This is a genomic window from Gemmatimonadetes bacterium SCN 70-22 (assembly GCA_001724275.1).
Taxonomy (GTDB): domain Bacteria; phylum Gemmatimonadota; class Gemmatimonadetes; order Gemmatimonadales; family Gemmatimonadaceae; genus SCN-70-22.
Window position 1 is genome coordinate 115,344 of sequence record MEDZ01000009.1, and the last position, 57,671, is coordinate 173,014.

The 57,671-nt window shown below is 70.9% G+C and carries 49 protein-coding genes and 1 pseudogene (2 of these 50 cut by a window edge); 33 read left to right on the forward strand and 17 right to left on the reverse strand.

The window, feature by feature from the left end:
• On the forward strand, positions 1-888 hold the 3' portion of the coding sequence (locus tag ABS52_06605; protein ID ODT04047.1) for a hypothetical protein. 411 nt of this gene lie to the left of the window's left edge; 888 of the gene's 1,299 nt are visible here — the last part of the coding sequence; the start codon falls outside the window, past its left edge; the stop codon is at positions 886-888.
• 29 nt (positions 889-917) lie between these two features.
• On the opposite strand, the gene ABS52_06610 is transcribed toward ABS52_06605, so the two are convergent.
• Positions 918-1,610 carry a hypothetical protein gene (locus tag ABS52_06610; GenBank protein ID ODT04048.1) on the reverse strand — a complete coding sequence of 231 codons (693 nt, stop codon included), beginning with the start codon at positions 1,608-1,610 and terminating at the stop codon, positions 918-920.
• Between the two features lie 486 nt (positions 1,611-2,096).
• Between ABS52_06610 and ABS52_06615 the strand changes: the two genes are divergently transcribed.
• Positions 2,097-3,617: an amidohydrolase gene (locus tag ABS52_06615; GenBank protein ID ODT04138.1), complete on the forward strand. Its 1,521-nt coding sequence runs from the start codon at positions 2,097-2,099 to the stop codon at positions 3,615-3,617.
• A 48-nt stretch (positions 3,618-3,665) separates the two neighbouring features.
• On the opposite strand, the gene ABS52_06620 is transcribed toward ABS52_06615, so the two are convergent.
• The 5 genes from ABS52_06620 to ABS52_06640 all read right to left on the reverse strand — a co-directional run bounded on the left by ABS52_06620 (position 3,666) and on the right by ABS52_06640 (position 9,104).
• Positions 3,666-4,868 (reverse strand): hypothetical protein, encoded by a 1,203-nt coding sequence (locus ABS52_06620; protein ODT04049.1) that lies wholly within the window; start codon positions 4,866-4,868, stop codon positions 3,666-3,668.
• A gap of 95 nt (positions 4,869-4,963) precedes the next feature.
• Entirely contained in the window at positions 4,964-5,212 is a 249-nt protein-coding gene (locus tag ABS52_06625; protein ID ODT04050.1) for a hypothetical protein, read from the reverse strand.
• A 49-nt stretch (positions 5,213-5,261) separates the two neighbouring features.
• On the reverse strand, positions 5,262-5,849 hold the full coding sequence (locus tag ABS52_06630; GenBank protein ODT04051.1) for a hypothetical protein: 588 nt from the start codon (positions 5,847-5,849) through the stop codon (positions 5,262-5,264).
• A gap of 64 nt (positions 5,850-5,913) precedes the next feature.
• Entirely contained in the window at positions 5,914-7,899 is a 1,986-nt protein-coding gene (locus ABS52_06635) for a hypothetical protein (GenBank protein ODT04052.1), read from the reverse strand.
• On the reverse strand, positions 7,896-9,104 hold the full coding sequence (locus tag ABS52_06640; GenBank protein ODT04053.1) for a hypothetical protein: 1,209 nt from the start codon (positions 9,102-9,104) through the stop codon (positions 7,896-7,898). Before ABS52_06640 ends, ABS52_06635 begins: the two co-directional genes overlap by 4 nt.
• 251 nt (positions 9,105-9,355) lie before the next feature.
• Here ABS52_06640 and ABS52_06645 point away from each other — a divergent pair, with 251 nt between their 5' ends.
• Positions 9,356-9,871 carry a hypothetical protein gene (locus ABS52_06645; GenBank protein ODT04054.1) on the forward strand — a complete coding sequence of 172 codons (516 nt, stop codon included), beginning with the start codon at positions 9,356-9,358 and terminating at the stop codon, positions 9,869-9,871.
• 144 nt (positions 9,872-10,015) lie between these two features.
• Here the strand turns inward: ABS52_06645 and ABS52_06650 are convergent, their stop codons facing one another.
• A complete protein-coding gene (locus ABS52_06650) occupies positions 10,016-11,122 on the reverse strand; it encodes a hypothetical protein (protein ODT04055.1) in 1,107 nt (368 codons plus the stop codon).
• Positions 11,123-11,370: 248 nt separating this feature from the next.
• Here ABS52_06650 and ABS52_06655 point away from each other — a divergent pair, with 248 nt between their 5' ends.
• Positions 11,371-11,715, forward strand: coding sequence for a hypothetical protein (locus ABS52_06655; GenBank protein ID ODT04056.1), 345 nt, complete (start codon positions 11,371-11,373; stop codon positions 11,713-11,715).
• Between the two features lie 34 nt (positions 11,716-11,749).
• On the opposite strand, the gene ABS52_06660 is transcribed toward ABS52_06655, so the two are convergent.
• Positions 11,750-12,130, reverse strand: a complete 381-nt coding sequence (locus tag ABS52_06660; GenBank protein ODT04139.1) for a hypothetical protein — start codon at positions 12,128-12,130, stop codon at positions 11,750-11,752.
• Positions 12,131-12,334: 204 nt separating this feature from the next.
• Here ABS52_06660 and ABS52_06665 point away from each other — a divergent pair, with 204 nt between their 5' ends.
• The 3 genes from ABS52_06665 to ABS52_06675 all read left to right on the forward strand — a co-directional run bounded on the left by ABS52_06665 (position 12,335) and on the right by ABS52_06675 (position 14,764).
• Positions 12,335-12,826, forward strand: coding sequence for a hypothetical protein (locus tag ABS52_06665; protein ID ODT04057.1), 492 nt, complete (start codon positions 12,335-12,337; stop codon positions 12,824-12,826).
• Between the two features lie 154 nt (positions 12,827-12,980).
• Positions 12,981-14,057, forward strand: coding sequence for a glyoxalase (locus tag ABS52_06670; protein ID ODT04058.1), 1,077 nt, complete (start codon positions 12,981-12,983; stop codon positions 14,055-14,057).
• A 62-nt stretch (positions 14,058-14,119) separates the two neighbouring features.
• Positions 14,120-14,764: a phospholipase gene (locus tag ABS52_06675; protein ID ODT04059.1), complete on the forward strand. Its 645-nt coding sequence runs from the start codon at positions 14,120-14,122 to the stop codon at positions 14,762-14,764.
• A gap of 66 nt (positions 14,765-14,830) precedes the next feature.
• On the opposite strand, the gene ABS52_06680 is transcribed toward ABS52_06675, so the two are convergent.
• Positions 14,831-16,357: a hypothetical protein gene (locus tag ABS52_06680; protein ID ODT04060.1), complete on the reverse strand. Its 1,527-nt coding sequence runs from the start codon at positions 16,355-16,357 to the stop codon at positions 14,831-14,833.
• Positions 16,358-16,514: 157 nt separating this feature from the next.
• Here ABS52_06680 and ABS52_06685 point away from each other — a divergent pair, with 157 nt between their 5' ends.
• The 5 genes from ABS52_06685 (at position 16,515) to ABS52_06705 (ending at position 20,005) form a co-directional block, all read left to right on the forward strand.
• The gene (locus ABS52_06685) at positions 16,515-17,126 is read left to right on the forward strand and encodes a hypothetical protein (GenBank protein ID ODT04061.1); all 612 of its coding nucleotides are present in this window, start codon (positions 16,515-16,517) and stop codon (positions 17,124-17,126) included.
• 107 nt (positions 17,127-17,233) lie between these two features.
• Positions 17,234-18,127: a TIGR01777 family protein gene (locus tag ABS52_06690; GenBank protein ID ODT04062.1), complete on the forward strand. Its 894-nt coding sequence runs from the start codon at positions 17,234-17,236 to the stop codon at positions 18,125-18,127.
• Between the two features lie 46 nt (positions 18,128-18,173).
• A complete protein-coding gene (locus tag ABS52_06695; protein ODT04063.1) occupies positions 18,174-18,419 on the forward strand; it encodes a hypothetical protein in 246 nt (81 codons plus the stop codon).
• 25 nt (positions 18,420-18,444) lie between these two features.
• Positions 18,445-19,464, forward strand: coding sequence for a hypothetical protein (locus ABS52_06700; GenBank protein ODT04064.1), 1,020 nt, complete (start codon positions 18,445-18,447; stop codon positions 19,462-19,464).
• A 52-nt stretch (positions 19,465-19,516) separates the two neighbouring features.
• Positions 19,517-20,005: a hypothetical protein gene (locus tag ABS52_06705; GenBank protein ODT04065.1), complete on the forward strand. Its 489-nt coding sequence runs from the start codon at positions 19,517-19,519 to the stop codon at positions 20,003-20,005.
• Positions 20,006-20,009: 4 nt separating this feature from the next.
• Here ABS52_06705 and ABS52_06710 read toward each other — a convergent pair.
• From ABS52_06710 to ABS52_06720, 3 genes and pseudogenes are all read right to left on the reverse strand, one after another.
• Positions 20,010-21,111 (reverse strand): annotated as a pseudogene (locus ABS52_06710) (dihydrodipicolinate synthase family protein).
• Positions 21,112-21,122: 11 nt separating this feature from the next.
• Positions 21,123-22,166: a hypothetical protein gene (locus ABS52_06715; GenBank protein ID ODT04140.1), complete on the reverse strand. Its 1,044-nt coding sequence runs from the start codon at positions 22,164-22,166 to the stop codon at positions 21,123-21,125.
• Between the two features lie 8 nt (positions 22,167-22,174).
• On the reverse strand, positions 22,175-22,498 hold the full coding sequence (locus tag ABS52_06720) for a hypothetical protein (GenBank protein ID ODT04066.1): 324 nt from the start codon (positions 22,496-22,498) through the stop codon (positions 22,175-22,177).
• Positions 22,499-22,742: 244 nt separating this feature from the next.
• Between ABS52_06720 and ABS52_06725 the strand changes: the two genes are divergently transcribed.
• Positions 22,743-24,773, forward strand: a complete 2,031-nt coding sequence (locus tag ABS52_06725) for a hypothetical protein (protein ODT04067.1) — start codon at positions 22,743-22,745, stop codon at positions 24,771-24,773.
• A 42-nt stretch (positions 24,774-24,815) separates the two neighbouring features.
• Positions 24,816-25,409: a hypothetical protein gene (locus tag ABS52_06730; GenBank protein ODT04068.1), complete on the forward strand. Its 594-nt coding sequence runs from the start codon at positions 24,816-24,818 to the stop codon at positions 25,407-25,409.
• 19 nt (positions 25,410-25,428) lie between these two features.
• Here the strand turns inward: ABS52_06730 and ABS52_06735 are convergent, their stop codons facing one another.
• Genes ABS52_06735 through ABS52_06745 form a run of 3 tightly spaced genes read right to left on the reverse strand, consistent with a single transcriptional unit; the run spans position 25,429 to position 26,873 of the window.
• Entirely contained in the window at positions 25,429-25,983 is a 555-nt protein-coding gene (locus ABS52_06735; protein ID ODT04069.1) for a hypothetical protein, read from the reverse strand.
• Between the two features lie 37 nt (positions 25,984-26,020).
• The gene (locus ABS52_06740; GenBank protein ODT04070.1) at positions 26,021-26,449 is read right to left on the reverse strand and encodes a hypothetical protein; all 429 of its coding nucleotides are present in this window, start codon (positions 26,447-26,449) and stop codon (positions 26,021-26,023) included.
• A 46-nt stretch (positions 26,450-26,495) separates the two neighbouring features.
• Complete coding sequence (locus ABS52_06745; protein ID ODT04071.1) at positions 26,496-26,873, reverse strand: hypothetical protein; 378 nt, start codon at positions 26,871-26,873, stop codon at positions 26,496-26,498.
• A gap of 219 nt (positions 26,874-27,092) precedes the next feature.
• On the opposite strand from ABS52_06745, the gene ABS52_06750 reads away from it, so the two are divergent.
• The gene (locus ABS52_06750) at positions 27,093-27,521 is read left to right on the forward strand and encodes a hypothetical protein (protein ODT04072.1); all 429 of its coding nucleotides are present in this window, start codon (positions 27,093-27,095) and stop codon (positions 27,519-27,521) included.
• Here the strand turns inward: ABS52_06750 and ABS52_06755 are convergent, their stop codons facing one another.
• Positions 27,522-28,145: a hypothetical protein gene (locus tag ABS52_06755; protein ODT04073.1), complete on the reverse strand. Its 624-nt coding sequence runs from the start codon at positions 28,143-28,145 to the stop codon at positions 27,522-27,524. It abuts the gene before it with no gap.
• Between the two features lie 239 nt (positions 28,146-28,384).
• Here ABS52_06755 and ABS52_06760 point away from each other — a divergent pair, with 239 nt between their 5' ends.
• Positions 28,385-30,646, forward strand: coding sequence for a hypothetical protein (locus tag ABS52_06760; GenBank protein ID ODT04074.1), 2,262 nt, complete (start codon positions 28,385-28,387; stop codon positions 30,644-30,646).
• 92 nt (positions 30,647-30,738) lie between these two features.
• On the opposite strand, the gene ABS52_06765 is transcribed toward ABS52_06760, so the two are convergent.
• On the reverse strand, positions 30,739-31,857 hold the full coding sequence (locus tag ABS52_06765; protein ID ODT04075.1) for a hypothetical protein: 1,119 nt from the start codon (positions 31,855-31,857) through the stop codon (positions 30,739-30,741).
• 323 nt (positions 31,858-32,180) lie between these two features.
• On the opposite strand from ABS52_06765, the gene ABS52_06770 reads away from it, so the two are divergent.
• From ABS52_06770 to ABS52_06850, 17 genes are all read left to right on the forward strand, one after another.
• The gene (locus ABS52_06770) at positions 32,181-35,096 is read left to right on the forward strand and encodes a hypothetical protein (GenBank protein ID ODT04076.1); all 2,916 of its coding nucleotides are present in this window, start codon (positions 32,181-32,183) and stop codon (positions 35,094-35,096) included.
• Positions 35,097-35,108: 12 nt separating this feature from the next.
• Complete coding sequence (locus ABS52_06775) at positions 35,109-36,422, forward strand: hypothetical protein (protein ID ODT04077.1); 1,314 nt, start codon at positions 35,109-35,111, stop codon at positions 36,420-36,422.
• A gap of 87 nt (positions 36,423-36,509) precedes the next feature.
• Positions 36,510-37,238 (forward strand): hypothetical protein, encoded by a 729-nt coding sequence (locus ABS52_06780; protein ODT04078.1) that lies wholly within the window; start codon positions 36,510-36,512, stop codon positions 37,236-37,238.
• Between the two features lie 87 nt (positions 37,239-37,325).
• Positions 37,326-39,755 (forward strand): hypothetical protein, encoded by a 2,430-nt coding sequence (locus ABS52_06785; GenBank protein ID ODT04079.1) that lies wholly within the window; start codon positions 37,326-37,328, stop codon positions 39,753-39,755.
• Between the two features lie 91 nt (positions 39,756-39,846).
• Entirely contained in the window at positions 39,847-42,432 is a 2,586-nt protein-coding gene (locus ABS52_06790) for a hypothetical protein (GenBank protein ID ODT04080.1), read from the forward strand.
• Between the two features lie 116 nt (positions 42,433-42,548).
• On the forward strand, positions 42,549-44,852 hold the full coding sequence (locus ABS52_06795; GenBank protein ODT04141.1) for a hypothetical protein: 2,304 nt from the start codon (positions 42,549-42,551) through the stop codon (positions 44,850-44,852).
• Positions 44,853-45,102: 250 nt separating this feature from the next.
• The gene (locus tag ABS52_06800; GenBank protein ID ODT04081.1) at positions 45,103-46,053 is read left to right on the forward strand and encodes a mononuclear molybdenum enzyme YedY; all 951 of its coding nucleotides are present in this window, start codon (positions 45,103-45,105) and stop codon (positions 46,051-46,053) included.
• 6 nt (positions 46,054-46,059) lie between these two features.
• Positions 46,060-46,704, forward strand: a complete 645-nt coding sequence (locus tag ABS52_06805; GenBank protein ID ODT04082.1) for a hypothetical protein — start codon at positions 46,060-46,062, stop codon at positions 46,702-46,704.
• Positions 46,705-46,885: 181 nt separating this feature from the next.
• Positions 46,886-47,920 carry a hypothetical protein gene (locus ABS52_06810; GenBank protein ODT04083.1) on the forward strand — a complete coding sequence of 345 codons (1,035 nt, stop codon included), beginning with the start codon at positions 46,886-46,888 and terminating at the stop codon, positions 47,918-47,920.
• A gap of 29 nt (positions 47,921-47,949) precedes the next feature.
• On the forward strand, positions 47,950-48,960 hold the full coding sequence (locus ABS52_06815; GenBank protein ODT04142.1) for a 3-ketoacyl-ACP synthase: 1,011 nt from the start codon (positions 47,950-47,952) through the stop codon (positions 48,958-48,960).
• Positions 48,930-50,792: a hypothetical protein gene (locus tag ABS52_06820; protein ODT04084.1), complete on the forward strand. Its 1,863-nt coding sequence runs from the start codon at positions 48,930-48,932 to the stop codon at positions 50,790-50,792. Before ABS52_06815 ends, ABS52_06820 begins: the two co-directional genes overlap by 31 nt.
• Entirely contained in the window at positions 50,789-51,250 is a 462-nt protein-coding gene (locus tag ABS52_06825) for a hypothetical protein (GenBank protein ID ODT04085.1), read from the forward strand. The genes ABS52_06820 and ABS52_06825 overlap by 4 nt, the downstream gene beginning before the upstream one ends.
• Positions 51,250-52,767 carry a hypothetical protein gene (locus tag ABS52_06830; protein ODT04086.1) on the forward strand — a complete coding sequence of 506 codons (1,518 nt, stop codon included), beginning with the start codon at positions 51,250-51,252 and terminating at the stop codon, positions 52,765-52,767. The genes ABS52_06825 and ABS52_06830 overlap by 1 nt, the downstream gene beginning before the upstream one ends.
• On the forward strand, positions 52,764-53,198 hold the full coding sequence (locus tag ABS52_06835) for an enoyl-CoA hydratase (GenBank protein ID ODT04087.1): 435 nt from the start codon (positions 52,764-52,766) through the stop codon (positions 53,196-53,198). The genes ABS52_06830 and ABS52_06835 overlap by 4 nt, the downstream gene beginning before the upstream one ends.
• A 112-nt stretch (positions 53,199-53,310) precedes the next feature.
• On the forward strand, positions 53,311-55,764 hold the full coding sequence (locus ABS52_06840; GenBank protein ID ODT04088.1) for a hypothetical protein: 2,454 nt from the start codon (positions 53,311-53,313) through the stop codon (positions 55,762-55,764).
• Positions 55,765-55,768: 4 nt separating this feature from the next.
• Positions 55,769-56,776, forward strand: a complete 1,008-nt coding sequence (locus ABS52_06845; protein ID ODT04089.1) for a hypothetical protein — start codon at positions 55,769-55,771, stop codon at positions 56,774-56,776.
• Between the two features lie 7 nt (positions 56,777-56,783).
• Positions 56,784-57,671: the 5' portion of a hypothetical protein gene (locus ABS52_06850; GenBank protein ODT04090.1), read on the forward strand. 654 nt of this gene lie beyond the right edge of the window; the window shows 888 of its 1,542 coding nt (coding positions 1-888); it begins with the start codon at positions 56,784-56,786; its stop codon lies off the right edge, out of view.

The following is a 57,671-nucleotide window of genomic DNA, read 5'->3' on the forward strand; positions in this document are numbered from 1 at the left end:
AAGCTCACCGCTCCCGGCATCGGGGACGACTGCCGGGGGCTCGCCACCGTGCTCGCCGTCGCCCGTGCCATGCAGCACGCGAAGATCCAGACGCCGGGGACGATCCTCTTCATCGCCAACGTCGGCGAGGAAGGGCCGGGGAACCTGCGCGGGATGCGCTATCTCTTCCGCAAGCCGCCGCAGAAGATCGACTTCTTCATCTCGGTCGACGGGACGGGACTCGGCCTCACCACGGGCGCCGTGGGGAGCCAGCGCTACCTGGTGCAGTACCAGGGCCCGGGCGGGCACAGCTACGGCGCCTTCGGAATGGCCAACCCCATCCACGCCATGGGGCGCGCGATCGCCAAGGTCGCGGAATTCCAGGTCCCGGCCTCGCCGCGCACCACCTTCAATGTCGGGATCGTCTCGGGCGGGACCTCGGTGAACACCATCTCGCCGTTAGGCGCGATGGAGGTCGACATGCGCTCCGAGTCGCCCGAGGAGCTGGCCAAGCTCGATGCCAAGCTGAAAGCGGCGCTGGCGGCGGCGCTTCGCGAAGAGAACGCGCGCTGGCCCAACGCGCGCGACACCGTCGCGCTCAAGATCACCGACATGGGGATCCGCCCGGCGGCGCAGGTGAACGATTCGTCGTACATCGCCCGCACCGCACTCGCGGCGGGCAAGGCGCTTGGCTTCACCGCCCCCACCGGCGCCTCCAGCACCGACGCCAACATCCCGATGAGCCTGGGGATTCCGGCCATCACCATCGACGGCGGAGGCATCGGCCGCGGTGCGCACTCCATCACCGAGTCGTACGACGATGGGGCGGAGGGTTACAAGGGGCCGCAGTGGGCGCTCCTCATCGTGAGTGCGCTGGCGGGAGTCGGGCGGGTGTCGTACACGCCATAGACGAGAAGACGAGAGGGCGACGGCGGTTGCTACAGCCAATGCCTCACCTGTTCGCCATACAGCGTTCGCATGGTGCGGCGGTTGACGGGGAGGGCGCTGGCCTTGAACGCCTGGAAGCGGCGCAGCACGCGCTGGTGGCGACGCTCGCCCATCGGCAGGGGGACGTGCGGCATGTCGATCAGCGCCCGCTCCACCCGCCACACGCTACGACGGCTTAGGCGCCAGTCGGCGGGGGTGAGGGCGTCGAGGTGGGCGACGCCATAGGCGTTGAGGCGCCCGGAGCCGTCGACATACGGGTCCATGTAGCTGCGCACGAGTGCGGGGATCGACCGAAACACCGGCGGTCGGCCGTGCAGCCCGTAGTCGCGCGATCGCGCCACGGTCCCCCAATGGCCGTCGTGCCGGTACAGGAACAGGACGTGGTCGAGCCCGTCGTCGCTCTCGATGTCGAGGACGGCGGGCGGGTAGCCATGGTGCTCCAGGATCGCCGCGGTGAAGAGGACCGCCTCCAGGCACGACGCGCGCCCGGCGGCCACCGAGCCTCGGAAGCTGCGCAGCGTGTGCTCCCAGTTGTAGGGGAGCGAGCGCAGGTAGCGTTGCACCTGGAGGGGCGTCCGGAGCCGGGCGATCAGGCGCCGCTCCCGCCGGGTATACGCGGCGGGCGACGGCGTGCGTACCGGCGCCGACAGGATGCGTTCGAGATCGGGGCGACGCATCGGCATGCGCGGGAGAGGGGGCGGGCGAGTTCGGCTTGCAGCGGGAAGCCTATCGCGGTGACCACCCGCGGACCAGCGCGAGATCCCCTGGTACCCCACGGCAGGCGGCGGCGCACCACGCCCGCGCGCATGCAGCCCGACGTCTCGGCGCCCCGGTTGCCGCCGGCGCTCCGGTCGCCGCCGGCGCTCCGTCGCGGAGGCTGGTGCACCGGGCGATGTGTCGAGGTGCCGGCGAGCGGTTCACGGGCCAACGATCGCTCCCCCCTCCGCGTCCTCTCGGTAGCGGCGCCGGTCACCGTCCTCGGCCACCGGCGTCGCCCGACGCATCGACGTCGCTCACCTCCCCCCGGCCTCCACCCTCCCCGCCTTACAATGACGCGTCGTCCCTCCCGCGTGCTCGCCGCCCTTGCCGCCGGCGCCGCCGCCCTCGCCCCCGTCGTCGCCCCCGCGCAGCAGCGGCCGGCCGGAGCTGCAACGCAGCCCGCCGCCGTCATCACCCGCCAGTTCGGCGACCTGGGCGCCGGTCCGTACAAGTCGCTCGTCATCCGCAATGCCATGGTGATCCCCGGGCACGGCGGTCCGCCCGCCGGCCCGTACGACATCATGATCGAGGGGAACATGATCACGCAGATGGTCCCCTTCGACCCGGTCGCCGCCGAGCGGCGCGGGGCGGGCTCGCGGATGACGGGTGACCGCATCATCGAGGCCGAGGGGAAGTACGTGATGCCGGGGATGATCGACCTCCACACGCACATCCGCACCCTCCCCGAGGAGATCGAGTACGTCTACTACCTGAAGCTGGCGATGGGCGTCACCACCATGGTGAACGCCGCCGATCGCGGCTACGCCAACGGCATGGAAGAGGCGAAGAAGAGCGCCGCCAACGAGATCATCGCCCCGCGCATGTTCCCGCTGGTGAGCTACGGTGCCGGGACCAGCTTCAAGGGGCGGCAGCTCGATGACCCGGCGATGGCGTCCCAGGTGGTGAAGGCCATGGCCGCCAACGGCAACCGGGTCATCTCGATGGACCCGTTAGGCTGGTCGCTCGACCTCGTGGCCGCCATCGCCAAGGCGGCGAAGGAGAACGGGATGATCACCTCGTTCCACCTGCAGCCGTCCAACACCGCCGTCACGCAGGCGGTGAAGGCGGCGTGCGCCGGCGTCACGATGATCGAGCACCATTACGGCTACGCCGAGTCGGCGCTGGACAACAAGACGCAGGACTTCCCGCGCACCTACAACTACGGCAACGAGAACGACCGCTTCCGCGAGGCGGGAAAGGTGTGGACGTACACCAACAAGGAGCGCCTGCTCAACGAGGTGGCCGACACGCTCGTGAAGTGCGGCGTCACGATGCTCCCCACGCGCGTGGTGTACGAGGCCAATCGCGACGTCATCCGCGCCACGTCGCTCCCGTGGACCGACAAGTACACCCACCAGGCGCTGTGGAACTGGAACCTCCCCAACCCCGCCTACCACGGCTCGTTCCACTATGACTGGACGAGCGACGACGAGTACTACTGGACGACCGCGTTCCGCCTGTGGGGCGACCTGATCTACGAGTTCAACAAGCGCGGCGGGCGCGTGGCGTTCGGCACCGACGACAACTACATCTGGGCCACCCCGGGCTTCTCGTCCGTCCGCGAGCTGCAACTCCAGCGCGAGACGGGGATGCACGGGCTCGAGGTGATCAAGACCGCCACCCTGAACTCGGCGCAGACGCTGGGCGAGCCGCAGCTGGGGCTCGTGCGACCCGGCTACAAGGCCGACCTCCTGATCGTCGACGGCAACCCGGCCGCCAACCTCAAGTACCTCTACTCGTTCGGTGACCTGGCCCTCGACAAGGACGGGAAGATGATCCGCACGAAGGGGATCGTGCACACCATCAAGGACGGCGTGGTGCTGAACAACGCCCGCCTCATGGAAGAGGTCGAGAAGATGGTGCAGGCGTCGCGCAAGCTCGCCCCGGCGGTCGACGTGATGCGCGATCCGTTCCGTGTCGGCAAGCCGTAACCGCCGCGGGGCTGGCGAGGCGTCCCCCTCGCCAGCACCGCGCAGCGGCTAGCGCCGCACTGCCGTCACCAGGACCGCGATGTCGTCGTTGCGCGGGTTCACGAAGTCCAGCCGAACCCGCGCATCGTCGGTGCGCGAGACGGTGGCCGGCACCGAGCAGTTGGCCAGTGCCCATCCCGCGGGGAGCACCATCGCGTTGGCCGGCCGCCCGAAGGCGCGGTCCCACACCAGTGTGTCACCGCGCAGCGAATAGCGTGCGGCGTCGGTGTAGGTCTCGCTGATGCGCAGCCGCACCGACTCCCCCGCCTTCACCGGGGCGAAGTCGATCACGACCACTTCGGCCTCGGGCGTCACCGGCGCCCCGATGTCGATCCCGGCGCGGGTGATCGCGCTCCCCGTCAGCGTGCGCGTGCGGAGCGACTCCCCGGTGTCGAGGATGCGTGCCGAGGGGTTCGAGGCCCGGCTCCCCCCCCGCACCACGTTCAGGTACTTGTCCACTCCGGGACGCGACTCGGTGTAATCGTGGTACAGGTCGAAGGCGTGCGTCTCCGGCTGCTGCAGGAAGTACACGATCTCGCGATCCTGGTGGGCCCGCTCGGCCAGGCGGCTGGCACTTGCCCCACCCAGCGCGCGAGCCACGGCGGGGTGCGCGGACTTGCGCCCCTTCACCACGAAGGGGACCTCGCCGACTCCCGTGTTGATGAACGAGACGGCGATGCGCCCGTCGGCCTCGGTGATCACCTGCGACGGGTAGTTCACCGACTCCAGTTCGTATCCCGCCGGCAGGACGACCGCGTTCCGGCGGATGCCGAGTGGCCTGGTGTAGACGATGGAGTCGCCGCCGGCGATGTAGCTGCGCGCGTCCTCGTATGTCTTGTCGATGCGAAGGCGCGCCTCGCCGTCGCGAGGGACCGGGCGCGCCAGCGTGATCCTGATGTACTGGCCCGTGCTGTCGGCGCCGCGCACCCCGCCATCTCGGGCGACGGCGCCACCCACGACCTGGAACGGGAGCGGCTTCCCGGTCATGCGGTCGTAGACCGCCTCGTCCGTTGCGATGCTCCCCTTCCGGATGACGTTGAAGTACGTCGTCGCCCCCGGCGTGGTGGCCGTGACTTCGTAGATGATGCGGAACCTGGCGCTCCCGGGCTCCAGCAGCTCGTAGCGCGTGTAGTGATCGGCATCGGTCTGGCGTGGCGCCTGCCCCGCGGCCGGGAGGGCGAGCGCCGCCGCCGCGATCGAGGCCAGCGCCATCCTCGCTCCCCCGCCCCCTGACTCCAGAGTCCAGGTGCAACGAGCGCGCGCGCGTCGCAGCCCCGACGGCGCGCGCGCCACCAGTGTCCGTGACCTCACGCCTTGGCCCCCACCCGCTTGGCGATCCAGAGCACGACCATGGCCCCGAGCACCGATGCGATCAGTCCGGCGCCTTCGCCGGGCGAGTACCACCCCACCAGGCGTCCCAGGAATCCGGCGAGGAAGGCGCCGGCGATGCCGAGGACCATCGTCTTGAGGAGTCCCATCGAGTCGTCTCCCTTGTACAGCGCACGCGCGATGAAGCCGACGACGAGTCCGATGATGAGGGTGTAGATGAGCCCCATGGTACGCTCCTGATGGAAGTGGACGAGCGGCGCCGCGCGTCGGGCGGCGTCAGGGTGCGGGCGTGTGCGGGCCGGGCGGTCGCCGGGAACGGCGGCGTCGGACCGCGCGGAAGACGAGAACACCCGCGACGGTGCACAGCAAGAGGGCGACGACGGGGACGACGATCGACACGGCCGTGATGACGACCGCCCCCGCCGTCTCGCCCGTGGCGACGACCGGGTTGCCGATGCCGCCGGTGGTCACGGTCGACTTGACGCGCGTCCCCACCGACAGCGCCTGCACGATGCCGGCGGCTCCCCCGCCCCCGATGATGGCGATGCTCCATCGCACCGTCGGCGGGAGGTCGGTGATGACGGCGGCACTGGCCACGATGCCGGCGACCACCGCGGCCGGCGTGGCCACCACGTCGAGGAGGTGGTCGAGCCAGGGGATGTAGTACGCGCCGACCTCCAGCGCCGTCGCCGTCCCGAAGGCGAGGAGCGCCGGGGTGGTCCCTACCCACGAAAAGCCGGGGGAGACCGGGAGGTATCCGAAGTGCGCGGCCAGGCCGGCCCCGAAGACGGGGACGAAGACCCGCAGTCCGGCGGCGGTGGCGAGCCCGAGCCCGAGGGCGATGCTGAGGACGGTTTCGCTCATGACTCCGGAAAAGAGCGCCGCGCGGCGTGCGGCGCCATTCCCTACGCGGGGGTGAGGCGGGAAGTTACGGGAGGGCGAAGGCGCGCAGCGCCGTCCCGGCCCCCGCACCGGTGGCGATCACCACGAACTGCCGGCCGGCACGCGTTCGGTAGGTCATGGGATTGGCATAGCCCACGGTCCCCAGCGCGTGCGACCAGCGGACGCTCCCGTCGCGGGTGTCGATGGCGTACAGCGTGCTCCCGCCCCCCGTGAGGAAGAGGAGCCCGCCGCGCGTCACGACCCCACCCGGCGCGCCGGCCACGCCTAACGCCGGCGGCAGCGGGACCCCCCGCAGCGCCGGGTGATGGCGCACCGCGGGAGAGTCGCCGATCGGCACCTGCCAGCGGTGCTCGCCGGTGGCCATGTCGATCGCGGTCAGGACGCCGTACGGTGGCTTGTTGATCGGGAGGGGCGGGACGGGCTTCCCGGCCGAGTCCCGCTCGAAGCCCGGGACCACCACGCCTAACGACGGGGCGTCGGGGTCGGTGAAGAAGTCGCTGTCGTTCGTGTCCGAGGGTGTGGGGCGCCGCGCGAGCTTCCAGAGCGCCGGGGCATTGGTCGCCTTGACGTACAGCACGTTCGTCTCGGGATCGTACGCCCCCCCTCCCCAGCCGGCGCCGCCGATCGCCCCCGGGCTGGTCACGGTCCCCTCCAGCGACGGCGGGGTGAAGAGCGGGCCGAATCGGAACGTCCGCAGCTTGGCGAGGGCGGCGGCCTTCACGGCCGGCGTGAAGTCGATGACGTCCTGCTCCCCGAACCCCTGCGCCGCGAGCGGAGCCGGCCTGGCGGGGAACGGCTGCGTCGGCCACGCCGCTTCCCCGGGCACGTCGCTCGGCGGGACGGGGCGTTCCTCGATGGGCCAGAGTGGCGCCCCCGTGACGCGGTCGAACGCGAAGATCCACCCCTGCTTGGTCGGGACGAGCACGGCATCCACGCGGCTCGCGCCACGCCGGATGGTCACCACGTTAGGCGGGGCGGGGAGGTCGTAGTCCCACAAGCCGTGATGGACCAGCTGGTGATGCCAGAGGCGCGTCCCCGTGCGGGCGTCGAGCGCCACGATCGCTTCCCCGAAGAGGTTCGCCCCGCGGCGGCGTCCGCCGTACCAGTCGTTGGACGGCGTCCCCACCGGGAGGTACACGATCCCGCGCGCCGAGTCGACCGTGAACGGCGCCCAGACGTTCGTGTGCCCGGTGTAGCGCCAGGAATCGCCGTCCCATGTCTCGTTCCCCACCTCCCCGGGGTGCGGCACGGTGCGGAAGGCCCAGACGCGCCTCCCCGTGCGCACATCGAACGCCTGCACGTCGCCCGGGGGATCACCCTTGTAGGCCAGGCGGTCGCCGACCCCGTTCCCCAGGATCACCAGGTCGCCCCACACCACCGGCGGCGACGTGTTGGTGTAGTGCCGGCGATTCACCGGGCGGTCGAGCTGTGCGGTGAGGTCCACCTCGCCGTTGGCGCCGAAGGAGGGAATCGGCTTCCCCGTCGACGCATCGAGGGCGATGAGCCGCCAGCGCGAGTTGATGAAGATGCGGCGCTGCCGGCCGTCGCTCCACGCCGCCACTCCGCGGTGCACCAGCCCCGTCCCGTTGGAGGGCTGTCCGGCGCGATAGGCACCGGGGTCGTAGCGCCAGTACTCGCGCCCGGTGTTGGCGTCGAGCGCCACGACGACGTTGAGCGGGGTGGGGAGGTACAGCGTGTCGCCGATCATGAGCGGCGTCGCCTGGAAGTTCCCCGGTCGCGCCGGCCGCCCCGAATCGGCGGGAGGCGACGCGGGGTCGCCGGTGTCCCAGCGCCACGCGGGAGCGAGCTGCGCGACGTTGTCGCGATTGATGTCGGCGAGGGGCGAGTACTTCATCCCGCCGGCATCGCCGCCGTACGCGGGCCACTCGACCATCGGGCCAGCCCCCCGCCTCCCCTGCTGGGCGGAGGCCCCGCCAGGGGCAACGCCCAGCACCAGCACGCCCGTGAGGGCGAGCGAGGCCGCCCCCCGGGAGCGGAGCGGCCCGGTCATGGATCGTTGCGGTAGACGTGCCCGCCCTTCATCACGAAGCGCGGGCGGCGGAGGGCCGTGGCGTCGCGGGTCACGTCACCCGCGAAGGCCACCAGGTCGGCCACCATGCCCGGCGCCACCGTCCCCAGCGAGTCGGCCAGCCCCATCGAGCGGGCGGCGAGCGACGTCGCCCCCGCGAGCGCCTGCAGCGATGGCTCCCCCGCCTCCTCGATGCGGCAGATCAGGTCCTCGACGTTGCGGCCGTGGGCACCGGCCACGGCGTCGGTCCCGAACACCACCTTGAGCCCCGGCGTGTTGACGGCCCGGCGCACGGCGGCGGTCGCCAGCGGGAGCGATTCCTCCATCGACCTGAAGCCGGCGTCGTTGTAGTTGCCGATCCCCTGGTACCGGGCCCGGTTGTCGAGGTAGTTGCGGAAGACGAGCCCGCACTGCGGGGAGAAGTAGGTCCCCTTCTGCGCCATCAGCCGCAAGACCTCGTCGGTGGCAAAGACCCCGTGCTCCACCTGGTCGCACCCCGCGTCGACCGCCGCCTTCACGGCCCCGGCGGCGTGGGCGTGGACCAGGACGCGGAGCCCGAGTGCGTGGGCCTCGCCGCACGCCGCCTGCAGCTGCGCGTCGGTCATGGTCTGCGCCCCGCCCTCCCGGATGGACTTCGAGGCGAAGAGCTTGATGAGGTCGGCACCGCGCGCCTTGAAGTCACGGACCTTCTGGCGGAGTTCGTCGGGTGATCCGCTGGCCTCGCTCAGCGAGCCTAACGAGGTCAGGAGGCGTGGCCCGGGCACCGCCCCACGGTTGATGGCGTCGCGCAGGTCCTTGTCCCCGGGCGACCCCGGCGACTGGACCGTGGTGACCCCGGCAACCAGGGTGGCGTACGCATTTCCCGCCGCGGCGATCGCCTCCTGCGCCGGCGTCTCGCCGTCGCGCTCCGTGTGGAGGCGCCCCTGGGCGTTGAAGTACCACGCGACGTGCGCATGCACATCCATGAGCCCCGGCATCAGCGTCGCGTCGCCGAGATCGTAGCGCACCCCGCGGAACCCCGCCGGGAGCGCCCCGACGCTGGTGATGCGCCCCCGCTCGACCACGACCGTCGCGGCCCCGGTCAGCTTCGCCCCGTCGAACACCCGCTGCGCGGAAATGGCGACGGCCTGTGCGCCGGAGGCGCGTGGCGACCATGCGATGGCCAGCGCCGTGCCCGACAGCTGCACCCCCCGGACGGCAAGTCGAATCGAGCGCCTCATGTCACGTCACCGGCGAAAATGGTCGTCTGGGGCTCCTCGCCTTCACGCTCCCCGCCGTTCGCCAATGTACGCCCTCCGGCGTTCGCCACAAGCAAGCCATGTCCACCGAGACTGGACGGGTGGGCGCGCCCGGTGGATGTTGGAACCGACTCACGCGCACGCCACGCGCTTCGCTCGTCATCGCGGGCGTGTGCGGCCGCGTCTCACGTCACGGACCGATGCACCTCCCCCTCCCGCAGTGCACCATTCGCTCCTGGCGTCCCGCCGACGCCGCGCGCCTCGCCACCGTCGCCAACGATCGCGACATCTGGATCATGGTGCGCGACCGCTTCCCGCACCCCTATACCCTGGCCGATGCCGACGCCTTCATCGCCCGCGTCCTGGCGGAGGAACCGGAACGGAACTTCGCGGTCGCCGTCGATGACGCCGCGGTCGGTGGCGTCGTGTACATGCCCGGTGAGGACATCCATCGGGTGTCGGCCGAGGTGGGCTACTGGCTCGGGGCGGATGCGCGCGGGCGGGGGATCGCGACCGAGGCCGTGCGCGCCTTCGTGGGGTGGATTTGGGAGAACACCGAGATCCAGCACCTCGAGGCCGGAGTGTTCACCTACAACCCCGCCTCGGCCCGCGTCCTCGAGAAGGTGGGCTTCACGCTCGCCTACACCGCCAGGAATTCGGCGATCAAGGACGGCGCCCTGCGTGACGAGTGGATCTACACCATCAACAGGGGCTGAGCGCTCGACGCGACGGGCGCGACCGCGCCGCCGTCGGCGCGCCGGCCCGGCGCCGGGCGCATCCCTCCGTGCCCGGTGCCGGTACGAAACGAAACAGGCGGCGCGTGTGCGCCGCCTGCTCCGTTTGCACTGCGGGTGAGCCGCCTACCGACTCCCCCGGCAGAGGACCGACATCGCTCCGTCAGCCTGACATGTGCCAGACAGGCGAACGGCGCCGGTCGTCACATCGGAAGATTGTGCCGCCACCGCCTGGCCGCGTCCGCGGCGGACGCTGTTCGTCCACCGGGCGCGGCTCCCGCGCACGTCGATGTGGACGAAGGGGCCACTGGGGCCCATCTCGTGATAGAGGCCGAGCCCGCCCACGAGGTCGGGGTTGCGGTGCTCCACCAGCTGCACGGCACGGTCGATCACCTGGGCGTCGGCGAAGTCGACCACGCCATCGCGGTTCAGGTCGTCCATGCGCCCGTCGCGATTGGCGTCGATGATGAGGTCGGCGGCGTCGCCATACTGGTGGCGGCTCGAGCGCGCCATCCCTTCGCCCCCGCCTCGCGCGTTGTACTGCGGCGTCCGGAAGCCCGACAGCACGACGACGTGGCGCGTCGCGACGCCGAACGACTCCAGGGCGTCGAGGACCAGCTCGAGCTTGTCCAGCAACTCCTCGCGCAGCACCACGTACTTGGGCCACACGTGCGTCTGGTCGTGCGTGATGAAGTCGCGCAGGGTGAAGTGCGTCGAGACGCGCGTGTCCGCGTTCTCGGGCGTGACCTCGATGAATCCCGCGGGGTTGTCGTACGACGTGCTCACGGCGCGCAGCTCGCCGGGCCAGAGTCCGACGTGGTAGCCGTTCACGTAGCTCCCGATCTTCCTGCGCCACGGCGTGAGCGTGACGAAGGCGAACGACGACGCGAGGGCCGGGGTGGCGACGCCGTGGATGCCCGGGGCACGGACGTCGGGGCCGATCTGGCGCGTGAGCGTCGGGAAGGCCTCGATCTCCTCCAGCGTCAGGAGGCGCATGCGCAGGTCGCCCGAGCGCCCGCTCAACGAGTCGAAGTCGATCGCGCGGCTGGCGGCGACCGAGCCGTTCCGCACGACCGGGACGTTCACCAGCTCGGCGCGACGGGGGGCCTCGACCGGCTTGCCTAACGCTGCGCTGATCCCGCTGCGCGTGGCGGCAGCCGCGACCACGGTCGCGGCGACGATCGAAGCGAGGCGCCAGAGGCGGGAACGGTGCAACGGGACGGAGGGCGGCATCACCGCAAGGACGACCGAGGGGAGACAAGGGCAACGCGTTGCCGTGCAACGTGTTGCAGGGTGACGGGACCGTCTCCAACCTGGCGATGCGCGTCACGCGGGCGTCACGTCCCTCGTGCGTGCCCTTTCTCGCGACGCGTCGTCCCTTTCCTCGGTGGCCGTTACCGCTGCGCCCCCCATCCCCCCGCCGGGCGGGGGACGGCGAACTCCCAACCCGCGTATCGCCCTCGACCGTGACCGCTCCGTCCTTGCCAACTGCCGGGGGAGGACCCCCCGCTCCCGTCGATGGGGGAGCCGCCCCGCTCACCCCGCCGCCGTCCCGTGAGACGGGGGTCCGCCCCCGGGACCGCGCGGTCGACGCGGTCGCCGCCCTCCTCCTGGCCGGCGGTGTCGCCCTCTTCTTCCTCGGACGCCAGGCGCTGACGTCCATCGCCGATGGAACCTATGCCGCTCCCATGGGCGAAACGTGGGTGCAGCGCGCGGACTTCCATGCGGCGCAGACCCGGTGGGGAGGGTGGCTCATCGCGGCGGGTGTCGCGGTCGCCCTCGTCTCGGCGGGGCGGCACGCCTGGCACCGGCGCGCCAGGCGTTAGGCATCGGCGCGGCGGGCGCGGGGCGCCCGCGCCCTCACCTGTTTCCCTGGCGCAGGTAGTCGTCGGTCTTGTCGAGCCAATCCTGGCGCGGCGGCGAGAAGACGTCGACGTCCAGCGTGTCCTCCAGCGCCTCGGCCTTGTGCCACGCCCATGCCGGGATGTGCAGCACCTCGCCGGCTCCCACGTCGACCACGCGCGTCTCGTCCTCACCAAGGAAGAAGCGGAGCCTTCCCTCCAGGATGTAGGTGACCTGCTCGTTGTGGTGCTGGTGGCGCGGGACGATCGCCCCCTGCTTCAGGAAGATCTGGGCGATCATGATCCCGTCGCCGGTGATGATCTTGCGATCGATCATGTGGCTGACGGTTTCCCGGGGGATGTCGCTCCAGCGGTGGTGCGTGATCTCCTTCGACGACATGCGGCGCTCCATGGCGGGTGAGGGGGCGCCGGAGAATATCGCCCGGCGCCTCGGGTTACCAGCGGCCGGGGCGCGCCGCGCGGCGGCACGCGCGCGCCGGCCGTGCCCCGCGGCACCATGTCCCGCGGCACCATGGCCCGCGGCACCATGGCCCGCGGCACCATTGCCTGGCGTGGGCGTCGATATATCTTATTACTGAGATATATGCCAGCACCCAAGGTCACGCCCCCGGCATCGACCGCCTCCCTCCCCGCCGAGCAGCAGATAGCGCTCAAGCTGTGGGTCACGCTGGCGCGCGCCTTCGCCGCGGTGAACGAGCAGGCCACGCAGGATGCCCGCGGCCACGGCTTGTCGCTCACCGAGTTCGCGGTGCTCGAGCTCCTGTACCATCGCGGCCCCACGCTTCAGGGCGAGATCCAGAAGCGGATCCTCGTCTCGAGTGGCGGCATCACCTTCCTGGTGGACCGCCTGGTGGAGAAGGGGCTCGTGGAACGGCGCACCTGCGCCGAGGACAAGCGGGCCCGCTATGCCGCGCTCACCAGCCAGGGGCGACGCCTGATGCACCGGATCTTCCCCCGCCACGCCCGCCGGATCGCAGCGGCCATGCGGGGGCTCGGGGTCGCCGAACAGCGCGAGGCCACGCGCCTCCTCAAGCAGCTGGGGCTGGCCGCCGCCGCGGCCGACGCCCCGCCCTGACCGCCCCGACCGCCCTGCCCGGGCTGCCCTGCCCGGGCCGCCCTGACCGGGCCGCCCGAAGCCGGGCACCTTTTCGCCGGTTCGCGGGTTCATGAAACAGGATATCTCAGTACTGAGATACAGACGCGATTGCACCACCCACAGGAGTCCCACCATGCCCTCGCTCGCCACCGCCGGCTTCCACCACGTCACCATGGTCTCGTCCGATGCGCGCCGCACGCTCGCGTTCTACCGCGACCTGCTTGGCGTCGGGCTCGTGAAGCGCACCGTCAATTTCGACGACCCCACCTCGTACCACCTCTACTTCGGTGATGCCACGGGGAGCCCCGGAACGATCCTGACCTTCTTCGAGTGGGGGAACGTCGCGCACGGGCACTGGGGCGTGGGGGGCGTGCACCATCTGGCGCTCGGCGTCGCCACCCCGGAGGCCCAGCTCATGTGGAAGCGGCGCCTCAACGACGCCGGCGTGGCCGTCAGCGGCCCCTTCGACCGCGGGTGGTTCCGCTCCATCTACTTCCGCGACCCCGACGGGCAGGTGCTCGAGATCGCCACCCGTGGCCCGGGCTACGCCGTCGACGAACCCATCGAGGCGTTGGGCAGGATCGAGCTGGCCCCACCCACGAGCGCCGAGATCCGCGGCGCGCGCGACGAGGCCGCGATCGCCGCCCGCACGTGGCCCGAGCCCGTCCCGGTCATCACCCTCGACATGGCCCTGGAGGGGATCCACCACGTTTCCGCCATTACCAGCGACCTCGAGCGGCTCAACGACTTCTACGACAGCGCCCTCGGGCTCAAGCTGGTCAAGAAGTCGTTCAACCAGGACGACCCCGGCACGAAGCACTGGTTCTGGGCGTCCTACGACGGCGCGGAGGTCAAGCCACACTCGGCCCTCACGTTCTTCGGCTGGCCGCGCGGCGGACGGCCGGCGCGCGGCGGCGTGGGGCAGATGCACCACCTGGCCTTTCGCGCGGCGTCGGCCGACGAGCAGCTGGCGTGGCGCGATCACCTGCTGTCGCGGGGGGTGTCGGTCTCGCCCGTGATGGACCGGAGCTATTTCCAGTCGATCTACTTCCGGGATCCCGACGGGCTCCTGCTCGAAGTGGCCACCGACGGGCCGGGCTTCACCATCGACGAGGAGATCGCGACCCTGGGGACCGAGCTTCGCCTTCCGGCGTGGCTGCAGTCCGAGCGCGAACAGATCGAGGCTGGGCTCCAGCCGCTGCAGGTCTGACAACACGAGCGATGCCGGGCGGTGCCATCGCGCCGCCCGGCCGCTCCCCCCTCATTTGCCACATGACGACACCGATCCAGGGACCACACCAGGGGCAACCCGTCCTCGCCGGCGGGGCGCTGCTCTCCGAGGCGCGCGGCGCGCTGATCCTCACGCACGGGCGCGGCGCGACGGCGCAGAGCATCTTCTCGCTCGCACCGCTCCTTGGCGCCGAACATCTCGCGTGGTATGCGCCGCAGGCTGCGGGCAACACGTGGTATCCGTACTCGTTCCTTTCACCCATCCCGCAGAACGAGCCGGGGATCACCTCCGGGATCCGGGCGCTCGCCGACCTCGTGGCCGACATCGAGGGGGGCGGGATCCCCGCGGAGCGCATTGCCCTCGTCGGCTTCTCGCAGGGGGCCTGTCTCACGCTCGAATTCGTCGCGCGCCATGCGCGGCGCTACGGGGCGGTGATCGCCTTCAGCGGGGGCCTCATCGGTCCCGACGACACGCCGCGCCGCTACCTCGGCTCGCTCGACGGCACCCCAATCTTCATCGGGTGCTCCGACATCGACTCGCACATCCCCCTCGCGCGCGTCCACGAGAGCGCCGAGGTGCTGGCCGGGCTGGGGGGGGCCGTCGATACGCGCATCTATCCTGGGATGGGGCACGTGGTGAACGACGACGAGATTGCCGCGGCCCGGGCGCTGGTGCGGGCGCTGTAGCGCGTCCGGGCACGGCCCCGGAGGTGTCGCGGCCTGCCCGCCGTGGCGCCACGTCGCTGTCGATCGCTAGGGCTGGTACGCCTTGTCGACGATGCGACCGAAGCTGTCCGGGTTCCAGCGCGGGCGATCGCGTGCGTTCCCCACATCCTGGCCGAGGTAGTAGATGAGGCGGAGGAGCCGCGCCTCCTTCTCGGCATCGATCTTGTCGGGGGTGTCGCTCGCCTGGTGGTAGTCGCGGTGCGTTCCGTTGAAGAAGAAGAGAATGGGGACGCCGCGGCGCGCGAAGTTGTAGTGGTCCGAGCGGAAGTAGAAGTTCTCGTGGGGCCACGGGTCGTCGATGGGCTGCATGCGCAGCTCCGGATGCGCCGCCGCGACGCGGTCGAGTGTGGCCCCCAGGTCGCTGTGCTCCCGCCCGATCACCGCGATCGTGTCGGGCCAGTTGCGCCCGATCATGTCCATGTTGATGTTGGCCACCACCTGCGACAGAGGAACCGGGAGGTGGGACGCGAAGTGGTTGCTCCCCCACAGCCCCTTCTCCTCGCCGCTCACCGTCACGAAGATGAGCGACCGCTTCGGGCGGGCCTCCGCCACGCTGAACGCCTCGGCGAGCTCCAGCACCCCGGCCGTCCCCGAGGCGTCGTCGTCGGCGCCGTTCCAGATGCTGTCGCCTTCGGCGCGCGAATCGATGCCCACGTGATCCATGTGGGCGGAAAAGACGATGTACTCGTTCCGAAGCACCGGGTCGCTCCCCGGGAGGATCGCGGCCACGTTCGGCGCGCTCGTCCCCGGGCCGCCGACGTCGGCGATCGTGACCTCGATGGCCAGCGCATCGAGCGCGCGCACCATGTAGGATGACGCGGCGCGGAACGCAGCCAGGTCGATCCCGGCGTCGGCGAAGACGTCGCCGAGGGCGCGCTGGTGCACCATCGTCACCACGGGGTCGCGTTCCGTCTCGCCGTCGACCGGACCACGCTCGCGGAACTGGTTGGCCACCTGTCGGGCGAGGGTCAGCGTGTCGTTGTCGAGCACGATGACGACGGCTGCCGGGTTGCGCTCGTAGGCGCCGGCCAGGAACTGGTTGACCGGGGCGGAGCCAGGGGCGCGCGTGTTGGGGGCGACGACGAGGATCTTCCCTTCGACGTCGAGCGCCTTACCCGCGTCTGGCCGCAACGGCCCTCCCACCAGCACGACCCCGCCGGTGACCGGGCGACCGGTGCGCGGGCCGAAGACATACACCAGGTCACGGCGGGCGCTGGCGCGGGCGGTCGATCCGTTGGCGCGAAAGACGGCTCGCGACGAGTCGCCGTCGATGCGCGATCGCCCGAGCGGATATCGCTGGACGAAGCGTCCGGCGTCGCCCGCCGGCTCGAGCCCGAGTCTCGCGAACTCGGCGGCGACGAACGCCGCCGTGAGCTCGAGCCCGCGCGACGGTGTGTCACGCCCCCCCATCGAGTCGTGAGCGATCACCTCGATGCGACGTCGCACGTCGTGCTCGGAGATGGAGGCGGCCCCGCGGTGCACCGCGCCGTCCTGGGCGTGCGCGGACGCAGGGGCGCCGACGGCCAGGAGCGCGAGCAGGAGCGGGCGGCTCACGGAGGCGAGGGTGCTGGCCGCGAGGCAGGTGGGGCGAGGCACGATGGGGCGGGCTCCGGGCGTCGGGACGGCTGGGTCGCAAGCTACCCGGCGCACCCGCGGGCGCCAGCCGCGGGGGGCAATCGCACGCCGCGCCCGGACTGCGTAGTGTTCTCCCATGCATCGCAAGGCCGTGAACCACCTTCGCCGGGCCGACCCGGTGATGGCCGGGGTGATCGACACCATCGGTCCCTGTCGCTTCACGACGCGCCCGGAGCTCTCGCACTTCGAGGCCGTGGCGCGGTCGATCATCCATCAGCAGCTGTCGGGAAAGGCGGCGGCCACGATCTACGACCGCTTCCAGTCGCTGTTCGGCGGCGAACGCCCGCATGCCGCGGCGCTCGTGGCGCTCGACGACGAGGCGCTGCGGGGCGCCGGGATCTCTCGCCAGAAGATGAGCTACCTGCGCGACCTGGCGGCGCGCGTGCACGCCGGGGCGATCCCGATCGAGTCGCTGCACGAACTGGACGATCAGGGCGTGATCGGGCACCTGACGAGCGTGAAGGGCGTTGGTGTGTGGACGGCGCAGATGTTCCTGATGTTCAAGCTCGGTCGCCTCGACATCCTCCCGGATCTCGACCTGGGGATCCGGAAGGGGATCAAGGAGGCCTACCGGCTGCGGAAGCTCCCCGATGCGCGGCGTGTGCAGGCGATCGGGGCCAAATGGGCGCCATACCGGACCATTGCCTGCTGGTACCTGTGGCGGCTCCTGGACGGCGAGGCCGCCTAGGCGCGCACGCGGGCGGGGCGTCGCGGCGCGCGCCCGGGGAGGCGAGGAGGCCAGGCGAGGAGACCAGGCGAGGAGACCAGGCGAGGAGGCCAGGCGAGGGTGGCATCGTGAGAATTGCGATCACCGGGGCAACGGGATTCATAGGCGAGGCGTTGGTCCGCCGGCTGCAAGGGGCGGGGCACACCGTGCTGCGCATCGGGCGGGGGCGGAACGGCCCGGCGGCGCCGGACGTCACGTGGGACGCGGCGACCGTGCTCGACGCGGCCGCGCTGGAGGGGGTGGAAGGCGTCGTGCACCTGGCGGGAGAGTCGATTGCCCAGCGATGGAGCGCGACCGCCAGGCGCGCGATTCGTGACTCGCGGGTGCAGGGGACCACGCTCCTCGCGCGCACCCTGGCCGGGCTGGCGCGCAGGCCGGCGGTCCTGGTGAGCATGTCGGCCATCGGGATCTACGGAGATCGGGGCGACGAGCTCCTCGACGAGTCGTCGCCCTCGGGGAGCGGTTTCCTCCCCGACATCGCCCGCGCGTGGGAATCGTCGGCCGACCCGGCGCGCGCGGCGGGGATTCGCGTGGTCCATCCGCGGGTCGGGATCGTCCTCAGTCCCAAGGGGGGTGCGCTGGCCCAGCTCCTCCCGATCTTCTCGCTGGGGATCGGCGGCAAGATCGGGCGCGGGCGTCAGTGGATGAGCTGGATCTCGCTCACCGACACACTGCGCGCCATCGAGTTCGCCCTGGCGACGACGACCCTCGAGGGGGCGGTCAACGTCACGGCCCCGAACCCGGTGACCAACGCCGACTTCACCGCGGTGCTCGGCCGCCTCCTCCGCCGCCCGACCTTCGCCCCGGTCCCCGAGTTCGCGATCGAGCTGCTCTACGGCGAAATGGGGCGGGCCACGGTGATCGAGGGGCAACGCGTGGTCCCCCGCAAGCTGCTGGACGCCGGGTTCCGTTTCGAGCACAATGAGCTGGAAGTTGCCCTGCGCGCCGAGGGCGTGCGGTAACCCCCGGGTCTCTCGTCTTCTCGTCTTCTCGTCTTCTGCCGTTCTGATGGCCGCCATCATAATGGAAACGGTGCTCGTCGCCGCGCTGGTGGTGGCGATCGGGACGCTGCTGTACTTCGGCGTCACCAGCTTCACGCCGATGGGGAGGCGCTGGGCGCGCGCGCGCGCGGCGCGGGCGGGTGGGGCGGCTGGGCTGGCCTGCCCGATCCACGGCGTCATCGCCGAGGAGTCGGTACTGCGGCTCCCCTCCGGCGAACGCGCCTGCCCGCACTGCGCCCGGCAGACGCATTAGCTTCCGACGCATGTCTCGCCATCACATGCGTCGTCGCGCCGTGGTCGCGGCGACTCTGCTCGTCGCCACCGCGTCCGCCTGCGGGCGTGAGCGCACCCCCGCGGCCGGCAGCGCCGACTCCGCCGCCGCCGGAGAGCCCATCACCGTCTTCGCGGCTGGAAGCCTCGCGCGCCCGATGCGCGCCGCGCTCGATTCCTTCGCCCGGCACACCGGGACGACGTACACCCTCGAGTCGGCCGGGAGCCTCGAACTGGCCCGGCGGCTGACCGACCTCGGGAAGTCGGCCGACCTGGTCGCCCTGGCCGACGAGGACGTCTTCCCGCGCTTCCTGATGCCGGGGAAGGTGACCTGGTACGCCCGCTTCGCCCGCAATCGCCTCGTGCTCGCGTACGGTGCCAACGCCAAGCGGGTGAGCGAGGCCGAGGCGGGGGACTGGCGCTCGGTACTGCAGCGGCCGGAGGTGGAGACGGGGCGGGCGGACCCCGACCTCGACCCGGCGGGGTATCGGACGCTGATGCTCTTTCAGCTGGCGGAGCGACATTACGCGGAGCCCGGGCTGGCGAAACGCCTCGAGGCGAGCGCCGCGCGGCGGAACATGCGTCCGAAATCCGCGGAGCTGGTGGCACTGCTCCAGTCCAACGAAATCGACTATGCCTGGATGTACGAGTCGTCGGCGCGAGGGGCGCGCCTGTCCTTCGTCGCCGTGCCCCCCGACATCGACCTGGGGGACGAGCGTCTTGCGGCTGCCTACGGCGCCGCGCGCGTGCGCGTGCTCGGGGCCGAGCCGGGGGACTCGATCGAGATGACGGGCACACCGATCCGCTACGGGCTGACGATTCCGACCGGCGCCCCGCACGCGGCGCGGGCGGCGGATTTCGTGCGCTACCTCTTCTCGCCGGCGGGGCAACGCGTCCTCAAGGGCGAGTTCCTGGATGCGCTCGACGCCCCGATCGTGATTGGCGAGGGGCGACCGCCCTTCATCGATTCGCTCGCCACCGGGCGCGCGGGCGGGGCGAAGCCGGCGTCCGATTCTGCGCGGCGATAACTTGCCAGGTGGCGGCGCGCGACGCGCCGCCGTGACGGAGAGCGTACGAGCCATGCCGATTGTCCCTTTCGATTCACTCCCCGACGACGCGCGCGTCTGGGTCTTTGGTGCGAGCGATGCCCTGCGGGGCGAGCTCGAGGCAGCGCTGTTGCGGCACGTGGACTCGTGGCTGGCCGGATGGCAGGCGCACGGCGCCCCGCTGACCTGCGCGCGCGACTGGCGTCACGGACGCTTCCTGGCCGTCGGCGTCGACCAGTCGGCAACGGGTGCCTCGGGATGTTCGGTCGACGCCCTGTTCCACATCCTGCAGGGGCTCGAGCGCACGCTGGGCACCTCGCTGGTGGCCGGTGGGCGCGTCTTCTATCGGGACGCGCGGGGCATGGTGCAGTGCGTGGATCGCGAGACGTACGCCAGTCGTGCCAGGGCGGGGGAGATCGGTGGCGACGTGCCGGTCTTCGACACGACCGTCACGACCGTCGGCGCATACCGGGCGGATTTCGAGCGCCCGGCGTCGGCGTCGTGGCACGCGCAACTCGTCTAGCCGCTCACCCCAGCCAGCGCGCCAGCCCCTCTTCCACGAAGGCGTCGTCCGCCAGTTCCGGGTGCGCCAGGGCCACCCGGTCGAGTTCGCGGGCCTGTCCGGGGGAGAGCCCCTCGCGGGGGTCGAGGCACCACGTGCCGCGCAGGAGCCCCTGCCGGCGCAGCACCTCGTGGATGCCGGCAATGCACCCGGCGAAGCCGTTGGCGGCATCGAAGATGGCGGCGTTCGCGTCGGTGAGCGCGGCGGCGCGGGAGAGCCATCGGGTGATGCTTGCATCTGGCGGGTGGACGAGCGGGGGGGCGGGCTGCCCCGCGCCGGGCAGCGGGGCACGTCCCTCGCCCGATCCCGGGGCGCGCACGCCCTTGACCTGCTCGAGCAGCTCGACGGCGCGCCGCGTCCACACGGCCCACTGTCCCAGCAGCCCGCCGGCGATGTGGCGGGGGCCCGCCGCTGGTGAAGGTGAAGGGAGTGAGGAGGTCGGTGACGATGGCGTCGTCGTTCCCGGTGTACAGCGCGACGTCGTCGCGCCCCGCTTCCACCACCGCCCGCACGACGTCGAGCGTCTGGTAGCGGTTGAACGGGGCGATCTTGATGGCGACGACGTTCGGGATCTCGGCGAAGTCGCGCCAGAAGCGGAAGTCCAGGACGCGCCCCCCAACGGCGGGCTGCAGGTAGAAGCCGACGACCGGGAGCACCTCCGCGACCCGCTGGCAATGGCGGATGAGGTCGCGGTGCGTCGCCTCGTCGTGCCCGGCCAGCGAGAGGAGGGCGGCGTCGTAGCCTAACGAGCGCGCCAGTTCGGCCTCGTCGGCCGCCTGTCGCCGGTCGCCCACCACCCCGGCGATGAGGGCGAAGGGGCGGGGCGCGCGCGCCAGCCACTCGCGCGCCGCCTCCGCGGCCAGCGCCAGGACCTCGCGCAGCATCCCGTGCTGGCGAATGGCGAACTGCGTCGTGTGCACGCCGACCGCCATGCCCCCCGCGCCGGCCTCCACGTAGTAGCGCGTCAGCGCGCGCTGGCGCCGCTCGTCGAGCGTGCGACGGGGGGTGAGGGCCAGCGGGTGGGCGGGGATGACCTGCCCGGCCAGGAGGTGGGGGCGCAGTGACATGGCAACGCGGGTCAGAAGGCGCCGTCGCGCCGCTCGAAGCGCGTCGCCTTGCCTAACGTACGCCCGCCGGCCAGCGCCCAGGCGGCCACCCACGCCGCGATCGTCTCCTCTCCCACCGGCGGGGGACCGAACAGCGCTTGCGCCTTGTCGGTGTCGCTGAGGAGGGCATCCGCGCCCTCGCGCCCCGCGAAGCGCGGTACCCTCCCCAGGAGCCGGCCCAGCTCGAGCGCGACGGCGCGCACGGCCAGCCGCGCCCGCCCCGTCACGTTGAGCACGAATGGCGGGACGCTCGCCAGCGGAAGGGTGCGGAGCGCGATCGCATTGGCGTCGCCCTGCCAGATGCAGTTCACGTATCCCATGGCCAGGTCGATCGCCTCGTTGCGCAGGATCCGCTGGGCGAGATCGACGAGGACGCCGTACCGCAGGTCGACGGCGTAGTTGAGGCGAATCAGCGCCACGCGGGTCGCCCATCGCGCGGCCGCATCCTCGAAGACGCGCTCGCGCCCCACGCACGACGCCGCGTACTCCCCCACCGGCGAGAGTACGTCGGATTCGCGCGACCCGCTCCCCGTGGCCGGCGTGAGCGGGTAGACGTTGCCGGTGGAGAAGGCGACGATGCGCGCGTCGCGGTAGCGCTCCGCCGCTCGCGCCGGGAGGATGGTGTTGGTCATCCACGTCAGCGACGGAGCCGCCGTGGTCCCGAACTTCTGCCCAATCATGAAGAACACGTTCGGGGCGTCGGGGAGTCGCCTCCAGGCATCGCTCGAGAGCAGGTCGGCGCGCACCAGGTCGACGCCGAGCCCCTCGAGGCGAGCGGCGTCACCTGCATTCCCCCACCGCGAGACGGCGACCACTCGGCGGCCGTCGCCCAGGGCATCCGCGGCGCGCTTCACCATCGCGGTCAGCGATGGCCCCATCTTTCCTCCCGCCCCCAGCACCACCACGTCGCCCGGCGTCGAGCGCAGCGCCTCCACGACCTCGGGGGTCGGGCGACTCAGGCGTTCCTCCAGCTCCTCCTCGGAGCGAGGGGCGACCGGCGTAGTGCGGGGGGCGATTCCGGGGTTCACGCCGACGAACCCTCCCCCGATGATGACGGCGACGCCGAAGGCGCAGGCGCGTTCGATGGGGTGCCGGCCGGGGCGCCGGAGGGAGTGCTGGACGGCGTCGAGGACGTTGCGGCCAGGGTCCCGTCGAACCCGATCGTCCGATGGCTCGTGTCGCAGAACGGCTTCCGCTTCGACGCGCCGCAGCGACAGAGGGAGATCCCCTTTCCCGTGGGGAGCGGGATGAGTGCTCCGGTGTGATCGGTGAGCTGCAGCTTGTCGACGTCGTCGGCGGCGATGAAGAGGGGGCCGTTGTTGCGGATCGTGATGGTCAGCTTGGACATGGCGTGTTGGTGCGGGCTATTCGGGGCGGCGCTCGCGCGGGGCGTGCCGGCGCTGGGCGCCTCGATCCGGTCAATGTCCCCCGGCGCCGAGGACGGGGAAAGGGGGCGCGGCCGGCGCGAAGCCCCGATTGCGGAGCGTCAACGGTACCCGGAGATTCGTCGTTAATAATTCATGACCGGGGTCGTGCGCCATCGTGGCGGCGACGCCGGGTTTGCCTTTTCCCCAGCGTTCTGCCGAGCTCCCATGTCGCGTCGTCCCATCGCCTTCGCTGCGGCCGTCGCCTTCGCCATCCTGTCGGCCGGAACGCCGGCCAGGGGGCAGCGGGTGGCTCGCGACAGCACCGCGGACACGGCGCGAACGCGGCTCGAGACCTTTTCCATCACGGCCGGGCGGAGCGCGACCACCGTGGGGGGGACGTCGGCCATCATCCTGACGATCGACTCGCTGCACCTGGCGCCGGCGGCGCCGCTCGACCGGGCGCTGCGCGAGGTCCCGTTCGTCCTCGTGCGCGTGAACTCCCGCGGCGAGTCGGAGCTGTCGGTGCGCGGCTCCGACTCGCGCCAGGCGGCGGTCCTGTTCGATGGGCTCCCGCTCAGTATCGGGTGGGACCATCGCTCCGATCCGTCGGTCTTCCCGACCACCGGGATCGTGAGCGTGAACGTCGTGCGCGGGCTGAGCACGCTCCTGCAGGGGCCCAACACGCTGGGCGGGGTGATCGACCTCGGGATGTCGTCGTATCGCGGGGAGCGCCTGGCGCGCACGCGCGTCGGGGTGTCGCTCGGGACGGACCAGCTGGGGACGCAGTCGGTCGCGGGCGACGTCGCCCGGCCGTTCGAGCTCGGCGCGGGGCAGCTCACGCTTCGGGCGGGAGCGGGGTATCGCAACGTGGATGCGATCGCCCTGAGCCACCAGGTGACGGACCCGTTTCCGCACGCCGCGCACGAGCGCACCAACAGCGACGTGAACCAGCGCGACGGATTCCTCTCGGCGCGCTACCTGTCGCAGAGCGGGGCGTGGCTCGGGGCGAGCCATTCCGGCTATGCACTGGAGCGCGGGGTCATGCCCGAGCTGCACGTCGCGGCGCCGCGCTTCTGGCGCTATCCCGACCAGAACCGTTCGCTCTCGCTCGTGACGGCGGGGACCGGGCGCCACCGCACCCCCTTCGGGGAGGGGGATGCGGAGTTCGTCGTCGGCCGCAACGGCTCGTACACGTCCATCGAGAGCTTCCGCGACGCCGCCTACGACTCCATTGTCGGGACGGAGACGGGGGACGAGGCGACGACCACGGCCCGGCTGCAGGCCGATCACTCGCTGGGGCGCGGCGAGCTGCGCACGGCGTTCTCGTACTCGGGCGTGCGCTACCTCGAGGGGCTCAACGGGGCCGCGCCTAACGAATACACCCAGCGGCTGTGGAGCGGCGCGGCGGAGGTGGAGCAGCCCGTCGTCGGCACGCTGCGCCTGACCGGCGGCTATGCCGTCGACGTCAGCACGACGCCGCACACCGCGGGCCGCGAGGCGCTCGGCCGCCTCGCCGAGTGGGGGGGACGGCTCGGGGTGAGTGCGCTCGCCTTCGGGGGGCAGTGGCGCCTGCACGCGTCGGCGAACCGGCGCGCGCGATTCGCGGCGCTGCGCGAGCTGTACTCGGGAGCCCTCAACCGATTCGAGCCGAACCCCACGCTCCGCCCCGAGGTCCTCGTCGGCGGCGAAGCCGGCGCCACGCTGCTCTCGAGCCGCTACCAGTTCCAGGGGGTCGCGTTCCACAACGCGCTCCATGACGCGATCGTCCGCACCACGCTTCCCAACCGCAAGTTCAAGCGCGTCAACCGCGACGAGGTCCGCAGCACCGGGGTGGAGCTCCTCGGCGGCTTCAGCACCGGCGCGTTGCAGCTCTCGGCGGACGCCCTGCTCCAGCGCGTCCGGATCGCCGATCCCGCCGTGAGCGGCTCGGAGCGCAAGCCCGAGAACCAGCCCGACCTGCGCCTCGGCGCCGACCTGCGGTTCCCCGCGGTTGCCGGATTCACGCTGCGGGCCAGCGTCGACCACGCCGGGCGGCAGTATTGCGTCAACCCCGACACGCAGCGCAACCAGGCGCTCGGGGCGCAGACCTGGACCGGGGGGGGCGCGGAGCGGGCCTTCGTCCTGAAGGGGAACTCGCTCTTTTCCCGCCTCGTCGCCTCGCTCGACATCGACAACATCGTCGACGCCGGGGTGTACGATCAATGTGGCCTGCCGCAACCCGGCCGCACGCTGCGCCTGGGGCTCGCCCTCCGCTAGCCTCCCAGCCGCTGCCCGACGAGTCCCCCCAATCCCGTGGCGATGTCGTTCAATCCACGCGTCTTCTCGCGCAAGGCCCACCGATGGGGGGCCATCGGCGTCGCCCTCCCGTTCCTGGTCGTGATCGTCTCGGGGCTGTTGCTGCAGCTCAAGAAGCACTGGAGCTGGGTCCAGCCGGTGGAGGTCCGCGGCGCCGGCACGGCACCGGCGCTCCCCTTCGACAGCCTCCTGACGATCGCGCGATCCGTCCCCGAGGCCGGGATCCGCGGCTGGGACGACATCGACAAGCTCGACGTCCGCCCCGGGAAGGGGATCGTCAAGATCACCAGCAACGCCCGCTGGGAGCTGCAGGTGGACTCCGAGAGCGGCGCCGTGCTGCACAGCGCCTATCGCCGCTCCGACTGGCTCGAGTCGCTCCACGACGGCTCGTGGTTTCACCCGCTGGCCAAGCTCGGCGTCTTCCTCCCCTCGGGAATCGTCGTCCTCGTGTTGTGGCTGACGGGGATCTACCTCTGGCTCGTCCCCTACCAGACGCGGCGCCAGCGCGCCCGCATGGCCGCGATCGGGGGGCCGCAGCGGCGGTCCGACCGGCACGACGACCGGCACGACGACCGTCGCGCGGCTGGCGCCGGGTGACGCGTGCGGGCGATGCCCGCTAGAAGAAGTAGCGGCGCCACCCCGTCGCGTCGCGGCGGCGCATCCGCCAGAAGACGAGGAAGCCGCTGACCGTCAGCGCGGCCAGGCACAGCCCCCACGCCATGGCCAGCACGAGCCCGCCGTCGCCGAACGCTTCGCCGCTGTGCAGCCGATAGAGGAACGGCTTGTCGGCGTAGGTCTCGGTGGCGAGGAGCGCCCCGGTGGTCGCGTGGATGATGAACTTGCGGTCCTCGCCCCCCGCGGGCTTGCCGGTGAAGACGGTCACCGTGGGGCGGTCGCCCTTGAACTGCACCTCGATCTTGTCCACCGGCGCGTCGCCAGCCGTGGCCGCGACCGTCGCCAGCGCCCGCTGCACCGGATCGCTCCACGAGGCCGCCTCCGACGCCGCCGTCACGGGGCTCACCAGGTCGCGCGTGCGCTCCCGCAGCGCCTCCGCCTCGCCGAAGAACTCCGTCCCGGCCACCAGCATCCCGGTGATGGACGCGAAGAGGAGGAAGATGGCGGAGGGGAATCCGATCCATCGGTGCCAGCGGCGCCAGAACTGCGGGTTCATCCGTTCGCGGGGTGAGGGGAATGGTGGGAGCGCCGGGCTACGCGCGGAGGTAGTCCGGGCGCCACTGCGTGATCGCCTGCTTGATGGCCTTGGCGTCGGCAAACTCGCCGTTGCGCACGCGCCGGAACAGCGCGGGCAGCTCGGCGTCCGACGCGAAGCGCAGGGCAATGAACTCCTTGCGCGACAGTTGCGCAATCTCACCGTGCTGCTCGGCGGGAAGCAGGCGTTGCAGCCGCAGCGTCTCCTCGAGACGTATCACCCGGTCCTGCACCGTGAGCGCCATGACGCGCGCCAGGCCGATTCCGCCGAGGATCGCGAAGGCGACGATCGCTCCCCAGATGCTCCACGCGCCCGGGCGCCGGATGGCGTCGTACACCGCGAGGCCGAGGTTGACCGTGAGGATCGGCGAGACGATGAAGTGATAGGGAACAAACCAGCGAGTGTGGTTCGCGTAGCTCTGCGGCATGGTGGCCCCGGCGATGGTGGAGGGTGGATCGTGACGGATTCGGCGGTCAGGGAGCGGGAGGCGCGGCGCGCATCGCCTCGCGGGCATGTCGCTGGAGACGTGCGACGATTGCCTCCAGCCCCACTTCGCGCGTCCCCAGCCCCACGCTCTGCATCACGGTGCGCACGAAATCGCCCGGGATGGCGAGCGTCGTGGCCGGCGGCTCGTCGTTCACCGCGCCGAAGACGATGCTGAGAAATGCCGCAACCGTGGGCGACTGGCGCACGTTGATATCGGCATAGAAGTGCAGGCGCCCATCGGACGTCTCGGAAAAGAGGCGCACGGGCGTCTGGCATTCCGGCACGGCGTACCCGTCGTCGCCCACGTCGCGGTAGCGCTCCGGGAGGGGCTCCAGCTTGCGGGCGTAGGCGACGAGCGCCGCCATCTTGTCCTCGCGACCCAGGGAGGCGAAGCGCCGCAGGACCTGCTCCAGGCGGGGCGGAAGGGAAGGGGAAGGGGCAGTCATGCGGGAAGCCTAACCGCGCTTCGGCGCGCCGCCAGTCGGACTTGCCTCACTGCAGGCACTGGCACCCGGCGTCGCCCGTGAGGATTGTATAGAAGATCTCGCACGACCAACGCACGATCATCCAACCAATCGACGCCAATGCCAACTCGCCACTCATCTGCCGTCTGGGAAGGAACGCTTCGCGAGGGAAAGGGGACGTACTCCGGCGAATCGGGGACGCTCGGCGGCAAGTACTCGTTCGGGACCCGCTTCGGCGAGGACAAGGGCTCCAACCCCGAGGAGTTGCTCGCCGCGGCCAATGCTGCCTGCTACAGCATGGCCCTCAGTGGTGCCCTCGAGCGGAACGGAACTCCCTCCACCCGCATCGAGACCAGCGCCGCCTGCTCGATCGAGAAGCAGGACGCCGGCTTCACCATCACCACCATGAAGCTCTCGACCAGGGTTTCGGCCGCCGGCATCACCAACGAGGCGTTCCAGGCCATCGCGGCGGCTACCAAGGATGCGTGCCCGGTCTCCCGGGCCATCAAGGGGAACGTCGTGATCGAACTCGACGCCCAACTGGCCTGATCACCGGCGAATGAGGTCGTTGAAGAGCGTCGCCACGCCGGCGTGAACGCTCAAACGGCGGACGTCGCGTGCCTGCAACCCCTGCACTTCGAGTTGCACCGCGCGGCGCCCGCTCCCCCCGACCCCCAGGCGCACGCCCACCGCTCCAAGCAGTCCGAAGTTGTTGGTGTTGTACCGTCGGTCGATCGGGACCGAGCCGAAGGTGCTCGACAGGACGTGCACCCCGACCCCGGTGACCACATAGGGTGAAACCTTCGCGGTGGGCGCGGTCGCGTGGAAGGCGACGGCGACGTGCCCGGAGAGGTCGCGAAAGACGTCGCGGTAGCTCTGTCCGTCCACCTCCACGTACTCCTCATGCGGGAGGGTGAGGAGGTACTCGAGGTCGGCCAGGAGCCGCACCCGGGGCGACCGGAAGTGTCCGAAGTCGACGGTGGTGCCGAGCGCGACACCGTGGATTCCACGCTCGATGCTCGCCCAGCCGGCGCTCATCACGAACGCCCCAGCGGCGGCGAGACCGAGCTTCGCGCGCGCGGGCGACGCCGCGGAGTCCTCCTGCCCCTGCGCCGCCGACGCCAGGGCGAGGAGCGCGCAGGAGGCGACGCGCAGCGTGCGGAATCGGGTCATGCCGTGAACTGCCGGTGAACGGGGCGCATGGGGATCCTCGGCGCGGGCACGAATGACGTGGGCGGCGGGTAAACTAGCTACCACCGCCACCGCGCGCGTCGTGACCCCCGGCGGATTGGGGCGGTCCGTTTAGATTGAGGGGGTGACTCCCGCTGCGTGAACGACGACGGCGGGGGCGGCGCAGTATCCGGAGGATGGACGCGGCGATGATTCGGACCGGGCTTCGCTCGAGACCACGGGTGGCGATCGCGATCGCCGGTACCGCGCTCGCCCTGGGCGCAGGTGCTCTCGTCGTCGTGCGCGCGCCGCACCCGCGAGCGCGTCCCGACATCGCGCGCGAGTTCTCGTCAGGCGCCCGATGGGGCGATTCGCTGGAACGGGCGCTGGCTCGCCAGCCCGCGCGCGAGATGCCGGCGGGGTCGGTCATGGCGGCGCTGTACCTCGAGCGATTGCGGCTCGGCGTCGGGAGTCCGTTCCGGCTCATCGACTACGCCCTCCGCGACCCCCTCGTCCCCGAGCCGATGCGCCGTCCGCTGGCGGAGGCGATCCTGGCGCGAACGAGTGTGGGGGCGACGTATGCGACCCCCGCCGAGGCGCTCGACCTCGTCGCCCGTCGCCCCGGCGATGGGAGCGGGCTCGCGCACCGGCAATTCATGGAATCGGTGACCGAGGAGTCGGATTCTCCGCGAGCGGCGGAGCTCGGGCTGCGTCTCGCGTACTCGGTGGGGACGGCGAGCGGCGCGGTATCGCACCGCGCATCGTCGGTGGCGCTTGGGGCAATTGCCCAGGCGCGCGACCGGGCCCTGGCCATGCGTGACGTGGCGGCGCTCCTGGCGGAGTCACGCCGCCAGCGTCTCGACCCGGTGGACTTGGTGCCGCTCTGGCGAGCGGCGCGGCGCTTCTCCGTCGAGCGCCCACTCGTCGATCCTCCGCATGTCGAGGAGGAGGCGGCGGCAGTTCGTCTCCTTCCGCAGCTCGCCCGTCGTCTCGACTCGCTGGAGCAGCAGCCGGTACCGGCTGCGACCGTGCGCTCGTTGGGGGGCGAGGCGGGGCGCGTGGCGTCGGAGCTGGTGGCCCGTCGTGCCGCGCCGCCGCAGGCCCCTGTCACGGTCACGATGGGGGGCTACGCCTCGTACGTGGCCGGCGCTAAGGTCGCCTCGGAGGGGGGGAACGCGCGGTCGCAGTTCGTGGCCCGCGCCCGCACGGAGGAGTCGCTCGTCGCCGAGTTGGCGCGGCTGCGGGGTGTCGTCGGACCGTCGACCGAGGCGGCGCTTGCCACCCTCGCCGCCTCCGTCGCGATGCGGGCCTATGCGCAGGAACGGGCCTGGCTTCCTGGCGATGACGGCCCGGCGGCTCTCGAGCTGCAGGGACGCCTGGGGCTGGCCTCGCTCTCCTTCGATGACCGGGTGCCAACGGCCTGGCGCCCCTATTACACGCGGATGCTGAGCGAGGTGGTGACCGACCTCGCCACCGTCTTTCCCTCGCTCGACCTGCGCGGCCTGAACGTGCGCTTCGGCGAGTCGCCGCTGGCCGATCGTGCCCTCGCCCTCCACGACCCCGCGACGCGTACGGTCTACTTCCCCCTCGCCACCAGTGCGGGAGCGATGGCGCACGAGCTTGCGCACGACCTGGACTGGCAGGCGGCCCGCCGACGCTACGGCGTGCGCGGCGGATACCGGACCGATCGCTCCGTCAGGCAGTACAGTGACCAGCTCTCGGTCACCGTGCGCCGCCTTGCCAGTGCGGCGCGCCCCAGGCGCGAGTCGCTGGCGTCGTCGGTACAGGCCGATCGCCCCACCGAGGCGTTCGCGCGCGGCGTGGACTGGTTCGTCGCCGCCGCGCTGGCGCACCGGGGGCGCTCGAACGGCTACCTGAGCGCCGTTCAGGACGCATCCATCACCGGATACGCATCGGCTGCGGCTCCGCACGGGGGGGCGATCGAGGGCGACGCCACGCTCGACGCGCTGCGTGAGATCGCGACGGTCGACGCATCGGTCGTTGCGTGGTACGACACGACGTACGGAAGCGGGCGGCGCCTCGGGGTCGGCGACGCCGTGCGCCGCACCTTGGTCGCGCCGCTGTCGCGCATGGACATCAGCGCCGGTGCTCCGACCGGGTTCGGCGCGGTGTCGGCGACGTTACGGGCGCTGCGCGAGTCGCCGGAGGCGGCCGAGGGGTGGCAGTGCCTGCTGGATGCGCCATCGCTCCGCGGACGCACTGCCGCCGTGCAGGATGCGATGCGCATTGCCGCCGAGGCGCGCGCGAACGGCCTCGTCCAGCGCTGGGGCGACTACGCGCGCACGGTCCCCGGGGCTGCCTGGCGGTTCCGCGCGTTAGGCGGGGCCCCCTGGAATCCGGCCACGCGCGACTCGGTCGTGCGCGAGGTGCGCGACGCGATCCTCTGGCGCGCCGCGCGTCCCGACGACGGGCGGGCCGGGCTCGATTTCGCCGAGCGTGCCGAGCGGCGCGCCGCGTGGGCGCACTGCGCCGCGGGCGAGTAGCCGGGAGCTCCCGGGCGACGGCCGCTAACCGGCGGCCGCCCCTCCCGGGCGACGGCCGCTAACCGGCGGCCGCCCCTCCCGGGCGACGACCGCTAACCGGCGGCCGCCCCTCCCGCGCCACGCGCCTCGCCCGACACCGCCGCTCCATCGGCCGACGTGTGGATGATGGTGCGCGTGGGGAAGGCGAACTCGATCCGCTCGGCGTTGAAGCGTCGCAGCAGCGCGAGGTTCACCTTCTGCTGCGTATCCATGAACGTCAGGTAGTCGTTGGTGGTCATGTAGTAGACCACTTCGAACTCGAGCGACGAGTCCATGAAGCGGGCGAAGTGCGCACGGTCGAATCGCGTGTGCTCCATCGCCTCGATGATCGACCGGATGATGGTGGGGACCTGCTCGACCTTTTCCGGCGGGGTGTCGTAGGTGATCCCGATGGTGAAGACGATGCGCCGCTCCGCCATCCGCTTGAGGTTGCGGACGCGCGACTTCAGCAGGTCGGCGTTGGAGAAGATGACCTGTTCGCCGCCAAGGGCGCGGATGCGGGTCGTCTTGAGCCCGATGTGTTCGACGGTCCCGACGGCGGTGTCGACGGCGATGGTATCGCCGATCTCGAAGGGCTTGTCGAGGACGATCGAGAGGGCGGCGAAGACGTCGCCGAGGATGTTCTGGACGGCGAGGGCGATGGCGATACCGCCGATCCCCAGGCCGGTGACCAGGGCCGCGATGTCGAAGTTCCAGACGTTCTTGAGCGCGATGAGGGCGACGAACGACCAGAGCACGCCTCGCGCGAGGACGCCGATGGCATTGATCGTCGCCGAGGTCGAGCTTTCGCCCCCATTGCGCCCGCGCGACCACTTCGCGAGCCAGAAATTGATGAGCGCGCTCCCCCAGACCGCGAACTGGAGGAGGATCGCGATGCTGGTGAGGTCGTCCAGCACTTCGCGGGCGAAGGGCGTAAGGACGAGTGCGTGCGATCCGGCACGCAGGGAGAGGGCGAGGATGAAGTAGTAGCGGGTGCGCCCGAGCAGGTCGGAGGCGACGTCGTCGAGTTGGGTGGCGGTGCGATTGGCCAGGGTGGCGAGGCGGCGGCCGATGACGTGCCTGACGGTGTACAGCAGCAGACCAATCGCGACCGCGATGGCGCCGGCGGTGACCCAGTCGGCGATCGGGTTGCCGAGGAACGATCGATCGAGTGAAGCGAGCGACGGCAGCATGCGACGAGTGGGTTCGGGACTGGATTGCAAGGTAGCCCCGTGGCCGGGTGAGCGGCGACTCACCGCGTCACACTCGCGTGTCGCGTCTCGTCCCGTTGGATATGCGAACTATCCCGGGCTGGATTGACCTACGCTGCGCGATCCGCGATTGTATGCAAAGCTCAATGCACGGTCGAATGCGGTATGGGATTCCCCGCCCCGGCCGCCCGTTGGTGACCGTGTCCCGCCCTGAGCTGCTCGCCCTCCCGCACGACGCACCCAAGACAGGAGGCTTCATGCCCACCACTCGTTCTCCAGGAAATCGCAGGACCACCAGATGGCTGGTGGCGCTGGCGGCGTTGCTGCTGCCGGTGACCGCCACGGCGCAGGACGCCACCGGCATGCTGGTCGGCACCGTCACCGATCGCGCGTCCGGCGCGCCGATCAGCGGCGCCCGCATCCAGATCGTCGGCGAAGCGGCGCTTGGCGCCAACACCGACGACGCCGGACGCTACTTCCTCCGCGGCATCCCGGCCGGGGCGCGCACCGTGCGCGTCACGCGCATCGGCTTCCGCCCGGAGGCCCAGCCGGCGACCATCGCCGCGAATGACACGACGCGCCTCGACTTCGCCCTCGCCGCCTCCGCCGTGGAGCTGCAGCAGGTCGTGGTGACCGGGACGGGGGGCGCGGTGGAGAAGCGCAAGATCGGCGCCTCGCTCGGCACGATGGACGTGGCCGCCCAGCAGGAAATCATGCCGGTCACCAACTTCTCGTCGGTGCTGGCCAACAAGGTCACCGGCGTGCGGTCGGTGGGCGTGGGCGGTGGCGTCGGCGGGTCGCAGGATCTGCGCATCCGCGGCATCGCCTCCTTCTCGCTGAACCAGCGCCCCGTCATCTACATCGACGGCGTGCGCGTCGACTCGCGCGGCACCGAGTGGACGACCGCCACCGGCATGGCGTCGACCGCGTGCTGCTCGTTCTCGGGCGGCAACTCGGCCGATCGCCTGAGCGACCTCAACCCGAACGACATCGAGCGCGTCGAGGTCCTCAAGGGTGCGGCCGCGGCCACGCTGTACGGCTCCGAGGCGACCAACGGCGTCATCCAGATCTTCACCAAGAAGGGGCGCGGTGAGGGGCGGACCCAGTGGAACCTCGGGCTCGGCACCGGCTTCAACCGCCTGCGCGAGAACCTCCCGACCAAGACCTTCCCCCGCTTCACCGGGCCGGATGGCACGCGGGCCCAGGATGCCAACAACCTCATCAAGAACGGGCCGTTCAACTCCATCGACGTCAGCGGGCAGGGCGGGACGACTCGCTCCACCTACTTCGTCTCGGCGTTGGGCTCCAAGGAAGAGGGCTCCATCCAGCCCAACGACCAGAGCAAGGCCAACCTGCGCGCCAACGTGACCTTCGTCCCGACCGACAAGTGGACGGTCGAGGTGCGCTCGTCGTACACGCGCAACATCATCAACGAGCTGCAGGCCGGGAACAACTGGACCGCCCTCCTCGGCAACGCCATCAACGGCAACCCGCGCACCGCCACGAAGGACCGTCCGTACGGTGAGGCGTGGGTCCCGGTGAAGGACATCCAGACCATGGAGACCAAGAGCGACGCCGACCGCTGGACCGGTGGCGTGACGCTCTCGTACGCCTTCAACCCCAACTTCACGCATCGCCTCATCTTCGGGACCGATGCCGTGAACGAGCAGAAGTCCCGCTTCTTCCCGTACGCCGGCGCCTTCGGTCCGGCGGGGGTGACCAACGGGCAGCGCAACATCGGCGTCCGCACCTATCGCACGACGACGGTCGACTACCTCGGGACGCTGAACTACAAGCTCCCCTTCGACATCGAGTCGAACTTCTCGTTCGGCGGCCAGGGCTTCTGGGAGTCGCAGCGGCTCAACATCGCCGTCGGCAACACCTTCCCGGGCCCCGGTGTCTCGACCGTTGCGGCTGCGGCCGTCACCAGCGGTGGCGAGGCGTTCACCGAGACCATCAACCTCGGCATCCTGGCGCAGAACCGCTTTGCCTGGAACGATCGCCTCTTCGTGACGCTCGGCCTCCGCATGGACGGCAACTCGGCGTTCGGCGCCGACTACGGCTTCCAGAAGTATCCCAAGGCCGACCTGTCGTACGACCTCTCGAAGCACGAGGGACTCCTGCCCAAGGCGTTCAGCGCCTTCCGCGTCCGCGGCGCCGTTGGCCAGGCCGGCAAGATGCCCGGGCCGTTCGATTCGTTCACGAGCTACGGCGCGCAGCCGGTGTACGAGAATGTCCCCGGCATCGTCCCGCTCAACCCGGGCAACAAGGACCTCAAGCCCGAGCTGACGACCGAGCGCGAGTTCGGCTTCGAGATCGGGCTGTGGGAGGACCGCGTCGGGATCGAGGCGTCGCAGTACTACTCCAAGACGACCGATGCCATCGTGAGCCGCGCCTTCGCGCCGTCGCAGGGCTTCAGCCAGGCGCAGCGCGTGAACATCGGCGCGCTCGAGAACAAGGGGTGGGAGGCGTCGGTGAAGTACCTCGTCGTCTCGCGCGCCCGCTTCGACTGGTCGACCGGCATCAACGTCGACGGCAACAAGAACAACGTCCTCGACCTGGGCGGCGTCACGCTCCCGGGGACGGCGATCCGCGTGGGCTATCCGGTGCAGGGCGTGTGGGGGCAGAAGCCGAACGGCTTCAGCGTCGTCACCACCGGCACCACGTGCGCCGGCCAGCCGATGCAGAGCTGGGGGTGCCCGACCACCACGCGCACCGCGTCGCAGGAGTACTTCGGCCCGCCGCTCCCGACCTTCAACGGCTCGTGGTCGAACACGATCCGCTGGGGCTCGTTCTCGCTGTACGGCCTCATCTCGATGGAGAAGGGCGCCTGGTTCAGCAACGGCGACCGTCCGTATCGCATCCGGCAGGGCGGCTCCGACGAGTACCTCTCGGCGCTGGGCCCCAACGGCGAGCGCACCTTCAAGGCCGACTCGATCTACCAGTGGTCGAGCATCCTGTCGCACTACGACAAGCGTGACAACGTCCGCCTCCGCGAGCTCTCGCTCACGTGGCAGGTGCCGGCGAACATCAGCTCGATGTTCAAGACCGGGCGCACGAGCGTTTCGCTGGCCGGGCAGAACCTGATGTGGTGGGATGACTGCAACTGCGTCGACCCGAACATGAACTGGGCTGGCGCGGATTCGTACACGATCAACAGCGGCTTCCTCGCGCAGCCGGCGCCCCGCCAGTTCCGACTCCAGATTCGCACGAGGTTCTAAGCCATGACACCGATGAATCGCTTCAGACAGTTTGGTCGCGTGGCGGCCGCCGTGCTCCTCGCGGCGGGGTGCAGCGGGGTCTTCGACGTCGAGGACCCGCAGGCCTTCGGCAACGAGGACCTGAACGACCCCGTCATCATCAAGAACGTCGCTGATGGCGCCGAAGGGTCGCTGCAGCAGTCCGTCGACGACGTCATCGTCATGACGTCGCTCCTCGGCGACGAGGTCGAGTCCACCTCGACGTGGATCGACTGGGAAGACATCTCGGAGGGACGCGTGCGTGGCGATTGGGCCACCACGGGCTCCTTCTCCGGGACCCAGGACAACGTGCTTCGCGCCCGGTACGCCGCGCAGAGCGCCGCCGAGCGGATCAAGACCGTGCTCGGGAATGCCGCGAACACCAGCCCGCTCCTCACGCAGGTGTCGTGGGTGGACGGTTTCGCCGACCTCTTCCTCGGGATGTCGTTCTGCGAGGGGCCGCTCACGCAGGGTGGGCCGCGCTCGCCCAACACCGCCTTCTTCCCGCAGGCGGTGACGAAGCTGACGGCGGCGCTGGCGCTGGCCAACGGACTCCCCGCGGCCGACAAGGCCAAGTGGGTCCCGGTCATCCAGGCCAGCCGCGCGCGCGCCAACCTGTTCGCCGGCAACTACGATGCGGCGCTCGCCGACGCGCTGGCGATCCCTGCGGGCTTCCACAAGGACGCGATCTACGCCGAGGCGGCCGGCGTGCAGCAGAGCTGGACCGGCAACCAGTTCCACCAGAATCGCAACCGCTCGGGTGGGCTGCGCCGCAAGTACCACAACCGGGTGCTCGGGACGTTCAACAACGCCGGCTACACCACCGGCTACCTGGCCGACTGGTACGACCCCACCAAGCCCGATCCGCGCATGGCGGTGACGCGCAAGGAAGGGGAGCTGGGGGTGAACAACCGCTTCGCGTACTACGGCATCACCAAGTACAGCGATCGCGGCGCCGACCAGCCGATGGTCAGCTCGAAGGAGATGAACCTGATCGCCGCCGAGGTCTACATGCGGAAGGGCGACTTCGCGAACATGGCGGCCAAGCTCAACGTCGAGCGTACGGCGGTCGGCCTCGCGCCGATTCCGGTGCCCGCCAACGCCGCCGACGCGCAGAAGGCGCTGCTGAACGAGCGCATGGCGGTCCTGTTCGTCGAGGGGCAGCGGGCGTACGACCTGCACCGGTTCAACCTGGTGGGGGCGGAGCTCGGCACGAACCGCGCGACGATGCTTCCGCTGTCGCGCAACGAGATCCTGGCCAATCCGAGCATGAAGGAAGGCGAGGCCACCTGCCCGAAGATTTCCTGAGCGGCGGTGGATACAGGACGGGGGGCGGGGCGCAACGCCCCGCCCCCCGTCGCACGCCCCGCCCTCGCGGCGGGAAGGATGCCGGCGATGTTTGCATCTGACGAGCAGGGCGCGGCGCGGGGGGACGGCGCCGCGCGCGACGGATACACGCGCAGGGAATTCGTGCGCGTGATGGGGTTCGCGGTCGGCGTCCTGTCGCTGGCCGTGGACGGGTGCGGCGGCCAGGGTGACGCGACCGCCCCGCCGGCAACCGCCGGGCTGGTGGAGGGCGTCGTGACCGACGTGCAGGGGACGCCACAGGCCAACTTCGGCACCCTCATCCTCATGTACCCGAGCGGGCAGCACGTGGGGATCACCGTGACCCCCGACGGGGCCGGGAGGTTCCGCTACAAGGACCTCCCTCCCGGCGACTACCAGATCCGTTTCCAGGCGGCGGGGCAGGCGATCGTCCCGGAGCCGTACCAGCACCCCATCAAGTTCACGGTGCAGGCGGGGAAGGTCACCACGCTCGCGGTGCGCATCCAGCGCGGCACCTTCAACCAGAACCAGGTCGAGATCTACTGCGGCGACGACTTCTACCAGTTGCAGCCCGACGGCGCCGAGAACGGCGAGACCGTGGTCAAGCTGGGGACGATCGTCTGCTGGTACAACGTGGGCATCAAGGTGCACACGGTCACCGGCGGCCCCTGGAACGACTCGGGCGACCTGCAGAGTACGCAATCCTACATCTGGGTGGCGACCGTCCCCGGGGTGCACGCCTACCAGTGCAAGTACAACCAGCCCGGCATGCGCGCGACGCTGCGCGTCGTGCCCTGAGCGCGGCCCATGGCCGCCACGGGTGCCGAACAACGGAGCCCTGCCGCTCCGCGTAACGCCTTTGCCCTCATCTGGAGTCTCTCCCTCATGACATCACGCGTCCTCCGCCTCGTCGCGCCGGCCCTCCTGCTGGCTGCCGGGCCCCTGGCGGCGCAGGTCACCTATTCGCGCGCCGAGCAGCTCCTCAACTGGAACACCGACCGCCTCGTGAGCGGCGACCAGGTGCAGCCGCAGTGGATGAAGGACGGCAACCGCTTCTGGTACCGGAACAAGACCGCCACGGGCGCCGAGTTCGTCCTGGTGGACCCGGTGGCCAATGCGCGCCGCCTCCTCTTCGATCACGTGAAGCTGGCGCAGGCCATGACGGCCGCCGCCGACACCGCCTTCGAGGGGAACAAGCTCCCCTTCCAGACCTTCCGCTTCGGCAACGACGGCGTCAACGAGTCGGAGATCGAGTTCAACGCGGTGCGCAAGCGCTTCACCTGCAACATCGCCACCTACCGGTGCGTGGCGGGTGACACGCTCCCCAGCGACGTTCCCTTCGTGGCGTCGCCCGACAAGTCGCTCGAGGCGTTCATCTCCAACCACAACCTGTGGATCCGCAACCGGGCCACCAAGCGCGACTCGGTGCAGCTGACGACGGACGGCGTGGCGTACAACAGCTACGGCATCACCATGCCGCGCCCCAGCCAGCTGCAGCGCCCGCAGCCGCAGCGTCCCAACCTCCGCTGGTCACCCGACGGGAAGCGGATCGCGGTGATGCGCCAGGACGAGCGGTACGTGGAGCACATGCACTACATCTCGTACACGCCACAGCGCCCCAAGCACTACTCCCAGCCGTACGCCCTCCCCGGCGACACCGCGGTCCCGTACCCGCGCATCCACGTCGTCGACGTCGCGAGCAAGGCGAACGTCGTCGCGCAGCTCCCGGTGCGCCCCAACAACCTCTCGATCGGCGGGTCGGTGCGCGACTCGGCGTGGGCCGAGAACTCGCAGAAGGTCCACGTCTCGTGGCTGATGCGCGGCTCCAAGGCGGCCTACCTCGCCGAAGTCGATGCGGCCACTGGCGCCACCCGCGTCATTGCCCGTGACACCGGGAAGACCTACGTCGAGATCTCCAACCCGCAGGACCCTGGCTCCTTCTACGTCACCAAGGACCTGAAGGACGCCTTCTGGTGGTCGGAACGCGACGGGTGGGGGCACCTCTATCGCTTCGACGGGGCAGGGGTCGCCAGCGTCGCCTCGACCAACGGCAACGGCGGCATGTCGCTGGCGCCGGAGCCCAAGGCGCAGCTGACGTCGGGCGCCTGGCAGGTGGGGCAGATCGCATACGTCGACGAGACCGCGCGCCAGGTGTACTTCACGGCGCGGGGACGCGATGGATTCCTCTACTACCCGAAGCTCTACCGCACGAGCTACGATGGCGGCAACGTCACGCTGCTCACGCCCGAGGACGGACACCACGTTGTCTCGTTCAGCCCCAGCGGGAAGTACTTCGTCGACACGTACTCGCGCGTCGAGGCGCCGCCGGTGACCGTGCTGCGCAGCGCGGCGACGGGCGCGGTGATCCGGAAGCTCGAGGAGGCGGACGTCTCGCGGCTGAAGGAGGTCGGCTGGCGCCCGGCACAGGTGTTCAGCGTGAAGGCCCGCGATGGCGTGACCGACATCTATGGGCTGCTCTACCTCCCGCCCAACATCGATTCCACGAAGAAGTACCCGATCATCACCCATATCTACCCCGGGCCGCAGGTCGGGTCGGTGGGGCGGTGGGACTTCAAGAACGGCGGTGAGCCGTTCTCCCTGGCGGAGCTGGGCTTCGTCGTCATCCAGCTCGATCACCTGGGGACGCCGCTCCGCTCCAAGGTGTTCCACGACAACTACTACGGCTTCTTCGGCGACAACGGCCTCCCCGACCACATCACCGCCATCAAGCAGCTGGGGGCGCGCTACGGGTTCATCGACACCGACAAGGTCGGGATCTTCGGTCACTCGGGCGGCGGCTTCGCCTCCACCGATGCCATGCTGCGCTTCCCCGAGTTCTTCAAGGTCGCCGTGAGCGGCGCCGGGAACCACGACAACCGCAGCTACAACATCTACTGGGCCGAGAAGTACCAGGGGCTGATGAAGAAGGACACGCTCCGCAAGACGGACAACTTCGAGACGTCGGCCAACAAGACGATGGCGAAGAACCTGCAGGGGAAGCTCATGCTGATGCACGGCGACATGGACGACAACGTGCATCCGGCGATGACCGTGCAGGTGGTCGACGAGCTGATCAAGGCCAACAAGTCGTTCGACATGGTGTGGGCGCCGAACCGGAACCACGGGCTGAACGAGCCCTACTTCATCCGCCGTCGCTGGGACTACTTCGTCGAGCACCTGCTGGGGCAGGTGCCGCCGGACAACTACGAGATCAAGCAGCCGGCCGACGGCGGGGCACGCCCCCCGAACGCGCCGGCCTGGGATGACTGGGACGACGGCTTCCCGTTCTGGAAGCCGTTCCGGGCGCCGTGGTAGCACAGTAGAAGACGAGAAGACGAGAGGAGCCCCGGGGGGCGCGGTGTTCCCCGGGGTTTCCGTTGGCCTGGCACCGCACTCCTCAGCTGCAATGGTGAAGTCCATGTGGATGGTTCGTTGGGAACGCCGGGGGCGTCGGGCGCGGCGCGCGTGCGGCGCCTTCGTGGCGGTGTCGCTGCTGGGGATTGCGGCTGGCGACGCCGGGGCGCAGGTCACGGTCGACCGGTGGCTGGTGCTGGGGCCCGTCCCGGCCACGCTCCCCTTCGCCAGCGCCACCTCCGATTCCGCGGCGCTTGGCGCGCTGCGGCTGCGCCCCGATGCGGGGTGGCCGTCGGAGGGGCGCAGCGTGCCGCTCCCGGCGGGTGCGCCGCTGCGCTGGACGGCGGGCAATGCCGCGCTGGCGCGCGGGACGCTGGCCTATGCGGTGGCGTACGTCACCAGCGACCGCTGGCAGCGGGTGACGCTGGGCACGCCCGCGGGAAGCGCCGAGCTGCCACGGGTCTGGATCGACGGCGCACGGGTGACCGGGGCGCAGGTGACGCTGGCGCGCGGCACACACGTCGTCATGGTGGAGCGCGTGGCGCGCTCGGCGGGGGCGGAGGCGCTGGCCCTGGCGCTGACGCCGGTTGCGCCTGGCGGATCGCTCGCGGCATCGCTCGACCCGCGCCACGCCCCGAGCTGGCGCGAACTCCACGCCATGGCGTCCATCGCCGGCGTGGCCCTCGATCCCACGGCCACCCGCGTCGCCGTGTCGATGCGTGCGCGCGACCTCGCGGCGGATCGCGCCAACGGCTGGATGGAAGTGCGCGAGGTGGCGAGCGGCCGCGTGCTGGCCGAGCTGCGCAGCGGCTCCCCCACCTCGCCGGCGTGGTCGCGCGACGGCCGGCGGCTGGCCGTGCTCACCGCCGCCGATCGCCCCGACACGCCCGGCCGCGACCTCTGGCTCTGGGACGCCACGACCATGTCGGCCACGCAGCTCCTGCGCGGCGAGCCGATGACACGTCTCGTGGGATGGTCGCCCGACGGCGAGTGGATCTACTACCTCGGGACGGAGCGCCCGGCGGCGTCCGCCCCGCCGACGCCGGGCGAGATGACGCGCCTCACCGAGGTGTGGCAGCGCGGCGACGACTCCCCCTACCGCACGCAGCTGTACGCCGTGAGCGCCTCGCAGGGAATCCGGACGACGCTGGTGGGGGACTCGGCGGTCGGCGTGGCGGGAGCGGCGCTCTCCCCCGACGGCCGCACCATCGCCTTCACGCGCTCGGTGAACACGAATGCCGGGCGCCCGTGGCTGCGCGCCGAGCTGTGGACGCTCGACGTCGCGACGCTGGCCACGCGACGCCTCCTCGACCTCACGCGCGAGGCCTTCAGTGCCCCGGCGACCCTGGCCTGGTCGCCCGACTCGAAGGCGCTCGCCTTCTGCGCCAGTGCCAAGGAGCTCGTGGAGCGCGAGGACCCGTCGTTCAGCGTGTACGAGAACGAGCTGTACGCGACGTCGCTCGAACGCCCGGCGCTCGTGCACCTCAGCGAAGGATTCGTCCCGTCGGTAGGGGCAGGGCTGGGGTGCTCGGAGGTGGTGTGGAGCGCGCGGGACGGGCGGATCCTCGTCCCGGTGGACGCGGGGGCGCGGACGCTCCTGGCCAGGACGAAGGCACCGGTGCCGTCGTCGGTGGCGAAGACCACGCTGGAGCTCGTCCCGCTTCCCGGCGAGACCATGTCGGCGTTCGACGTGGCCGCGGGGACGGTCGTGGCGGCGGTGGAGGGGCCGGTGACGCCCCCGGCGCTGCAGCGGATCGACCTGGCGACGGGGCGCGCGATGACGCTCGCCGCGCCTAACGCCGACGCCGTCGCGCCACTCGCCCTCCCGACCTGGCGTCCGTGGTCGTTCCGCAACTCGCGCGGCGAGGAGATCGAGGGATGGTACTGGCTCCCGCCGGCCTTCGACTCCACGGCGCGCTACCCGATGATCGTGCACTACTACGGCGGGACGCTCCCCATGAAGAAGGAGTTCGAGGCGCGGCTCCTCTGGTTCGCGGCCAACGGCTACGTGGTGCTGATGACGAACCCCGCCGGGGCCCCGGGCTACGGGCAGGCGTTCTCCAACCATCACGCCAACGACTGGGGGTTTCCCGCCGCCAGCGACATCATCGAGGGGACGCAGCAGTTCCTGCAACAGCACCGCTTCGTGGACGCCGCCCGGGTGGGGAATTTCGGCCACTCGTACGGCGGCTTCATGACGATGCACCTGCACACGCGCACCACCCTGTTCCGTACCGGGATCTCGCTGGCCGGGATCTCGAACATCGCCAACTACTGGGGGGCGGGGAACTCCGGCTACAGCTACACCGACGGGACGTGCCCCGGGTGCTACCCGTGGAACCGGAAGGACGTGTTCGTCGATCGTTCCCCGCTCTTTGCCGCCGACCAGGTGCGTTCGCCGCTCCTGCTCATGCACGGCACCGGCGACACCAACGTCGTCCCGACCGAGTCGGAGCAGATGTTCACCGCGCTGCGCATGCTGGGGCGCGAGGTGGAGCTGGTGCGCGTGGCGGGCGAGAACCACGGGATCAACTCCCGTCCTTCGGTCGAGAGGGGACGCGACGGCGCGATGCTCGACTGGTTCGACAAGTACCTGCGCGACCGCCCCGAGGCGTGGAGCGCGCGCTGGAGCCGCTGACCATCTCGCCGGCACTCCCACCCGAGGCCCTTCCATCCCATGCACCCATACCCCGGACCGACACCGTGACGACTGCACCAATCCATCGCCTGGCGGCGCCCCTGATGGCGCTGGCCATGCTCCCCGTCATCGCTGCGCCGGTCCAGGCGCAGGGGACCCGCGCGGACTATGCGCGGGCCGAGCAGCTCCTGCCGTGGAACGCGACCGAGCTGGTGACCAACGACGCGGTGCGCCCGCGCTGGATGAGCGGCGACCGATTCTGGTTCCGCAACCGCGCGGCGAAGGGGTGGGAGTTCGTGGTCGTCGAGATGGCGACCGGGACGCGGCGCCCCGCCTTCGACCATGCGCGCCTCGCGGCCGCGCTGTCGCAGGCGGCCGACACGTCGTACGACGCGGGCAAGCTCCCCTTCACCCAGTTCACCTGGGTCGACGGCGAGAAGGCGATCCGCTTCGCCGTGTCCAAGGGGAAGTCCTGGACGTGCGACGTCACGACGTACGCCTGCACCGGCCCCGATACGACGGCGGTCGACAAGGCGAGCGAGGTGAGGTCGCCCGACGGGAAGTGGATCGCCACCGAGCGCGCGGGGAACATCTACGTGCGCCCGGCGGGCGGGGGCGAGGAGGTGCAGCTGACGACCGACGGGACGCCCGACTGGGGATACGGGCTGGCGAACATCGGCTGCTGCCAGCAGGTCACCGTCGTCCGCAACAAGGTCGAGCTGCGTCCCTACGTCCTCTGGTCGCCCGACTCGAGGCGCCTGGTGACCCACAAGTGGGACCAGCGCAACGTGCGCCTGATGCACCTGCTGGAGACGAAGAATCCCGCCCCGATCCTCCACTCGTATCGTTATGCTCTCCCCGGCGACTCGGTGATCCCGCGCTACGACCTGTACGTCCTGGACGTGGAGGGACGCCGCGCGGTGAAGCTCGGCGTGCCGGCGATGGACGCGGTCAACACCTCGTGCTGCTGGCTGGCGACCGATACCGTCTGGAAGGACGTGCGCTGGGCGACGAATGACGCCGTGGCGTTCACGGCGGGGAAGCGCGGCTTCGACGAGCTCTCGCTCGTCCTGGCCGACGCCCGCAGCGGCACGGCGCGCACGATCCTCACCGAGCGTTCGAAGACGTTCGTGGAGACCAACCAGAACTCGGGGGGCATCCCCAACTGGCGTCCGGTGGGCGGGGGGCGCGAGTTCGTCTGGTGGTCGGAGCGCGACGGGTGGGGGCACCTGTACCTGGTGGACGGGGCCACCGGGGCGGTGAAGAACCGCATCACCGGCGGCGACTGGATGGTGAGCGACCTGGTGTGGGTCGATGAGGTGCAACGGTATGCGTACTTCACCGCGCGCGGGCGCGAGGAGGGGCGCGACCCGTATTTCCGGCACCTGTACCGCGCCCGCCTCGACGGCTCCGCCGTGGAGCTGCTGACGAAGGAGGACGCCGACCACGAGGTCACCGTTGCGCCTGGCGGCCGCTACCTCGTGGACGTGGTGGCCCGCCCCGAGCGCCCCCCGGTCTCGCTGCTACGGCGCCTGGACGGGACGGTGGTGAAGGAGATCCAGGCCGCCGACATCTCGCGCCTGGTGGCGGCGGGCTATCGCCCCCCCGAACCGTTCACCGTGCGCGCCCGCGACGGGGTGACCGAGCTGCGCGGACTCCTCTGGCGCCCGGCCCGCTTCGACTCGACGAAGTCCTACCCCATCATCGACTACATCTACCCGGGGCCGCAGGTGGGGGCCATCGGACAGCGGCAGTTCGCCTCCCGCCCCGGCGGCGCGGCCAACGCCCTCGCCGAGCTCGGCTTCTTCGTGGTGCAGGTCGATGCGTTAGGCAGCCCGGGGCGGTCGAAGGCCTTCCACGATGCCTACTACGGCAACATGGGCGACAACGGCCTCCCCGACCACATCGCGACCATCAAGCAGCTGGCGGCGCGCCACCCGCAGGTGGACCTGGGGCGCGTCGGGATCTACGGCCACTCCGGCGGCGGCTTCTCCGGGACCGACGCGATCCTCCGCTACCCCGACTTCTTCAAGGTCGCCGTCTCGTCGGCCGGGAACCACGACAACCGCAGCTACGACTTCACCTGGGGCGAGAAGTACCAGGGGCTGCGGCGCCAGCTGAGCGACACCGTCGACACCTTCGACTCGCAGTCCAACTGGCGGTTGGCGAAGAACCTCCAGGGGAAGCTCCTCCTCTCCTACGGGACGCTCGACGACAACGTGCACCCCGTCTCGACGCAGCTCCTCATCGACGAGCTCATCAAGCACAACAAGGACTTCGACCTCGTGGTGATGCCCAATCGCAACCACGGCTACGCCGGCGAGGCGTATTGGGTGCGTCGCACCTGGGACTACTTCGTGAAGCACCTGCTGGGCATCGAGCCGCCGCCCCAGTACGAGCTCAAGCCGCCCACGCCGTAGCCGGCGGAGCCGCCCGCCCCGGCCACCGTCGTGGGCGGCGCGGCACCTGCGGCGCCTGTTCGAACTCCAGAGGGGGTGACGGGTTCGCGCGCGAACCCTCGCCCCCTCTCGATCGTTGACGAGAGGAAGGCGCCGAGGAACCTCCCGCCGGCTCCCGCGGTACGTCCCTTCACGCCCATCGTCGTACGCCGCTCTCCGGCTCCTCTTCCGCTCCACTCCCGCTTCTCTCCCGCCCCTCGTCGTCCCTCCCATGCTCCTGCGCACTCCCGACGCCCTCCCCATCGCCCCATCCGAGATCACCAGCGAGTCGCACTACGAGAACCGCCGGCAATTCCTCAAGGACGCGGGGCTCCTCGGCCTCGGGATCGCCGGAATGGCGCTCGCCTCACGCGACGCGCGGGCGCAACCGCCGCAGCAGGGGACGAGCATCGGCGGCGCGGAGCTCAAGCCCGAGCTCACGCCATGGGAGGACGTGACCGGCTACAACAACTTCTACGAGTTCGGGACCGACAAGAGCGACCCGGCCGACCACGCGCAGAAGTTCCGCACCAAGCCGTGGAGCGTGGCGGTCGAGGGGCTCGTCGCCAAGCCGGGGCGCTACGCGCTCGAGGACTTCCTCAAGCCGCACAAGCTCGAGGACCGGATCTACCGCCACCGCTGCGTCGAGGCCTGGTCCATGGTGATCCCGTGGCTCGGCTTCCCGATGGCCGACTTCATCAAGCGCGTGCAGCCGTTAGGCTCGGCGAAATACGTGGAGTTCACCACGCTGCTCGACCCCAAGCAGATGCCGGGGCAGCGCTCGCCCATCCTCGACTGGCCGTACGTCGAGGCGTTGCGCCTGGACGAGGCGATGCACCCGCTCACGATCTTCGCCGTCGGAGTCTACGGGAAGATGCTCCCCAACCAGAACGGGGCGCCGCTCCGTCACGTCGTCCCGTGGAAGTACGGCTTCAAGAGCTGCAAGTCGATCGTGAAGATCCGCTTCACGGAAACGATGCCGAAGACGGCGTGGAACGTGGCCAACCCGGGCGAGTACGGCTTCTACGCCAACGTGAATCCCACGGTCGACCACCCGCGCTGGTCGCAGGCCAAGGAACGGCGCATCGGCGAGTTCCGGCGGCGCGACACGCTGATGTTCAACGGGTATGCGCAGCAGGTGGCGTCGCTGTACGGCGGGATGGACCTGCGGAAGTTCTACTGAGCCGGCGTGCGACACCCTCGCTGGCTCCCGGCGCTCGTCTTCGCGCTGTCGCTCCTGCCGTTCGTCTTCGTCGCCGGAGCCCTGGCGTCGGACTTCTTCACCGGGACGCGCTACCTGGGCTCCAACCCCATCAAGGAGGGCGAGCACTTCACGGGGAAGTGGACGCTCCGCTTCCTCGCGCTGTCGCTCGCCATCACGCCGGCGGTGCGGTTGCTGCAACAGGGATGGCTGATCCGCTACCGCCGCACCTTCGGGCTGTTCGCCTTCTTCTATGCGTGCACGCACCTGGTGATCTACGCCGTCCTCGACGTGGAGCTCACCTGGCGCGACATGATCGAGGACGTGGCGAAGCGCCTGTACATCACCATCGGGATGACCGCGCTCGCCCTGATGGTCCCGCTCGCCGTGACGTCGACCAAGGGGTGGATCCGTCGCCTCGGGAACCGGCGCTGGAATGCGATCCACCGGCTGGTCTACGTCAGCGCCGTCCTCGGGCTGGTGCATTACTGGATGTCCGTGAAGAAGGATGTGACCGAACCCGCGCTCTTCGGGATCGTCTTCGCATCGCTCCTGGGGTGGCGCGTGTGGCGAGCACGGGCAAGGGCACGCGCGAAGCCGGCGGGCGCGTCCTCGGCGAGGGTGCCGGCGTAATCGCGTAGTTGAGCGTCTACTGGCGTGTAACAGTGTGGTAAGTGGCGCGTAAGTGGCGCAAAATTAGCGCTCAAGCTGGCTCTCCGTTGCGCGTTTCGCCCGGCAGCAATAGGCCGGATGGGGGAGCGACTCGAAGCTGAGTCTTGACAGATTCGACGTGCTAATACGTATTAGCGCGCCTGTGACTACCCCCCAGAAGCCATCCGCGCGCGCTACGGCGCATGACGTCGCTGCCCGCGCCGGCGTCTCGCAGCCCACGGTCTCCCAGGTCCTGTCGGGGAACCCCAAGGCGCGCGTCTCCGCCGCCACCCGCACGCGCGTCCTGCGGGCCGCCGAGGAGCTGGGATATCGCCCGAACGTCCTGGCGCAGGGGCTCGTCAGGCGCCGGTCCTTCGCCCTGGGCGTCGTCGTCCCCGATCTCGCCAACCCATTCTTCGCGGCGGTGGTCAGCGGCGCCGAGAAGGTGGCCGCCAAGGCGGGCTACGCCGTCTTCCTGTGCGAGGCCGGCGAGACCTCCGCCGAAGATCACCTCGACGCCCTCAAGTCGCGGCAGATCGACGGCGTGATCCTCGACGCCGTCGGCGCGGCGGCGCTGACACCCGAGGCGCTGTCCGGGATCAACGTCGTCCTGGTGGACGAGGCCCTGGAGCACTATCCCGGCATCGTGAGCGACGCCGAGCGCGCCGGGGAGGAGGCGGCGCGCCACCTCCTGTCGCTCGGCCACCGGCGACTCGCCTTCATCGGGCCAGCCGTCGACGCCAGTGCCTTCCGGTTGCGGGAGCGCGGCTTCACCCGGACGCTGCGCGCGGCCGGCGTGACGCTGGAGTCGCCATGCCTGCGACGCGCGAGCGCGACCGTGGCCGGCGGAATGCGCGGAATGCGCGAGCTGCTCGCCGTTCGCCCGCGCCCCACCGCCGTCTTCTGCGCCAACGACCTCGTCGCGCTCGGGGCGCTCAAGGCGTGCGCCCGGGCGCGTGTCGCCGTCCCGGGAGACGTCTCGGTCGTGGGATGCGACGACATCGAGCTGGCCCAGCTGGTGACCCCGGAGCTCACCACCATCGCCATCCCCGCGCGCGAGCTGGGGGCACGGGCGGCCCGCCTCCTCATCCGCGAGCTGTCGGGCGAGGCGGTTGCGGCTGGCGGCCAGCAGGGGCGTCCGCTCCCCGTGCGCCTCGTGCCACGAGGGACGACCGCCCCCGCGCCGGAGGGCGCATGAGCGCCGTGCGCCACGTCGTGCGCCACGCCGTGCGCCACGCCGTCATCACGGGGACGGGGAGCCACGTCCCCGCGCGCGTCGTGCGCAACGCCGAGCTGGAGCGCATCCTCGGCGTGCCGGTGGACCCCTTCGTGTCGGAGACGCTGGGAATTCGCGAGCGACACTTCTGCGCGCCTGACGAGTCCACGGTCGACCTGTGCGTCCCGGCGGCGCGCCAGGCGCTGGCGGCCGCGGGGCTCACGGCCGCCGACATCGACCTCCTCATCGTCGCTACCGACACCCCCGAGTACATCTCGCCCGCCACCTCGTCGGTGCTGCACGGCCGGCTGGGCACCAGGCGTGCCGGGACCTTCGACGTGAACTGCGGCTGCGCCGGCTACGTCACCGCCCTCGACATCGCCGCCAAGTTCATCCGCGCCGACGAGCGGTACGCACGCATCCTCGTCGTGGCGGCCTACGCGATGTCCAGGTTCCTGGACCTGCACGACAAGAAGACCGCGACGATCTTCGCCGACGGCGCCGGCGCCACGGTGATCGAGGCGAGCGATCGTCCCGGCGTGCTCGCCAGCGAACTGTTTGCCGACGGGCGCTACTGCGAGGGGATGGGGGTGTTCGCCGGCGGGACGAAGGAGCCCATCACCGAGGAGGTGCTGCGCCACGGGGTGCGCAACAAGCTGCGCTTCGTGCAGAAGTACCCGAAGGAGGTGAACGAGGAGGGGTGGCCGCGCATCGTGCGGTCCGTCCTGGCGCGCGCCGGACGCGAGGTGGCGCAGGTGGACCTCTGGCTGTGGACGCAGGTGAACCTCTCGACGATCCGCGTCGTGATGGAGCAGCTCGGGGTCCCGATGGACAGGGCACACACGGTGATGGGGAAGTGGGGGTACACGGGGGCGGCGTGCATCCCGATGGCGCTCGACGACGCGGTGCGCGCGGGGCGCGTGGCTGCGGGCGACCTGGTGATGATGACGGGGTCGGGTGCGGGGCTGGCGATGGGGTGCGTCGCGCTCGAGTGGCGCCCGGGCCGTGCGGAGGGGAGGTGATGCGGCTCGACGGCACCGTCCCGGTCCTGTTCCGCGACCGTGTCGCGGCCTCGGGCGACGCGCGGGCCCTGGGCGAGTACGACCCGGCGACGGGCGGGGTGGCGAGGGGGCTCAGCTGGCGCGAGTGGCGCGAGGGGGCGCTCGACGTGGCGGCGGCCCTTGTTGCGGCTGGCGGCACGCCGGGCGCCACGGTCGCGATCCTGGCCGGGAACACGATCCTCTGGCCCCTCGCCGAGCTGGGGGCGCTCGAGGCGGGGATGGTGACGGTCGGGATCTACCCGACGGCGTCGGCGTCGCAGCTGCGCGAGCTCCTCCTCGACGCCGAGGCGGCGGTCCTCGTGGTCGACACGCCGGCGCAGCTGGACAAGGCGCGCCAGGCGGCGGAGGGGCTGGCCTCGCCCCTCCTGGTCGTGGCCGACGTGGCGCCCGCCCTGCTGCGCGATCCCGCCGCCCCGGCGGTGCGCGAGACGGGGTGGGCGGCGTTCGTCGCCGATGGACGCGAGGCGCGCGGGGCGGGGGCGGACGGCGACGTTGCCCGGCGGATGGCGGCACTTCGCCCCGACGACATCGCGATGCTGATCTACACGTCCGGGTCGACCGGGGTGGCCAAGGGGGCGCGCCTTTCGCACCGCACGGTGCTGGCGTCGGCGCAGTCGGTGCGCGACACGCTCGGCCTGACGAGCGGCGACTCCGCGCTCTCGTTCCTCCCCTTCTGCCACTCCGCCGAGCGGATATTCGGCCTCCACACGCGCATTGCCTGCGGGATGCCGGCGACGCTGGTGGGCGACCCGGCACACATCTGGGACGCCGGGGTGGCGGTGGCCCCATCGCTGTTCGGCGGCGTGCCGCGGCACTTCGAGAAGGTCTACGAGCGGCTCCTGGCCGCGCGCGGCGAGGTCACGGCGGCGGTGGCGGCGCGGTGGGATGCGGCGCTGGCGCTGGGGCGGGAGCGCGCGCGCCTGCGGCAGCGGGGGGAGGCCGTGCCGGCGTCGCTGGAGGGGCGGTGGCGCGCGGAGCGCGCGGTGATCGCCCCGGTCCTGGAGCGCCACTTCGGCCCGGCGTTGCGGCTGGCGACGTCGGGCGGGGCGGCGCTCCCGGCGGAAGTCGCGGAGTACCTCGACGCGTGCGGTGTCACCGTCCTGGGGGCGTATGGGCAGACCGAGCACCTGTGCGTCGCCTTCAACCGCCCGGAGCGGTACCGGCACGACGCGGTGGGGCTCCCGATGCCGGGGACCACGCTCCGGATTGCCCCTGACGGCGAGGTGCAGGTGCGCCGCTCGGCGCTCACCTTCTCGGGATACCACCGGCGCGACGCCGAGACGGCGGCGGCGTTCACCGACGACGGCGCGTGGCTCCACACCGGCGACCTCGGGACGCTGGACGCCGAGGGCTTCCTCCGGATCACCGGGCGGTCGAAGGAGATGATCGTGCTCTCCAACGGGAAGAAGGTGGCGCCGCTCCCGCTGGAAGCACGCCTGTGCGAGGGGGCACTCATCGAGCACGCGGTCGTGCACGGCGAGGGACGCCCCTACCTGGTCGCCCTCATCGCCCCCCGCTGGCCGCTCGTGACGCAGTGGCAGCGTGCCCGGGGGATCGCCGGGGACGCCGCGTCGCTGGTCCGCCACCCCGCGCTGCGCGAGGCGATCGGGCGCGAGGTGGCGCGCGTGAACGCCGACGTCTCGCGCCCGGAGCAGGTGCGCACGTTCGCCATCCTCCCGCATCCCCTCACCGTCGAGGCGGGAGAGCTCACCGCGACATTCAAGGTGCGGCGCGCCGCGGTGGCATCGCGCCATGCCGCGCTCATCGACGCGCTGTACGAGGAATCCCCATGACGAGACGGGTCGCGATCGGCGCGACGTTCTGCGCGACGTGCGGCATCGCCGCCGCCTACCTGTCCGCCTTCCTCCCCGGCGGGACGGAATGGGGGGCGTGGTGCATGGTCGCGGGGCTGGCGACGATGGTGGTGTCGCTGATGGTGCTGGGAGCGGTGCGCCGCAACGGTGGCGTGGGACGGATCGCGATCCCGCTGGCCATCACGTTCGTCGTGATCGTCGCGGGCTTCGGCGCCGCCCTCCTCCTCCCGCAGGAGGGGAGCGGGTCGCTCGTCGTCCTCGGGCTCCCCGTACGCGCGGCGCTCGTCCTGTACGGGATCGGGCTCGTGCCGCTGATCGTGCTCCCCCTGGCCTATGCCCGCACCTTCGACGACATGACGCTGCGCGAGGAGGACCTGGCGCGCGTGCGCGAGCTGGCGGCGGAGCACGCCGCGCGCCACGGGAGGGGCGAGCCCTGATGGCGCCGACCCTCGATGCCCTGCTCCAGGGAGGGGCGCTCGCGCTGCCGGCGCAGCCGACGATCGTCGCCGTCGCGCTGGTCTACTTCGCGATCGTCGCCGGGATCGGCGTCTGGGCCGCGCGCCGGACGCACAGCGCGAGCGACTTCTTCGTGGCCGGGCAGGGGATCGGCCTCTGGACGATGGCGATCGCGGCGATGGCCGCGACGCTGTCCGGCTTCGCCTTCATCGGCGGTCCGGGGCTGGTGTACACGCTGGGGCTGGGCGCGGTCTTCATCATCCTCCCCATCGGCGTGACCGGTACGTTAGGCGCGTGGACCATGGCCAAGCGCGTCCGGCTGCTCGGGGAGCTGCGCGGGCTCATCACCGTCCCCGATGCCATCGACGCGCGCTTCGACTCCCGACTGGCCCGCGGGCTCTCGGCGGTGGCGATGCTGGTGGCGATCGTCGGCTACATGGCGACCAACATCCTGGCGCTCGGCCTGGTGATCGACGCGATCTTCGGCACCGGGCTCACGGCGGGGCTGTGGATCGGGATGGCGATCACGCTGGCGTACTCGGTGTCGGGGGGGATCCTGGCGGGCGTGTACACCGACCTCTTCCAGGGGGGGGTGATGGCGGCCGCGTCGGTCCTGGTCTTCGTGTACACGCTCAAGGTGGGCGGGGGGGAAGCGGGCTTCGCCGCGACGATCCTCCCTGCCGATGCCCCCTTCCTGGCCCCCTGGGGGAAGATGACCCCGCTTGCCGCGCTCTCGTTCTTCTTCGTCTTCGGGATCGGGTCGTTAGGGCAGCCGCACGTGGTGCACAAGTTCTACATGCTGCGCGACCCGCGGAAGCTCAAGTGGTACCCGCTGATCATGGGATGGGCGATCGTGATCAGCCAGCTCCTCTTCATCGGGGTCGGGCTGGCGGTCAAGGCGTTGGTGGTGCGCGGGGAGATCGCCCCGCTGGCCCGGGCGGACGACGCCACGCCGACGTTCCTGCTCGGCTTCACGCCGCTGCTGCTGTCGGCGGTGGTCTTTGCCGGCGTCGCGGCGGCCATCATGAGCACCGTGAACTCGTTCATGAGCGTCGGCGCTGCCGCCCTCACGCACGACCTCCCGCTGGCCCTCGGGCGGCGGGTGCGGAACGAGCTGTTCTGGGGGCGGGTGTCGACGGTGGCCATTTCGCTGGCCGCCACCGTGGTGGCCAGCCTCTCGGGGACGCTCGTCGCCTTCCTCGGGATCTTCGGCTGGGGATTGTTTGCCTCGACGCTCGTCCCGTCGCTGGCCATCGGGCTCAACTGGGCCGGGGCGACGCGCGCCGGCGCGATCGCCTCCATCGCCACGGGGCTGGTGGTGACGCTGGTGTTCGAGACGCTGGCCTACCTCAAGGTCTTCACCTTCCCGGCCGGGGTGACCGCCACTGCCCTGGCCCTGGTGAGTTCGCTCCTGGTCTTCTTCGCGGTCTCGTGGCTCACGCGCGACTCCGCGGCGGCCACGCTCGCCGACGACATTCGCTTCGTGATGGACACATGACCATGCCGATGGCCACGCTGCAGGTGGGACAGACCGCGGAGTTCAGCAAGACCGTCACGGAGAGTGACGTCACCCTCTTCGCGGGGATCACCGGAGACTTCAATCCCGCGCACGTCGACGAGGTGCGGGCCTCGGCGTCGCGCTTCGGCGGGCGCATCGCCCATGGCATGCTGTCGGCGGGCTTCATCTCGGCGTGCATCGCCATGCGGCTCCCGGGCCCCGGCGCGATCTACCTGTCGCAGACGCTCAAGTTCACGCGGCCGGTCAGGATCGGCGACACGGTGACCGCGCGGGTGGAGGTCCTGGAATGGAATGAGGGGAAGCGGCGAGCGCGACTGCTGACCACCTGCCGCAACCAGCGAGGCGAGCTGGTGATCGAGGGCGAGGCGCTGGTGCTGGTGCCTGACGAGGCGGCCGGCGACGGCCGATGAAGGTCCGGCGCGAGCCGGATGGTGTCGGGGACGGAGGGCGAGTGCCCAGCCGGCCGGAAGCAGGACGAGAAATCTCCCGAAGGAGGCATATCCGATGAGAGTGACACGTGAGGTGCGGCGAGTCCTGATCGTTCTGGCCATCGTGGCAGCGATCCCGCTTGCCGCTCAGGGACAGGGTGGGCGCATCGTGGGGACCGTGTCGGATTCGGCGCGGCGTCCGCTCGAGAACGCGAGCGTGAGCGTGGTGGGGACGCGGCATGGTGCCTTCACCGACGCCAACGGCCGCTATGCGATCGCCAACGTCCCGACGGGGCAGTACACCCTGCGGGTGCAGCGCATCGGCAGTCGTGCGCGCGAGGTGGCGGGCGTGTCGGTCACTGCCGGGGGGGCGACCGAGGTCGACGTGACGCTCGAGGCGGCGCCGCTGCAGCTGGGGGGGGTCGTGATCTCGGCGTCGCGCCGGGTCGAGAAGCTCACCGACGCGCCGGCCACCGTCACGCGGCTGGAGGCGGCGCAGATCGCCAACTCCGTCGGCAACTCCTTCGCCCCGGCGCTCAAGGAGGTGAAGGGGATCGACTTCATCCAGGTGGGCGTCACGTCGGTGGCCATCAATGCGCGCGGCTTCAACTCGTCGTTCAACAATCGCATGCTGATGATGGAGGATGGGCGCATCGGTGTCCTCCCCGAGAACGGCCTCCCCGTCGGCGGCTTCACCACGATCCCGAAGGTCGACCTGGCCGGCGTCGAGGTCCTGATCGGTCCGGGGTCGGCGCTATACGGTCCCGACGCCTCGAACGGAGTCCTCACGCTGCAGACCAAGGATCCGAAGCAGTATCAGGGGACCACGGTGGAGGTGGCGGGCGGGTCGCACAGCTTCATGGACCTCCAGGCGCGCCACGCCGGCGTCACCACCAGCGGGACGTTCGGCTACAAGCTGAGCGGCGAGTACCTCTCGGCCAACGACTTCGAGAACCAGCTGCGCTATGCGGGAAACGTGCGTGAGCAGGGGATCGGGGGAAAGGTCGACTGGAAGACCGACGTCCTTCGCGCCGAGGGGGCGCTGGTGTACTATGGCGGCGACAATCGGGTGGAGCTCTCGCTCGGGAACAGCAAGTCGAACGGCGTGGGGCAGACCAACGTGGGGCGCAACCAGCTGGTGGATTGGCAGTACCGGCACGCGCAGCTCAAGTGGACGTCGCCGCGCTGGTATGCCAATACCTATTTCGCGCAGTCCCTGTCCGGCGACTCGTACGCCATCAACCGCTACTCCTCGGCGCGCCTCACGACCCCGCCGACGATCAGCGACGACTCCGTGGCAAAGCTCTCCGATTGGCCGGCCGACGGGCGGCTGATGGCGGCCGAGCTCCAGAACAACTTCACGCTGGCCCCGCTGGCCGACACGCGGGTCGTGTGGGGGGCGCAGGTGAGGAAGGACCGGGTGAGCTCCGACCGCGAGTGGCTCAGCGACCGCGAGACGGGGAAGGACATCGTCGTCAACCAGGTGGGAGCGTACGGACAGACCGAGACGCCGCTTGGCGACGCGTGGCGCCTGATCCTGGCGGCGCGCCTGGACAAGCACGACCTGTACGACCAGCAGTTCTCGCCGAAGGCGGCGCTGACGTACACGCCGTGGAGCGACCAGACGTTCCGGGTCACGTTCAACCGTGCCTTCAAGTCGCCCACGCTCCTCAACACCGACTTCTCGGCCCCGGACTTCGTGAAGCTGGCGGCGGGGCTGGGAGGGTTCGGGGTGTTCGGCAACAAGGACGGCTACACGGTGCGGAACGCCGCCGGGACGACGGTGGCGACGTACCAGCCGCTCGAACCCGAGCGCAACACCACGTACGAGTTCGGCTACAAGGGGATCCTGCGGGACCGGCTGTTCATCGACGCCGCCTACTACCGGTCGGACTACGAGCACTTCATCTCGCCGCTGGTGACGATCAACGCGCACCTGGCGGGGATGTTCGCCTACAACGCCAAGGGCGAGCGCGTGGAGTCGCCGAACGGGGCGCAGTCGGTGCTGACGTACCTCAACCTCGGCAAGGCGAAGCTCGAGGGGGTGGACGCGGGCGTGCGCTGGGTCTTCACCGACAACGTGGCCGCATCGGGGACGCTGAGCCTCACGAAGCTCGACCGCGTGGAGAAGAAGCCGACCGATCCGGCGGCGGTGGTCGAGGCGACCGCGCTCAACACGACGCCGGTCAAGTGGAACGTGGGGATGGACTTCAACTCGCCTGCCCGCAACCTGCTGGGCGGCTTCACCGTGCGCCACGTGACCGGGTACAACTTCCGGTCGGGGATCAACGCCGGTGTCATCCCGACGTTCGAGACGCTCGACCTCACCCTGGGGCGACGCCTCCCCTCGCTGGGGGCGCAGGTCAACGTGTCGCTGCAGAACATCGCCGCGTGCCGCAGCGGCGACTACGAGCTTCGCCTGGGGCAGGTCTCGCCCGGGACCCTGGTGCGCAAGCGCAGCTGCAACATCGGCTTGCGCCACCTCGAGATGATCAACATGCCGTCCATCGGCACGATGCTGTTCGTCGGTGTTCGCTACGACCGGTAGGACGATGGCCAACGCGATGCTCCTGGCGGCCGCGGCCGGGGCGCTCGGCGCCCCGCCGCGGGCACGTGCCTCGGGCAGCGCCGGGATCGGCGCATCGCCCCCGGCGAACGGCCGGGTGATCCGGGGAACCTACAGGAATGCAGCAGGCGAGCGGCCGTACGTGCTCCACGTCCCGGACGGCAGCGCCGCGGCCGGGCGGCGAGGGCTCGTCGTGATGCTCCATGGGTGCACGCAGGACGCCGACGACATCGCCCGGGGCACGCGCCTGCACGAGGCGGCGGCGCGGAAGGGGTGGCTCGTGCTGTACCCGGAGCAGCCGGTGGCGCACAACCCCAAGCGATGCTGGAACTGGTTCGACCCCGCGCATCAGGGGCGCGATGCCGGGGAGCCGTCGATCATCGCCGGGCTCACGTCGCAGGTGGTGGCCGACCACCAGGTCGATCCGCACCGCGTGTACCTGGCGGGGTTGTCGGCAGGAGCCGCGATGGCGGCGCTGGTGGCGGCGGCCTACCCCGAGCGGTACGCCGCGCTGGCGCTGCATTCCGGCCTGGTGTACGGGGGGGCACACGCGGCGATGGCGGCGGTGGGGGTGATGCAGCGCGGCGTGGCGAGCCCCGAACCGTACGCGGAGTCGGCCCACCGGGCGATGGGAGGGCGTTCGCGGGTGATCCCCACGCTCGTCATCCACGGCGAGGCGGATGCCGTCGTGGCGCCGATCAACGGTGCGCAGGCGGCGCGACAGTGGTTCCTGACCAATGCCCTCGCGATGGGGCAGCCGCTCGATACCACGAGCGGGGCGACCGATCGCTCGGAGCGCGAGGAGGGGGGATACCTGGTGCGCCGGTCGACGTATCGGGCGAAGGACGGGACCCCGCTGTCGCAGCTCGTCATGGTGCGCGGGCTGGGGCATGCGTGGTCTGGTGGGGCGCCCGAGGGGAGCTTCACGGATCCGCGCGGCCCCGCCGCCACGGCGATGATCCTCGACTTCTTCGCCTCGTCGGGCAGGCGTTAGGCGCGTCATGGCCAGCTCCCCCCTCCCCGCATTCCCGGCGTACCCCGACCCCATCCGCTGGTGGGGGCGCGTGACCCCGGGGCGCCTCGCGCTGGTGGAGCGGCGGCGCGACCAGCGCCTGACGTACGCGGAGCTGGATGCGCTCGCCGACGCCTGGGGCGACGTGCTGGCCATGCACGGCGTGGGGCGCGGCGATCGCGTGGCGACGCTGGCGGGGACCCGCGTGGCGCAGGTGGCGCTGCTCCATGCGTGCGCGCGCCTGGGCGCGGCGCTCGTGCCGCTCAACTGGCGGCTGGCGGCCCCCGAACTGGCGCGCCTGGTCGGCAATGCCCGTCCCGCCCTGGTGGTGGGCGAGGGACGCTTCCGGGCGCTGGCGGAAGGGGGAGGGGTGGATGCCACGGGGGCCGCCTGGCTCGAGCTCGCCGAGTCGCACGACGCCCCTCCCGTCCGCGGCGCGCCTCGGCGGATTGCGGCTGACGAGCGACTCTCCGCCGACGATCCAGCGCTCATCCTGTACACGTCCGGATCGACCGGCGCCCCCAAGGGGGCCATCCTGCCCCATCGCCAGCTCTTCTACAACGGCGTGGCCACGACCACGGCTTGGGAGCTCGGGGCCGATGACATCGCGCCTGTCGCGACCCCGTTCTTCCACACCGGCGGGTGGAACGTCTTCGCCACCCCGCTGTGGCAGCGCGGGGGGCGCGTGGTGCTCTTCGACCACTTCGACCCATCCACCTTCCTGCAGGAGCTCGCGGAGGAGCGGTGCACCGTCGCCCTCACCGTCCCGACGCAACTCATCATGCTCCTCGAGGACGCGGCGTGGGGAACGCCGATACCGTCCCTTCGCCACTTCATTTCCGGTGGCGCGCCATGCCCGGCGAGCGTGATGGAACGC

Bases quoted from the DNA above. Each gene is read 5' to 3' on its own strand.
- ABS52_06610 (ODT04048.1), bottom strand. From the start codon at position 1,610: ATGCCGATGCGTCGCCCCGATCTCGAACGCATCCTGTCGGCGCCGGTA.
- ABS52_06620 (ODT04049.1), bottom strand. From the start codon at position 4,868: ATGGCGCTGGCCTCGATCGCGGCGGCGGCGCTCGCCCTCCCGGCCGCG.
- ABS52_06625 (ODT04050.1), bottom strand. From the start codon at position 5,212: ATGGGGCTCATCTACACCCTCATCATCGGACTCGTCGTCGGCTTCATC.
- ABS52_06630 (ODT04051.1), bottom strand. From the start codon at position 5,849: ATGAGCGAAACCGTCCTCAGCATCGCCCTCGGGCTCGGGCTCGCCACC.
- ABS52_06635 (ODT04052.1), bottom strand. From the start codon at position 7,899: ATGACCGGGCCGCTCCGCTCCCGGGGGGCGGCCTCGCTCGCCCTCACG.
- ABS52_06645 (ODT04054.1), top strand. From the start codon at position 9,356: ATGCACCTCCCCCTCCCGCAGTGCACCATTCGCTCCTGGCGTCCCGCC.
- ABS52_06650 (ODT04055.1), bottom strand. From the start codon at position 11,122: ATGCCGCCCTCCGTCCCGTTGCACCGTTCCCGCCTCTGGCGCCTCGCT.
- ABS52_06660 (ODT04139.1), bottom strand. From the start codon at position 12,130: ATGTCGTCGAAGGAGATCACGCACCACCGCTGGAGCGACATCCCCCGG.
- ABS52_06665 (ODT04057.1), top strand. From the start codon at position 12,335: ATGCCAGCACCCAAGGTCACGCCCCCGGCATCGACCGCCTCCCTCCCC.
- ABS52_06670 (ODT04058.1), top strand. From the start codon at position 12,981: ATGCCCTCGCTCGCCACCGCCGGCTTCCACCACGTCACCATGGTCTCG.
- ABS52_06675 (ODT04059.1), top strand. From the start codon at position 14,120: ATGACGACACCGATCCAGGGACCACACCAGGGGCAACCCGTCCTCGCC.
- ABS52_06685 (ODT04061.1), top strand. From the start codon at position 16,515: ATGCATCGCAAGGCCGTGAACCACCTTCGCCGGGCCGACCCGGTGATG.
- ABS52_06695 (ODT04063.1), top strand. From the start codon at position 18,174: ATGGCCGCCATCATAATGGAAACGGTGCTCGTCGCCGCGCTGGTGGTG.
- ABS52_06700 (ODT04064.1), top strand. From the start codon at position 18,445: ATGCGTCGTCGCGCCGTGGTCGCGGCGACTCTGCTCGTCGCCACCGCG.
- ABS52_06705 (ODT04065.1), top strand. From the start codon at position 19,517: ATGCCGATTGTCCCTTTCGATTCACTCCCCGACGACGCGCGCGTCTGG.
- ABS52_06720 (ODT04066.1), bottom strand. From the start codon at position 22,498: ATGTCCAAGCTGACCATCACGATCCGCAACAACGGCCCCCTCTTCATC.
- ABS52_06725 (ODT04067.1), top strand. From the start codon at position 22,743: ATGTCGCGTCGTCCCATCGCCTTCGCTGCGGCCGTCGCCTTCGCCATC.
- ABS52_06730 (ODT04068.1), top strand. From the start codon at position 24,816: ATGTCGTTCAATCCACGCGTCTTCTCGCGCAAGGCCCACCGATGGGGG.
- ABS52_06735 (ODT04069.1), bottom strand. From the start codon at position 25,983: ATGAACCCGCAGTTCTGGCGCCGCTGGCACCGATGGATCGGATTCCCC.
- ABS52_06740 (ODT04070.1), bottom strand. From the start codon at position 26,449: ATGCCGCAGAGCTACGCGAACCACACTCGCTGGTTTGTTCCCTATCAC.
- ABS52_06745 (ODT04071.1), bottom strand. From the start codon at position 26,873: ATGGCGGCGCTCGTCGCCTACGCCCGCAAGCTGGAGCCCCTCCCGGAG.
- ABS52_06750 (ODT04072.1), top strand. From the start codon at position 27,093: ATGCCAACTCGCCACTCATCTGCCGTCTGGGAAGGAACGCTTCGCGAG.
- ABS52_06755 (ODT04073.1), bottom strand. From the start codon at position 28,145: ATGACCCGATTCCGCACGCTGCGCGTCGCCTCCTGCGCGCTCCTCGCC.
- ABS52_06765 (ODT04075.1), bottom strand. From the start codon at position 31,857: ATGCTGCCGTCGCTCGCTTCACTCGATCGATCGTTCCTCGGCAACCCG.
- ABS52_06775 (ODT04077.1), top strand. From the start codon at position 35,109: ATGAATCGCTTCAGACAGTTTGGTCGCGTGGCGGCCGCCGTGCTCCTC.
- ABS52_06780 (ODT04078.1), top strand. From the start codon at position 36,510: ATGTTTGCATCTGACGAGCAGGGCGCGGCGCGGGGGGACGGCGCCGCG.
- ABS52_06785 (ODT04079.1), top strand. From the start codon at position 37,326: ATGACATCACGCGTCCTCCGCCTCGTCGCGCCGGCCCTCCTGCTGGCT.
- ABS52_06790 (ODT04080.1), top strand. From the start codon at position 39,847: ATGGTGAAGTCCATGTGGATGGTTCGTTGGGAACGCCGGGGGCGTCGG.
- ABS52_06795 (ODT04141.1), top strand. From the start codon at position 42,549: ATGCTCCCCGTCATCGCTGCGCCGGTCCAGGCGCAGGGGACCCGCGCG.
- ABS52_06800 (ODT04081.1), top strand. From the start codon at position 45,103: ATGCTCCTGCGCACTCCCGACGCCCTCCCCATCGCCCCATCCGAGATC.
- ABS52_06825 (ODT04085.1), top strand. From the start codon at position 50,789: ATGACGAGACGGGTCGCGATCGGCGCGACGTTCTGCGCGACGTGCGGC.
- ABS52_06830 (ODT04086.1), top strand. From the start codon at position 51,250: ATGGCGCCGACCCTCGATGCCCTGCTCCAGGGAGGGGCGCTCGCGCTG.
- ABS52_06835 (ODT04087.1), top strand. From the start codon at position 52,764: ATGACCATGCCGATGGCCACGCTGCAGGTGGGACAGACCGCGGAGTTC.
- ABS52_06845 (ODT04089.1), top strand. From the start codon at position 55,769: ATGGCCAACGCGATGCTCCTGGCGGCCGCGGCCGGGGCGCTCGGCGCC.